The sequence below is a fragment of the Paraburkholderia sp. J63 genome (genome assembly GCF_905220245.1).
In the GTDB taxonomy this organism is placed as follows: Bacteria; Pseudomonadota; Gammaproteobacteria; order Burkholderiales; family Burkholderiaceae; genus Paraburkholderia.
This window is the reverse complement of the sequence record NZ_CAJMZF010000018.1, coordinates 115,344-156,362: the sequence shown is the minus strand read 5'-3', so window position 1 is coordinate 156,362 and position 41,019 is coordinate 115,344. Positions and strand designations below refer to the sequence as shown.

The following is a 41,019-nucleotide window of genomic DNA, read 5'->3' as shown; positions in this document are numbered from 1 at the left end:
CCTATAACGGCCTCGTGGGCCAGCTCAATGCCCCATCCCTGTATCTACCCTATCCAGTCACGCGCGGTGCCATGGGGGTGAAGGGGAATGTCTATTACCCGGTACACAACAAGGATTTCCGGCAGTGGGCCATGAAGTACCAGAGGGGCGGTGATTTCATCATTTTCTCCGACCGTAAGCGTGTTCGGCTACGTCAGCCGATACGGATCAAGCTATGAGAAAGGTCGCCATCGCATTGATCGCCATCGCGGCGACCTGCGTCTACTTTGCGCATCGATCAGACGCCGGGGCGTATGACTGCGTCCGCCGCGCATCCCCTGATGGTCGCTATGTCGCCGAGGAGTGCACGCTGGATTGGGACCATGGTGACAACCCGAAGTATGTTGGCCGTGTCTACGATACCGCTGGAAAGCTGATCCTTCGAAGGACGTTCCACACACCTTCGCCGGAGATCACCTGGGCGGGCAATCACCTGCTGTTTTCGACCGGCGGCGGCGACGATGACTTTGTGGTCTTTCCACTCTCTCTCTACGACCGCCTCAATGCCGGCTACTGGCGCCTGACACAATGGTAAAAAAAGCCCGCTCGAAAGCGGGCATATAAGGCCTTGATTCAGGCCCCCTCTGCGACAATCATCGCGGCGCCGCCTCGCTCCTGAAGCGGCCCCTGTGTCTCAAGCCGCCATCTGCTGCGCGAACCGGCGTTCGAACGCAATGCCCTCGGCATCGAACAGATGGCAATGATCGGGCGTCGCGCCAAGCTTCATCGTCGCGCCGCGCTCGTGCTTTTCGAGCGGCGGAATACGCGCGATCAGGCCATCGGGCGCAACGGGCGACTCCGCGTAGAGATAGGCCGCGTCGCCGAGCGATTCCACCGTATTGGCCTTCACGCTCACGCCGTACTCGCCCGAATCGACCTGCATGTGCTCGGGGCGGATGCCCACCGTGACCTTGCTGCCTTCGCGCGCGCCCGATGCGCTATTGGGCTCCACGGCCACCTTCTGCGTCTCGCCCGTTTCGTAGCGCACGACGACGCCGTCGCTCGCCACCTGCTGCACCACGCCGTCGAGGAAATTCATCTTCGGCGAGCCAATGAAGCCCGCTACGAAGCGGTTCGCGGGCGCGTGATAGAGACGGTTCGGACTCCCAACCTGCTCGACGTTGCCCGCCGAGAGCACGACGATCTTGTCCGCGAGCGTCATCGCCTCGACCTGGTCGTGCGTCACGTAGATCATCGTCGTCTTCAGTTCGTCGTGCAGGCGCGCGAACTCGAGGCGCATCTTCACGCGCAGCGCCGCGTCGAGGTTCGAGAGCGGCTCGTCGAACAGGAACACCTTGGGCTTGCGCGTGATCGCGCGCCCGATCGCCACGCGCTGGCGCTGGCCGCCGGAAAGCTGCTTGGGCTTGCGATCGAGCAGATGGTCGATGTGCAGGATCTTCGCGGCGTTCTTCACCGCCGCGTCGATCTCGGCCTTCTTCGTGCCCGCGAGCTTGAGGCCGAACGCCATGTTGTCGTAGAGCGTCATGTGCGGATAGAGCGCGTACGACTGGAACACCATCGCAATGCCGCGCTTGGCCGGCGGCACGTCGTTCATGCGCGCGCCGTCGATCATCAGGTCGCCGCCGCTGATGTCCTCGAGTCCCGCGATCATCCGCATGAGCGTGGTCTTGCCGCAACCGCTCGGGCCCACGAACACGACGAACTCGCCGTCCGCGATGTCGAGGTTCACGTCGCGCAGCACTTCGGTTTCGTCGTAGCGCTTGAGTACGTCTCTCAGGATCACGCTTGCCATGATGTCTGTCTCCATTCGTTGCGGCGTTCAGGGCGCTTGCCCGCGCGCCGCGCTTCATTACCAGTCGATCGCGATTCGTCTTGCCGGAAGCCGCGCTCAGTGCGCGCGCGCCTCCGCCTTCTGCATCCAGTCCGCCACGAGCGCGGGTAGCGCGCGCATGTCGTCGAAAATCTCCTGCGCGCCTACTTCGCGCAATTCGAGCGCGTGCGCGTCGCCGCCCACGTGCGCGCCGCCCACGAAGCCGAGCACCGTCATGCCCGCCGCGCGCGCCGCGCTCACGCCCGCCACGCTGTCCTCCACCACGAGGCAGCCCTCGGGCGTCACGCCGAGTCCCTGCGCCGCCGCGAGATAGACGTCCGGCGCGGGCTTCGGCGCGGCCACCATATCGGCGCAATAGATGCGCTCGCCAAAGAAGTGCGTGAGGCCGTTGCGCTCGAGCACGCGGCGCACCACCGCCGCGTAGCTGTTGCTCGCGCAGGCCTTCGTGAGCGCGACGGCTGCAAGGGCCGCGCTCACGCCCGGAAAGAGCGGCGCTTGCGCCGCCTCGGTTTCGGCCACGGCGCGGATCGCGTCGACGTCCGCGGGCGTCAGCTGCCGGCCGAGCGCCTCGCTCGTGCCGCCGAGCACGCGCTCGATGCGCTGGCCGAGCAGCGGCGTGAGCACCGGCGCGACGGCGGCGCCCGGCCAGCGCGCTTCGAGCTCGCGCACCAGCACGCGCGCGGCCACGGCCTCGCTGTCGATCAGCACGCCGTCGCAGTCGCAGATCAGGGCCTGAATGGTCATGAGTGAGGTCCTTGTATTGCTTACTTGACGGCGCCGAACGTGAGGCCGCGCACGAGCTGCTTCTGCGAGAGCCAGCCGACGATCAGCACGGGCGCCACCGCCAGCAGCGAAGCCGCCGAGAGCTTCGCCCAGAACAGCCCCTCGGGGCTCGAGTACGAGGCGATGAACACCGTGAGCGGCGCCGCATTCGAGCTGGAGAGGTTGATGCTCCAGAATGCTTCGTTCCACGAAAGAATGATGAGCAGGAGTGCGGTGGACGCGAGCCCCGGCACCGACATCGGCATCAGCAGATAGACGATCTCCTGCCAGGTGGCCGCGCCGTCCATGCGCCCCGCTTCGAGAATGTCCTTGGGAATCTCGTTGAAGTACGTGTAGGCCATCCACACCGCGATCGGCAAATTGATGAGCGTGTAGACGATCACGAGCCCGCTCACGGTATCGAGCAGCCCGGTGTTCTTCCACAAGAGGTAGATCGGCACGAGCACGCCCACCGAAGGCATCATCTTGGTCGAGAGCATCCACAGCAGAATCCCCTGCGTGCGGCGGTTCGGGAAGAACGCCATCGCGTAGGCGGCCGGCACGGCGAGAATCAGGCAGACGACCGTCACGCCCGCCGAGATCAGCACCGAATTCCATGCGAACGCGAAGTAGTTGCTGCGCGCGAAGACCTCGCGGAAGCTGTCGAGCGTCGGGATGAAGAACAGCGAAGGCGTATAGGCCTGTTGCTCGGTCTTGAACGCCGTGATCGTCATCCAGAAGATCGGGAAGAACAGCGCGAGCGCGATGACCCATGCCAGCAGTCCCGGCACGACGCGCCCGACGAACTGGAACGGTGACGAACGGTTGACGGCATGCGGCGACTCGGGCGCGCGAACGGGCGATGCGGTGACTTGGCTCATTTTTCGTACTCCCCTTTGAGGTTGCGCGCGAGCATGCGCACGAGGAAGAACGACACGATGTTCGCGAGCACGACGGCGAGAATGCCGCCCGCGGACGCGATGCCCACGTCGAATTGCTGCAGGCCCATCGAGTAGATCAGGTAAGTGAGGTTGGTGGTCGCGTTGCCGGGGCCGCCGCTCGTGGTCGTGTAGATCTCGGCGAAGATCGAGAGCAGGAAGATGCTCTCCATCATCACCACCACGGCAATTGCGCGGCGCAGGTGCGGCAGCGTGATGTAGAAGAACATGGCGATCGCGCCGGCGCCGTCAATCTTCGCCGCCTCCTTCTGCTCCTGGTCGAGCGACTGGATCGCCGTGAAGAGAATCAGGAATGCGAACGGCAGCCACTGCCACGCCACGATCATGATGACCGCGGTGAGCGGATAGTCGGCGAACCAGTCGATGGGCGTCATGCCCATCGCGCGCATCGCGAGGGCCACGAGGCCGTAGACCGGATGCAGGATCATGTTCTTCCAGATCAGCGCGGAGACCGTCGGCATCACGAAGAACGGCGCGATGGCGAACAGGCGCGCGACGCCTTGCCCGATGAACTTGCGGTCGAACAGCACCGCCATCAGCACGCCGCCCACCACGGTAATCACGAGCACCGAGACGATGAGCTCGACCGTGTGGAAGATCGACGGCCAGAACGACGGGTCCGTCACGAGGAACGTGTAGTTGTCGAGGCCCGCGAAACCCTTGAGATCGGGGTTGAGCAGGTTGTAGCGCGTGAACGAATACCAGATCGTCATCGCGAGTGGAATCGTCATCCACAACAGCAGGACCGCGACGGACGGCGAGACCAGCCAGCGCGACGCCGAACGGCGCGTCTCCACGCGCTGCGGCTGAGGCGCTCGCGCTCGCTTGTTGAACAGGGGCATGGGAAGATGGAGATGACGCATGAGGACCACCCTTCTTTGTTACGCGGCGGCTCAGGGCACGGCGCCGCATCTGCTTCGCGGGGGTGCGCCGTGCCGTGCGGCCCGGCGCGCCCTTCGCTCTACTGCGCTGCTACAGGTGCGCCGGGCTACGGCGCGTTGCTGCGCTTACTTCTGATAGCCGGCCTGCTTCACGGCGCGGTCGGCGGCGGCGTTGCCGGCCGCGAGCGCCTGATCGACGCTCATCTGGCCCGCCACGGCGCCCGCGATGCTCTGGCCCACGACCGTGCCGAACGACTGGAATTCAGGAATCCCGACGAACTGGATACCCGTGTACGGCACCGGCTTGGCCGTCGGATGCGTCGGGTCGGCGGTCTGGATCGCCTTCAGCACGAAGTCAGAGAACGGCGCGGCCTGCTTGTACTCGGGGCGCTGGTAGGTCGAGACGCGCGTGCCCGACGGCACCGAGGCCCAGCCCTCGTCCTTCGCGACCAGCTCGATGTACTGCTTCGAGGTGGACCATTCGATGAACTTCTTCGCGGCGTCCTGCGATTTCGACGACTTCGGAATCGCGAGCGCCCACGACCACAGCCAGTGCGAGCCGTTCGGCGTGACTTCGGTCGGCGCCGCCGCGAAGCCGATCTTGTCGGCAACCTGCGACTGCTGCTTGTTGTAGAGAATGCCGGCCGCGACCGTGGCGTCGATCCACATCGCGCACTTGCCCGACGACATCAGCGTGAGGTTCTCGTTGAAGCCGTTCGAGCTCGCGCCCGGAGGGCCGTCCTTCTTCAGCAGATCGACGTAGAACGTGACGGCCTTCTTCCACTCGGGAGAGGTCAGCTGCGCGTGCCACTTCTCGTCGAACCAGCGGCCGCCGAAGGTGTTCGCGAGCGTGGTCACATAGGCCATGTTCTCGCCCCAGCCGGCCTTGCCGCGCAGGCAGATGCCGTAGGTGCCTTTGGACGGGTCGTTGAGCTTGTCGGCGAAGGTCTTGATCTGGTCGTAGGTCGGCTGCTCGGGCATCGTCAGGCCCTTCGCCGCGAACAGATCCTTGCGGTAGTACGTCATCGAGCTTTCGACGTAGAACGGCAGCGCATAGAGCGTGCCGTTATACGAGAGTCCGTCGCGCGCCGTCTTCACGACGTCGTTGAGGTCGTAGTCGGCGGGCAGGTTCGTCAGCGGCGAGAGCCAGCCGCGCTTGCCCCACTGCGGCGCCTCGTAGGTGCCGATCATCATCACGTCGAACTGGCCGCTATTGGTCGTGATGTCCGTCGTGGCGCGCTGGCGCAGCACGTTTTCTTCGAGGATCACCCAGTTCAGCTTGATGCCCGGATTGGCCTTCTCGAAGGCCGGCGAGAGCTTCTTGAGCTCGAGCATGTCCGGGTTGTTCAACATCGCGATCGTGACGGTCTGCGCGTGCGCCGCGCCCGCCGCGGCAATGAGCGCGAACGCGCTGGTCGCGCGGCACAAGCGCGAGGCGGCGCTCCGCAAGGCTGGTTTCATGGCGTTGTCTCCTTTCCTTGTTTGCTACGTTATGTCGTGCTGCATGGGCCGAAGTCGCCGGAGCAGCTCCGGAGGGCGTTCAGCTCATCCAGTTGCCGCCGTCGACGTTGAGCGTCTGCGCGGTGATGTAATCGGCGTCGGCGGAGGCGAGAAAAAGCGCGGCGCCAGTGAGATCGCCGGGCAAGCCCATGCGGCCGAGCGGCACTTCCTCGCCCACGAGGCGCTTTTTCTCGCCCAGCGGCCGGTGCTCGTAGCGCGCGAAGAGCGCGTCCACCTGATCCCACATCGGCGTGTCGACCACGCCGGGCGCGATGCCGTTCACGTTGATCTTGTGCGGCGCGAGCGCGAGCGCCGCCGATTGCGTATAGCTCAGCACCGCCGCCTTGGTTGCGCAGTAGTGCGAAACGAGTGCCTCGCCGCGACGGCCCGCCTGCGACGACATGTTGATGATCTTGCCGCCCTGCCCCTGCTCGACCATGCGGCGCGCGACCGCCTGCATCAGGAAGAACATGCCCTTCACGTTCACGGCGAAGAGGCGGTCGTAGATCTCCCAGGATTCGTCGAGCAGCGGGCGCATGTCGAAGAGCGCCGCGTTGTTGAAGAGGATATCGATGCAGCCGAAGCGCTCGACCGTGCCCGCGACGATGCGCTCGATGTCCTCGCGGCGCGTGACGTCGGCGCTGAGGGTGAGCACGCGTTCGGCGTAGCCGGAGGCGGCGGCCAGCGCGGGGGCGATGGCGTCGGCGGGTTTCACGTCGACCAGCACGCAGCGCGCGCCTTCGTCCAGATAGCGCTGCGCGACGGCCTCGCCGATGCCGCTCGCCGCGCCCGTGAGTACCGCCACCTTGTCCTGCAAACGTCCTGCCGCCGGATTCGCGGAATGTGCCACAGGGTTGTCTCCATTTGCGTTCGTCGAGCGGCCGGCGCGCTGCCGTGGGCCGCCACCTGAACTATCGCTCGATGCCTGAGCATTTGCTCGATTAGTGATCGAATGATCGGACACGGACGCACGCATGTCAAGGCGGACATACGCGATTCCCGGCAGATTTCGATGGTGCGGCGCGCAAGGGGGATCAACGGCGCAGGAGCATTTGGCGCGCCCGGTGGCCCGGTCTGGGCACGCGTCGGGGCGTGCCTGGACATGCTTGGGTGCGCGTTCAGGCGGCGTTTTGAGCGGGTGGGCCGCCCGACTGGCTGATTGGCTGGCTCGCCAACCGTGGTGATACGTTATATCATCTCGCCTTCACAGAACTTTGCATCTTCCGGGCGTGGCGCAGACGCGCCCGGATACCTTCAAGCCACGTTCTCGCTCCGTCCAAGGATAGAACCATGCCTGCTATCACCCGTGCAGTCCGCATGACCCCGCGCCTGCCCGGCCGGCTTGCCCTCGCTCAAGCCGCCGCCGCGCTCCGGCGCGCCGCCCTGCCCGCCGTGGCGGCCTGCCTCGCGCTCGGCGCCCTGCTCGGCCCGTGCGAGGCCGCCCATGCGGCGGACGCCCCGGGCGCCGCCCTGCCCGTCGTCGCCGGGGAAAACTTCTACGGCGACGTCGTCAAGCAGATCGGCGGCGCATACGTGAACGTGACGAGCATCCTGAGCAACCCCGACCAGGACCCGCACCTGTTCGAGGCCAGCCCGAAAACCGCGCGCGCGCTCCAGCACGCGCGCCTCGTGGTCTACAACGGCGCCGACTACGATCCGTGGATGACCAAGCTGCTCGCCGCAACGGGCAGCGGCAGCGCCCAGCGCACGATCGTCGTGGCCGCGGATCTGGTCGGCAAGAAGGCCGGCGACAACCCGCACCTCTGGTACGACCCGCAGACCATGCCCGCCGTCGCGCGCGCCGTGAGCGCCGCGCTCGGCGCCGCCGACCCGGCGCACAAGAGCGTGTACGATGCCAACCTTGCGACCTTTCTCGGCTCGCTCAAGCCGCTCGACGACAAAGTCGCGGCGCTGCGCGCGCAGTACAAGGGTCAGCCCGTGACGGCGACCGAGCCGGTGTTCGGCTACATGGCGGACGCGATCGGCCTCGACATGCGCAACATGCGCTTCCAGATGGCGACGATGAACGACACCGAGGCAAGCGCATCGGACATCGCGGCGTTCGAGCGCGACCTGCGCGAGCGCCGCGTGCGCGTGCTGATCTACAACAGCCAGGCGACGGAAGCGCTCACGCGGCGCATGCTGGGCATCGCGAAGCAATCGAAGGTGCCGACGATGAGCGTGACCGAGACGCAACCCGCCGGCGTGAATTTCCAGCAATGGATGCTCGGCGAGCTCGACGCACTGGCGAAAGCGCTCGCGCAAAAGTAAAGTCGTCGTCTCGCGCCAGTTGTTAGCCATAGTTAGCCATAGTTAGCCATACGGCCGGCGCCCTCCAACGCAGTCCACATCAGGAAACAGAAGCGATGACCGAGGCCGTGCCCTCTCACCACGCACATGGAGCACATGCAGCGCACGCCTCCCACGGGCACGCCGGGCACCGCGCGGCGCAGCCCGTGCTCACGCTCGCGGGCGTGACGCTCACGCTCGGCGAGCGCACGATCCTGCGCGACGCCAACTTCGCCGTGAACCAGGGCGAATTCATCGGCGTGCTGGGGCCGAACGGCGCGGGCAAGACCACGCTGATGCGCGCGATCCTCGGCCTCGTGCCCGCCGCGCACGGCGCGATCCGCGTACTCGGCGAAAGCGTGGCGCGCGGCAACGCGAAGATCGGCTACATGCCGCAGACGCGCACGGCGCTCGCGAGCCGCCGCGTGCGCGGCCGCGATTTTGTCGCCATGGCCGCCGACGGCCATCGCTGGGGCCTGCCGCGCGCCGACGCCGCCACGCGCGCCGATGTCGCGCGCGTGCTCGATCTCGTGGGCGCCTCGAAGCTCGCCGACCGCCCGCTCTCCGAGCTCTCCGGCGGCGAGCGCCAGCGTCTGCTGCTCGCGCAATGCCTGCTCGGCGACCCGAAGCTGCTGCTGCTCGACGAGCCGCTCATCAGCCTCGACCCGCATCACCAGCGCGGCGTGGTCGAGCTCGTGCGCCGCGTGCAGCGCGAACTCGGCATCGCGGTGCTGTTCTCGGCCCACGAGCTCAATCCGCTCCTGAACTCGCTCGACCGCGTGCTCTATCTCGGCAATGGCGTGGCGGCGCTCGGCAGCGTGGACGAAGTGATCACCGCGCCCGTGCTCTCGCGACTCTACGGCTCGCCCATCGAGGTGATGCGCATGAAAGGCCGCATCTTCGTGATGTCGGGCGACGTCGAGGTCGAGAAGCACGACCACGAGCATGAGCACGATCACGACCACGCGCACGACCATGGCCACAGTCACGGTCACAGCCACGACCACGGCCACGGCCACGGCCACGGCAGCAACGACAACAACGCACACGGCCATACGCACGATGCTTGAATACGATTTCATGGTGAACGCCTTCGCGGCGTCGGGCATCGTCGCGGTGCTCGCGGGCATCGTCGGCTACTTTCTTGTGCTGCGCGGACAAACCTTCGCGGGCCACGCGCTTTCGCACGTGGGCTTCACGGGCGCGACGGGCGCCGTGCTGCTCGGCGTCTCGCCGATGTGGGGCATGGTGGGCTTCACGCTCGCCGCCGGCGTGTCGATGGGCGCGCTCGGCGAAAAGCTCGCGGGCCGCGACGTGGCCATCGGCGTGATCCTCTCGCTCGCGCTCGGCTTCGGCCTCTTGTTCCTGCACTTCTTCACGTCGTTCGCCACCCAGGTCACAGCGCTGCTGTTCGGCAACGTGCTCGGCGTGGGCCGCGACACACTCGGCATTCTCGCGGCGCTGGCCGTGGCGAGCCTCGTCGCGCTCGCGGCCATCATGCGCCCGCTGCTGTTCGCCTCGCTGCAGCCGGAGCTGGCCGAGGCCAAAGGCGTCTCGCTGCGGCTCGTCTCCGTGCTGTTCCTCGCGATCGCCGCGCTCGCCGTGGCCGCGTGCACGCAGATCGTCGGCGTGCTGCTCGTCTTTACGCTGATGGTGGGGCCCGCCGCAGCCGCGCAGAACCTCACCACGCGCCTCTCGGCCGGCCTCGCGCTCGCCGCACTGCTGGCGCTCGCGCAGGCGTGGATCGGCGTCACGCTCGCCTACTACACCGACTGGCCGACGAGCTTCTGGATCACCGCGCTCGCGGCGCTCGTCTATGGCGCAAGCCTGATCGGGCGGCGCTGAGCGTTTCAGCACGCGCACTTGCAGAGACAAAAACGGCGTTGTTCCTCGCGGAGCAACGCCGTTTCGCTTTCCGGCCTGCTGGCGCGACGCGATCGATACGAGCTCAGGTCTCGCCGTCGCCCATGATGAAACGCAGGCGGCGCGTCTCGTCGGGCCGCGCGACGAGCGCCTCGAAGCGCTGGTCGGCGAGCCGCGTGAGCGCCACCGTCGCGTCGGGCGTCGCCACGTCGAGGTCGCGCAGGATCTGCTGATCGCCGCCCGCCTCGCTGTCCAGATGCAGATAGCTCGCCTTGAGCTCGCGCATGCAGGTGGCCTGCGCCATGCGCTCCTGCGCCTGCATGGCCAGATCGAGCGCGGGCTGCGCCCAGTAGAGCCCGCGCAGCGGCAGGCGGCTCGGCACGCTCTTGTGCTGCACGCCCGTGGTGCCCACGCCGAGCATGCGCACCGGCACGCCGCGCCGCTGCGCCTCGCCGAGCGCGTGCGCATCGGGGCAGTTCGCGGCGAGGCCGCCGTCGAGGTGCCAGTCGTCGTCGAGCATCAGCGCGGGGAAATGCGCGGGCGCCGCCGAGGTCGCGCGCGCGGCTTGAAGCAAGGTGCAGGTGTCGGCGTCGTCGCCGGCCAGGCCGCGGCTACGCAGCAGGCGCAGCTCGCCCAGCGACCAGCTCACCGTCGTGAGCATGAGCGGCTTGTCGATCTCGGCTAGCGTCTTGCCGGCCCAGCCGTCGAGACAGGCGACGATCGCCGCTTCGAGCGGTCCGGCGTCGTAGACGGTCTTGCTGACGAGCTTCTTCAGCTTGCGCAGCAAGAGCTTTGGAAAGATCGACGGCCCCCATTGCGCGAGCATCGCGTAGAGCTCGCGTGCGGCCACGCCGGCCGCGAGCCCCGCAGCGAGAATGCCGCCCACCGAGGTCCCGGCGATCATGTCGAAGCGCGCGCCGATCGGGACGGCGGACCCCGCCCCGAACTTGTCGCTTTCTTCGATGCGCGCGAGCAGCCGCGCCGTGTAGAGCCCACGATAGCCGCCGCCCGAGAGGCTCAGCACGCGCGTGCAGGCGGGCGCGAGCGTGAGCCGGCCTTCGGGCACGCGGAACGGGTCGTCCCGCGCGTTGCTCGACGGACTCAATGAACCGTCAGGCGCGCTATCCGGTGGCCTACTCAAGGGCCTCGTCCTCGAGCAGGGAGACGACGCCCACCTGGAGCTTGCGCAGTTCCCGGTGGTACGCCTCGTCGGGCTCGACGAGCGTGCAGCCGTTGGCCACGGCGGTGGCGATCACCATGCGCGTGTCCTGACCGACCGGATACCGCGTGCCGGCCTTGTCGATTTCGAGCGGATGATGGCCGCGCCACTGCTCCCATTCCGCGGCCTCGCTTTCGCCGAACGGCAGCATGACGGAGCCGTCGTCGACGAGCGCGGCGAGGCGCGCTTCGAGCGCCTTCCGGAACGCCGCGCGGCGCGGCTCGCTCATCTTGTGCTGGCCAATCACCTGGCGCGCGGCCGCGACGCTGATAACGCTCAGGTTAATGTCGCGCGCTTTCACACCGCCCTCGATCCATTTGCGCGAGGCGGTGTCTTCGATGCACATGTCGATGAGCGTATTCGTGCCCAGCAGAAATCTCGGCATGGACGGCCTTTATTCGTTTTTCGGGTGGCGCGGCGTGCCGCTTCTGTACAGCAGCAAAATCAGCGCGGCACGCGGTAGTGATCGCCGGCGTCGACGGACACGTCGCGCGGCAGCCTGCCCGTCGCCGGCACCGAAGGCAAGCCGGCGAAGACTTCGGCCACGGTGCGGTCGCTGACCGTGTTCGACATCAGCGCGACGGCCTGGTCGAGGCCGAGAATGATGAACGGCTCCGGGCCCTGGTTGACGATCTCGACCGAGCCCGATTTGACGCGCTTGAGCACGCTCGAATAATTCGTCTTGAACGCCGAAATGGGCGTGCCCACGGCGTTGACGTCGGTGGCGCCCACGCGCGCGGCAATCGCCTTCACGGCCGCCTGGAAATCGACCATGCGTCGCTCGGCGGATTCCTTGCTGGCTTCGGGCTCGATGAGGGATGCTCGCATGGCGGATGACTCCAAAAAAGACCTGATTGACCAGATTTTAGTACCAACCTGACCAGATATCAAAGTTTCGCACGGGGTCGGATACGCGAATGAACGCGCGATAAAAAGGGCCTCGACGCACCGCGTGGAGGCCCTTCGAACACCGAGGCACGAACCCGGCGAGCGTTACTTCAGGAGCACGCGCGCGTGATGCGTGAGATGGTCTTCGATAAAGCTCTGGATGAAGAAGTAGCCGTGATCGTAGCCCTCGTGACGGCGCAGCGTGAGCGGCTGGCCCGCCGCCTTGCACGCGGCTTCGAACACGTCGGGGTTCAACTGGTTCGGCAGGAACGCGTCGGCCAGGCCCTGATCGACGAGGATGCCCGCTTCGAACTTGTGCGCGGCCAGGCCCACCAGCTCGCTCGCGTCGTACTGCTTCCACGCCTCGCGGTCGTCGCCCAGATAGCCGCTGAACGCCTTCTCGCCCCACGGACAGCGCGTGGGCGCCGCGATCGGCGCGAACGCCGAGACCGAGCGGTAGATCTCCGGGTTGCGCAGCGCGAGCATCAGCGCGCCGTGCCCGCCCATCGAGTGGCCGAAGATGCCGAGCCGCGCGCCGTCCACGGGCAGGCTCGCGGTCACGGCCTCGCGCAGCTCGTCGCGCACGTAGGAGTACATGCGCCAGTGCTTCGACCACGGCTCGCGCGTGGCATCCACATAGAAGCCCGCCCCCACGCCGAAATCCCAGGCCTCGGCTTCGCCTGGCACGTTCGCGCCGCGCGGGCTCGTGTCGGGCGCGATCAGCGCGATGCCGTGCTGCGCGGCGAAGCGCTGCGCGCCCGCCTTGATCGGGAACGTCTCCTCGGTGCAGGTCAGCCCCGCCAGATAAAACAGCCCCGGCACTTTGCGCTCGCGCGCCTGCGGCGGCAGATACACCGAAAAGCGCATCGGCAGGCCGATCGTTTCCGAATCGTGCTTATAAATGCGCTGCACGCCGCCGTAGCAGGCGTGCTCTTCAATCTGGTCCAGCATCTCCATGCCCTCGCTGTTCAATGTGTAAAGGACAACCGGGCGAATCGACTCGCCCTTGTTCATCAGGTCGAAGCCTTCGTCGATGTCAATCTTACCTTCGATGTAGCCGCCGACGATCTTCAACCCGATCGCAGCAACGCGCGCCGATACCCCAATGAGCGCCGTGGACTTCTTGCTGCGTCTCGCTACGACACCGGCGCGAACCACGTCCGCACGCGGCCATACAGATCGATGAAGCGCGCGTAGCGCTGCATCAATGCAGCGTCGGCGCGCGGTGCCGCCACGCGGGTCGCGGCGGGCGCGAGCGCCGCGAGCTCGTCCATGCGCCAGTGCCCGCAGGCGACGCCGCCGAGCAGCGCCGCCCCGCGCGCAGCCGCATTCGGACAGTCGATGGCGTCGAGCGGCGCGCCCAGCACATCGGCGAGCAATTGCCGCCAGCGCGCATCGACGGAGCCCCCGCCCGCGAGCTTGAGCACCGTAATCGGCGCAGGCGGCCTGCCTTCTTTATCGACAGCGCCACCAACAGCGCCATCGCCAGCGGCAGCACCGGCCGCGGCCACCGCATCCGGCACGCCGCGCAGCGCGTCGAGCCCCGCGCGCAACGCGAACGCTACGCCCTCGAACGCGGCGCGCATCAGCACACCGCGCGTGTCGCCGAGCCCCGCGCCGAGCCAGCCGCCGCGCGCCGCGGGATCGAGCCACGGCGAGCGCTCGCCGCTCAGGTACGGCAGGAACGCGAGCGTCTGCGAAGGCGGCGCGGCGAAGGCTTCCTCGTAGGCTTCGCGCCAGTCGCAGGACAGCCAGCCGCGCGCCGCTTCGAGCGCCACGCCCACGTTCTGCATCGCGGCCATCGCGTACCAGCCGCCGCTCGCCGACCGGTAGCGATGCAGGCCGCGCCGCGCAGGCGGCTCGCCGATCGACGTCACGACGATCTGGCCGCCCGTGCCCGTGGTCAGCAGCGCGTCGCCGTCTTCGCGCAGGCCGCTGCCCAGCGCCGCGCACGGCGTGTCGCCGGCGCCGGTCGCGAGCACGATGCCGGCGGGCAGGCCGAGCGCGCGCGCGGCCTCGGGACTCAGCGTGCCGCTCGCCGCCGACGAGGGCGCAAGCGGCGCGAACCAGCGCGCCGGCAAGCCAAGCCGCTCGATCAGCGCGACGTCCCACGTGCCGTCGGGCGCGGCGAGCGCGGTCGCGCAGGCGTCGGACGGATCGGCCACGAAGGCTTGCCCGCCTGTATCCGTCGACCCGGCGAGACGCACGCGCAGCCAGTCCTTCGGCTGCAGCGCCCAGCGCGCGGCATCGGCCGTCGCGCGCTCGTTCAGCGTCAGCCAGTACAGCAACGGCCCGGCCATGCCAGGCGCAACGGGATTCGGCTGGGGATTCGCTTCACTATCAGACGAGGAACCGGGCCACGCATCGAGCAACGCGCGCGCACGCGTGTCGGGCCATAGCATCGCGGGACGCAGCGCCTGGCCCGTCGCGTCGGTCAGCACCACGCCGTGCATCTGCCCGGAGAAGCCGATCGCGCGCACCCGCTCGCGCTCGCCCGCGGGCAGGCGCTCGCACGAGCGCACGAGCGCGTCCCACCAGCGCTCGACGTCGATCTCGGCCCAGCCCGGCTGCGGCGTCTCTAGCGTATAGGCGATGCTCGCGGCGGCGCGCTCGACGCCCGCCTCATCGACGATGGCGACTTTGAGCGAACCGGTGCCGAGGTCGATACCGAGAAAGCACGTCTGCGTTGCGTTCATGCGAAGTGACTGGGGGAAATGGATGGGAGGCGTGCGGTTCGCTCATCGCGCGCATCGATCAAGACGATCGGCACGATCAGCACGAAGCGAAGCGGCCATGAAAGAGATAAAAGGGCCATGATAACGGCACCCGATTCATGCCGCGAGACCCGGTCGCGCGAGACCTTGGAGAGGCGAAATCGAGCGTGCCGCGCGAGCCTCGAAATGATGCAAATCGCATGCGTTCGCGGGTTAACCCAGGGGTCTATTTCGACATGCAAAATGGCTCACATGCGGAAAGCGAAATATAGATCATAATGAGCGAGCCATGTGCTCTGGGGTCCGACCGGCGCCTGGCGGCACGCGAAATGGCCCATTCGTGTGCGTCCAGGTCATTGCCGCGCCCATCACGCGCAAAGCGGCGCAATGCCGTCCGAGGCCTGAAACCACCTGAAAAGCGGGCTTAACGCTGCGTCTGGACGTCGCACGAGCATTCCCACGATGCGCCGCAGCATCGCCGCGCCACCAAATCCCGGGCTCCGCGCGGCCTGATCCTACCCCGATATAAGAGGCGGCGCCCCTCGCGCGCATATCGCCCCCGGAAAGCACGGAATAGTCTCCAGTGGTCTTGTTGCTTCTTTTCGGCGCGAATACCTTGGAGGCCATATTCTGAAACGAAAGACGGAGAGAGACGACATGCATCCCCAGGGTATCGAAAGGGAGGCCGCCGCCCAGGCGCGCAGCCAGGTTCACCCGGTAGACGAGCGCCTGCCGTTCGGCCAGCTTCTCACACTCGGCATCCAGCACGTGCTCGTGATGTACGCGGGCGCGGTCGCCGTGCCGCTCATCGTCGGCGGCGCGATTGGCCTGCCCAAAGATCAGGTCGCGTTCCTCATCAGCGCCGACCTGTTCGCCTGCGGTATCGCCACGCTGATCCAGACGCTCGGCCTCTGGATCTTCGGCATCCGTCTGCCCGTCATCATGGGCTGCACGTTCGCTTCGGTCGGCCCGATGATCGCCATCGGCACCAACCCCTCGCTCGGCATTCTCGACATCTTCGGCTCCACGATCGCCGCGGGGGCGATCGGCATCGTCATAGCGCCGATGATCGGCAAGCTCCTGCGCTTCTTCCCGCCCGTCGTGGTGGGCACCGTGATCGCGGTGATCGGCCTCTCGCTCATGGAAGTGGGCATCAACTGGGCCGCGGGCGGCGTGGGCAATCCCGACTACGGCAACCCGGTCTATCTGGGCCTCTCGCTCGTCGTGCTGATGCTGATTCTTCTCATCAACAAGTTCGGCCGCGGCTTCATCGCCAATATCTCGGTGCTGCTCGGCATCGTGGCGGGCTTCGCGATCGCTCTCGTGCTCGGCCGCGTGAACCTCGACGGCGTGACGCACGCCCACTGGGTGGGCATCGTGATGCCGTTCCACTTCGGCATGCCGAAGTTCCACATCCTGCCGATCGCGACGATGGTGATCGTGATGTTCGTGACCTTCATCGAGTCGACGGGCATGTTCCTCGCCGTGGGCGACATGGTCGATCGCCCTGTCGATCAGGCAACGCTGGTGCGCGGCCTGCGTGTGGACGGTCTGGGCACGCTGATCGGCGGCATCTTCAACTCGTTCCCGCATACCTCGTTCTCGCAGAACGTCGGCCTGATCGGCGTGACGGGCGTGAAGAGCCGTTTCGTCTGCGCCACCGGCGGCGTGATTCTCGTGACGCTGGGCCTGTTCCCGAAGATGGCGCAGGTCGTGGCCTCGGTGCCCCCGTTCGTGCTCGGCGGCGCGGGTCTCGTGATGTTCGGCATGGTGGCCGCCAACGGCATCAAGGTGCTCTCGAAGGTCGACTTCGTAAAGAACCACCACAACCTGTTCATCGTGGCCGTGAGCGTGGGCTTTGGCCTCGTGCCGGTGGTGTCCCCGAAGTTCTTCTCGCAGCTTCCGCCGGCCCTCTCGCCGCTCCTGCATAGCGGCATCCTGCTCGCTTCGGTGTCGGCTGTGATCCTCAATCTGATTTTCAACGGCGCCAAGAGCGAGCGCGCCGCGGAACAGGACATCCACCGCGTGAGCCACGACTTCGAAGGCACGCAGTCGCGCGACGGCGAACAAGAACCGGAAGCTGGACAGGGCATGCCGCGCACGGCGGCACACTGAGTCGACGCGAGAGGCGCCCCGGCCGGGCGATAAAAACGCGGCCGGGGCCTTTTGCTGGTTTGGCGTCACGGGAAACCGTGACGCCTTTTTTGTTTTCGGATGAGCCAATAAAAACGCCACGGTCTCCCGTGGCGTTCGCACATCTGGACGCGTGGCGATGTTCGGCGAAGCGTCCCAGCCTGGTATCGCAACCCGAGCCGCAACCCAAACCGCAACCCGGCGTCTCAACCCGCCGAAGGCTGCCCATTGGCATTGGCGGCCGGCGCCGAAGCCGCCGCCGGCGCGCTGGCCACGCCGTAGTCGACCGGCGCATCGGCCGGACGCGGCGTCTCGCCCGCGTGCTCGATCCAGCCGCCGCCCAGCGCACGATACAGATCGACGAGGTTGGTGAGCCGCGCGAGCCGCGCCGTGACGAGCGCCTGCTGCGACTGGTACAGACTGGTCTGCGCGGTCAGCACCGGCAGATAGCTGTCCACGCCGTTCTTGTAGCGCAGCACCGAAAGGTCGAGCCCGCGCTGGCTCGCGAACGTGCTGCGCTCGAGCGCCCCGATCTGCTGATCGTAAGTGCCGCGCGCCGCGAGGCCATCGGCCACTTCGCGGAACGCCGACTGGATCGCCTTCTCGTAGTTGGCGATCTCGATGCGCTTCTCGACGTTCGCGAGCTGCAGATTCGCGATGTTCGAGCCGCCTTCGAAGATCGGCAAGGTCACCTGCGGCACGAAGCTCCACGCCGCCGTGCCCGCCTTGAACAGCCCGCCGAGCGAGAGGCTTTCGGTGCCCAATGCCGCCGTGAGCGAGATCTTCGGGAAGAACGCCGCACGCGCCGCGCCAATATTGGCGTTGGCCGCGAGCAGGTTCTCCTCGGCCTCCATGATGTCCGGACGCCGCGTGAGCAGGTCGGACGGCAGGCCCGCCGGGATGTCGGTGAGCAGGTTCTGGCCGTCGAGCGGCAGGCCTTGCGGCAGGTCCGCCGGCAGCGGCTCGCCAAGCAGCAGCACGAGCGCGTTCTCGGCCTGCGCGCGGGCGCGCAATTGCGCCTGCAGGTTGGCCTGCGCGTTCTCGACCACGGTCTGCGCCTGGCGCAGATCGAGCTCGGTGCCGGTGCCGGTGTCGAACTGCGCCTTCGTGATGTTGTACGAGTCCTGCGCGGTCTTGAGCGTGTCCTGCGTGACCTTCAGCAGGTCGTCGTCGGAGAGCATCGTCAGGTACTGGTCGGCGACCTGCGAGACGAGCGAGATCTCCGCCGCCTTGCGCGCCTGCGCCGTCGACAGATACTGCGCGAGCGCCTGGTCCTTCAGGCTGCGGATACGCCCCCAGAAGTCGATTTCCCACGACGCCTGCAAGCCCACGTTGTAGACGCTGTACGGGTTCTCGGGCGCGGTCTGCAGGGCTCTCGGCACGCGCGTGCGCGTGTCCGAGCCCACGCCGTCGATCGCCGGGAACAGATCGGCGCGCGTGATCTGATACTGCGCGCGCGCCGCCTCGACGTTGAGCACCGAAACGCGCAGGTCGCGGTTGTTCTTCAGCGCGATCCCGACCAGCTGCTGCAGGCGCGGATCGACGAAGAAGTCGCGCCAGCCGATATCGGTGGCCACGGCGCCGTTGGCGCTGCGGCCCGCCTGGCCGTTCTCGCCGGGCTGCGTCGCGTAGACGCCGCCCTGGGGATACGCCTGCGAGACCGGCGCCTCGGGCCGGTGATACCACGGCGCCATCGTGCAACCCGCGAGTAGCGCAGCGGCCGCCGCAATTACGGATAGTTTATGCATCTCAATGTCCTTCCTTGCCCTGGCCGTTGCCACCATTCGCACCGCCGTCGCCAGCCGGGCCGCCTGAGCCACCCGCGCCACCCGCGCCACCATCGGGGCCGGCGTTATCGTCGTCGTGGTCGTGTGCGTGGTGCTCTTCGTAATGCTGGAGCGCGACGTCGGCGTCTTCCTTTTCGCCGGCGAACTTCGCGCGGATCACGACGAAGAACATCGGGATCATGAAGATCGCGAGGAACGTGGCCGTGATCATCCCGCCGATCACGCCCGTGCCGATCGCGTGCTGCGAAGCCGAGCCCGCGCCGTTACTGATCGCGAGCGGCAGCACGCCGAGAATGAACGCCATCGACGTCATCAGAATCGGCCGCAAACGCAGTCGCGAAGCTTCGAGCGCCGCCTCGATCGGTCCCATCTTGCCGTCCGCCTGCAGGTCGCGCGCGAATTCCACGATCAGAATCGCGTTCTTCGCCGAGAGACCCACGGTGGTCAGCAGACCCACCTGGAAGAACACGTCGTTTTCCAGCCCGCGCAGCGTCACCGCCAGCAGCGCGCCGAGCACGCCGAGCGGCACCACCATGATGACCGCGAACGGAATCGACCAGCTCTCATAGAGCGCCGCGAGACACAGGAACACCACGAGGATCGAGATGCCGTACAGGATGGGCGCCTGCGAGCCCGACTGGATTTCCTGGAACGAGAGGCCCGTCCATTCGTAGCCGATCCCTGCCGGCAGCTTCGCCGCGATCTGCTCCATGGCCGTCATGGCCTGGCCGGTCGACTTGCCCGCCCCCGCCTGGCCCTGGATTTCCACCGCCGAAATGCCGTTGTAGCGCTCGAGCTTGGGCGACCCGTAGGTCCAGTGGCCGGTCGCGAACGCGTTGAACGGCACCATCCCGCCCGAGCTGTTGCGCACGTACCAGATGTTCATGTCGTCCGGCGTCATGCGGAACGGCGCGTCGGACTGCACGTACACCTTCTTGATACGGCCGTCGGTATCGAGGAAGTTGTTCACGTACTGCGACGCCCACGCGATCGAGAACGTCTGGTCGACCGCAGCCGCCGTCACGCCCAGCGCATTCGCCTTCTCGCGGTCGATATCGACCTGGTACTGCGGCGTATCGTTCAGGCCGTTCGGACGCACGAGCGAGAGCGACGGGTCCTTCGCGGCCATGCCGAGCAGCATGTTGCGCGCTTCCATCAGCTTCTCGTGACCCACACCGCCGCGATCCTGGAGCTCGAAGTCGAAGCCCGAGGCCGTGCCCAGTTCAGGAATCGACGGCGGATTCACCGGAATCACCATCGCGTCCTTGTAGTTCGCGAAGTGCCCGAACACCCGGCCGACCAGCGCCTGAACCTTCTGGTTCGCGTGCTGACGCTCCTTGTAGTCCTTCATGCGCACGAACACGAGACCCGAGTTCTGGCCGCGGCCGGCAAAGCTGAAGCCGTTCACCGTGAACGTCGACTCGACGATGTCCTTCTCGTCGTTGAGCAGATAGTTCTGGATGTTGGCCAGCGTGCGCGCCGTGGTTTCCTGGGTCGAGCCCGAAGGCGTCTGCACGATCACGAACATCGTGCCCTGATCTTCATCGGGCAGGAACGACTTGGGCAGGCGCACGAACAGGAGACCCACCGCGACGATCAGCGCGAGATAGATGATGAGCCAGCGGCCCGAGCGCTTGATCACGTGGTGCACGCCGCTGTGATACTTGTCGCGGCTCGTCTCGAAGGTGCGGTTGAACCAGCCGAAGAAGCCCTTCTTCTCTTCGTGGTGGCCCTTCGGGATCGGCTTGAGGATGGTCGCGCAGAGCGCCGGCGTCAAAATCAGCGCGACGAGCACGGACAGCACCATCGCCGCCACGATCGTGAGCGAGAACTGCCGGTAGATGGCGCCCACCGAGCCGCCCGAGAACGCCACCGGCACGAACACCGCGGAGAGCACGAGCGCCACGCCCACGAGTGCGCCGGTGATCTGGCCCATCGCCTTGCGCGTGGCTTCCTTCGGTCCTAACCCCTCTTCCACCATCACGCGCTCGACGTTCTCCACGACCACGATGGCGTCGTCGACCAGCAGGCCGATGGCGAGCACGAGGCCGAACATCGAGAGCGTATTGATGGAGAAGCCCACCATCGCCATGATCGCGAACGTACCCAGCAGCACCACCGGCACCGCGATCGTCGGAATCAGGGTCGCGCGCAGGTTCTGCAGGAACAGGTACATCACGAGGAACACCAGCACGATGCCTTCGAGCAGCGTCTTGATCACTTCCTCGATCGACAGGCGCACGAACGGCGTCGTGTCGTACGGGTACTTCACGACGAGGCCGTGCGGGAAGTACTTCGAGAGGTCGTCGATCTTCTCGCGCACGAGCTTCGCGGTCTGCAGCGCGTTGGCGCCCGTCGCGAGCTGGATGCCGAGGCCGGCCGTCGGCGCACCGTTGTACTTCGTGTCGAAGTTGTAGTTCTCGCCGCCGAGGCTGATGCGCGCCACGTCTTTCAGACGCACCTGCGAGCCATCCTGGTTCACCTTCAGCAGGATGTTGCCGAACTCCGTGGGCGTGTGCAGCAGCGTCGATTCGGTGATGGTCGCCTGGAACGACTGCCCCGCCACCGCCGGCGTGCCGCCGAGCTGGCCGCCCGCGATCTGCACGTTCTGCGCCGTGATCGCGGCTGCAACGTCCGAGGGCGTGAGACTGTAGTTCGTGAGCTTGTTCGGATCGAGCCAGACGCGCATCGCATACTGCGAGCCGAACAGCGTGACCGTACCCACGCCGTCGATACGGCTGATCGGGTCTTCCACGTTCGACGCCACGTAGTTCGCGAGGTCGTACTTGGTCATGCTGCCGTCTTCGGAGACGAACGCGAGCACGAGCAGGAAGCTGCTGCTCGACTTCGTGACCTTGATGCCGAGCTGCTGCACCACCTGCGGCAGGACCGGCGTGGCGAGCTGCAGCTTGTTCTGCACCTGCACCTGCGCGATGTCCGGGTTGGTGCCCGCGGCGAAGGTCAGCGTGATGGTGGCCGTGCCCGAGTCATCGGACGTCGACGAGAGATACAGGAGGTGATCGAGACCGCTCATCTGCTGCTCGATCACCTGGGTGACCGTATCTTCCACCGTCTTCGCCGATGCGCCCGGGTAGGTCGCGCTGATCTGGATGGACGGCGGCGCGATGGTCGGATACTGCGCGACCGGCAGCGTGAAAACCGACGCCACACCGGCCAGCATCAGGATGATGGCGATCACCCATGCAAAGATCGGGCGATCGATAAAGAACTTTGCCATGAAGCAGGCTCCCTGTTAATGCGCAGCGGAGGCGGCGGGCGCGGACGCAGCGGGCGCCGCCGAGGCAGCGGACGCACCCGATGCACCCGACGCACCACCGGCACCTGCGTTCGCATAGCCCGAAGCCGTCGCCTCGTCCGCCGAAGGCGCGCCCGGCGGGGGCGGCGGCGGCAGGTTGGCAGCCACCGCCTTCACGGTCGCGCCCGGACGCACCTTCTCGGTGCCCTGCACGATCACGCGGTCGCCCGGTTGCAGGCCGCTTTCGACGACCCAGTCCTGGCCCTGCGTGCCCGAGGTGACGATCGGATGCGACACGACCTTGTTGCTGTTGTCGACGAGCAGCACCGTGGCCTGCCCCTTCTGGTCGTGCTGCACGCCCACCTGCGGCACGAGGAACGCGTTCTCGTTGGTGCCTTCGTCGATGCGCGCGCGCACGAACATGCCCGGCAGCAGCACGCGGTCGGGATTCGGGAACAGCGCGCGGATCGTGACCGAGCCCGTGGTCTGGTCGACCGTGACGTCGGTGAACTGGAGCTTGCCCTGCTGCGCGTAGTTGCGGCCGTCTTCGAGCACGAGCGTGACCTTGGCCGCATCCGGGCCATTGGTCTTCAGGCGCCCCGACTCGACGTCGCGGCGCAGCTTCAGGCCGTCGAGGCTCGACTGCGTGAGGTCCACGTACATCGGGTCCATCTGCTGCACGGTGGACATGAGCGTCGCCTGGCTCGCCTGCACGTAGGCGCCCGGCGTGACCTGCGAGATGCCGACCTTGCCCGTGATGGGCGAGACGACGTCCGTGTAGCCCAGATTGATCTGCGCGGTGTCGACCGCGGCCTTGCCGGCGTCGACGTCGGCCTGCGCCTGGCCTTGCGCGGCCACGGCGTTGTCGTAGTCCTGCTTGCTGACCGCGTTGGCCTTGACGAGCACCTTGTAGCGCTCGACCAGCGCGTTCTGCGTGACGAGATTGGCCTTCGCCTTCGCGAGCGTGGCCTTGGCGTTATTGAGCGTGGCGATGTACGGCGCCGGGTCGATCTTGTACAGGCGCTGGCCCGCCTTCACGACCGAACCCTCGGTGAACTCGCGGCGCAGCACGATGCCGTCGACCCGCGCGCGCACTTGCGCGACGAGGAAGGCATTGGTGCGGCCCGGCAGCTCGGTCACGACCGGCACGGAGGTGGGCTGGACAGCGACAACACCGACTTCGGGGGTTTGCGGCGGCGGAGCGGACTGCTTTTGCCCGCACGCTGCGAGCACTACGGCAGCCGTCGCGAAGGTAATAAGGCGGAATGGAACCCGTTCGACGCGCATGGAGCGACCTCTGTCTATAACTGACAATAAAAGCGTGCGGCGTCCTTCACGAAGAAGGACGACGACGCACGCCAGCATGTGGCGATACCTGACGGATAACCGGGTACTTCGGGAATGGCGCGATACCGGTCAGCAACGTCCGTCCGGGCGATTTCTCGGCGCGCAACATTAATCGACCGCGCGCATTGGGGTTTCTACGACCAATTGGCCAGTGACGGATATTAACCGGACATCAACTCTTGAGGTACCCAGGTGGTGGGGTGGTATTATAGATACATTCGCGAATGGATGTAAAAGAACAAACATTCTGAGAGAAGGACAAATTCAAGGGCGTTCGGCGCGTGACTGTCATATTACAAATCAATACATTGCCGATCTGACGCTTTTGTGATTTTTAGCCTTATTAACCCATATATTGAGCAATAAATCCCCCATGGCCCGACGTACGAAAGAGGAAGCGCTGGAGACGCGCAACCGCATTCTCGACGCCGCCGAGCACGTCTTTTTCGAAAAAGGCGTGTCGCGCAGTTCGCTTGCCGATATCGCCCAGGCCGCCGGCGTGACGCGCGGGGCGATCTATTGGCATTTCGAGAATAAGGGCGACCTCTTTACGGCCATGTTCGATCGCGTGGTCCTGCCGCTCGACGAGATGAAGGCGGCCACGGTCGACCCCGACGAGCCCGACCCGCTCGGGCGCATCAAGGACCTCTGCACGCTGTGCCTGCGCGACACCGCCACCGACGCGCGGCGCCGGCGCGTGTTCGAGATCCTGTTCCTGAAGTGCGAGTTCGTGGAGGAGATGGGGCCCGTCATGGCGCGCCATCAGGGCAATATGCGCGAGGGGCTCATGCGCATCGAGGAAGGCTTGCGCAACGCGATGTCCAAGGGGCAGCTGCCGGCCAGCCTCGACGCCCCGCGCGCGGCGCGCGTGCTGCACTCGTTCATCACCGGCGCATTGCGCGACATGGCGATCCTGCCGGACATGTTCGACGTGGCACACAACGCGGAGCAGCACGTCGAGGCCATGCTCGACGCGCTGCGCCACAGCCCGGCGCTGCGCGTCGATCCGGCGGCAAAGGAATAAGCCGGCCGGCGTCAAGCCGTCACGTGACTCGCGCGCGCACGCTGATTCGACGCGTAGATGTTGTCGTGCTCCAGCGGCACGCCCGCTTCGAGCGCGGCGATCCACGCATCGGTGCTGACCACGGCGGCGAAGCGCGAGTGCATCACCACGCCGAATACGCGATGGATCTCGGCGGCGCTCGCCGCGCCCGCCGCGTTCTCGTACGGCACCGAGCCGGTCGCATCGTCGAGGAACTCGACCGCGAGGCCCGCGTGCGTCGCATCGAACACCGTCGACGCGTCGCAGTTGTGCGTCATATAGCCGGCGACGGCCAGGGTGTCGATGCCTTGCGCGGCGAGCCACGCGGCGAGACCGGTGCCCGCGAAGGCGCTCGGCAGCGCCTTTTCCACGTAATGATCGTGCTCGCGCGAGGCCACCACGGCGTGCAGCTCGGCGCCGACGCTGCCGCGCGCGAACAGCGGCGACTCGGCGGGCGCGAAATTCTGCACCACCACGACCGGCACGCCGGCGGCGCGCGCGGCGTCCATCGCGCGGCCGATGTTGGCGAGCGACGTCTGAACGTCCGGGTATTCGATCGGCAGATCGCCGGTGACGTATTCGTTCTGCACGTCGATGACGATCAGCGCACGGCGGGGGGTTGCGGACATGGCGATACCTCTTTTTTCGATAGGAGCCTGGCGGAATTCCGGCTGGAAATCGCGGCTGACCAGGCGGCTCGGCTGCGATGGACGCATTGTCGACGGGCGCGCCAGGCGCGCACAGTGGCCCGGATGACAACTTTCGATAGAATTGGGCCAAATACGGTTGGGCCGCATGCGGAAATAGCCTGTGCGCCCGCAGCCCCGTCCCCTGCCCGTACGCCTTGTCACTCGCGAGTCTGACCATGCCTGCCCATCCCCGCACCGCGTCTTCCGTTTGCGCGCCGCGTGCCGGCGCCGCCGCATCGACGACATCGACGACATCGGCCGCATCGGCCACACCCGCCGCGCGCCGCATCGCCGTGGTCGCCTTCGACCGCATCATCCCGTTCCATCTCTCGGTGCCCTGCGTCGTGTTCGGCGAGGATCATTCGGCGGGCGGCGTGCCGCCGTTCGAGCTGCTCGTCTGCGCGGCCGAGCCGGGGCCACTCGCCACGACGGCGGGCTTCACGCTCGGGACGCCCTACGGACTCGACGCGCTCAGCGAGGCCGACGTCGTGATCGTGCCGAGCTGGCGCGACAAGGACGAAGCGCCGCCGGAGGCGTTGTGCGCGGCGCTGCACGAGGCCCATGCGCGCGGCGCGGTGCTCGTGGGGCTCTGCCTCGGCGCGTTCGTGCTCGCGCACGCGGGGCTGCTCGACGGGCGGCCGGCCACCACGCACTGGGCCGCCGCCGACGCCTTTGCGCAGCGCTTCCCGAGCGTGCGCTTCGACCCGGACGTGCTCTATATCGACGACGGCGACATCCTCACGTCGGCGGGCACGGCGGCGGGCCTCGATTGCTGTCTGCATCTGCTGCGACGCCTCGCCGGCACGCAGGCCGCGAACTACGTGGCGCGGCGGCTCGTGGTGCCGCCGCATCGCCAGGGCAGCCAGGCGCAGTACGTGCAGCAGCCCGTGGCGGTGCGCGGGCGCGGCGACCGGCTCTCGAGCCTGCTCGACTGGATTCGCGCCCATCTCGACACGCCGCATACGCTCGACTCGCTGGCGCAGCGCGCGCTCATGAGCCGGCGCACCTTCACGCGCCAGTTCCGCCTGACGACGGGCGCGACCGTGAGCGCGTGGCTGCTCGGCGAGCGGCTCGCCCGCGCGCAGCAGTTGCTCGAAACAACGGACCAGCCGATCGACGCCATTGCGCAGCGCGCGGGATTCGGCTCGGCCACGTCGCTGCGTCAGCATTTCGTGGAGGCGTTCAGGACTTCGCCTTCGGCATGGCGGCGCGAATTTCGCGGGACGTGACGGCGCGCGGTCGTCGACTGAGGCGGCCCGGACGGTGATTCAACACCGCGGGCCGGACTTGTAGGTCCCGACTGAATCCGGCGAAACGCCCGGATTCAACCGTCCGCGAAATGCCGCGCCACGTAGAACAGCAGCGCGACGAAGAAGATCATCGCGGCCCAGGCCCAGCTCGGCATCGCGTGCGGCGTGGGCTCGTGATGCAGCGTGCTCGCGGCGCGGCCCGACAGCGTGCCGCCCGAGTGCGGAAGCAGATGCGCGCGGCGCGCCACCGCCGCGAGATTGATCGGCCGCAGAAATACGTGCTGACGCCGGGGCGTCTCGCCGCGCACGCGGTTCGGCGCCTGACCGTGCTTGGCCGCGACCACGGCGCAAAATTCGGTGAAGAACTCGTCGGCGAGCTCGTGCAGTGCGTTTTCGATCTGGCGCGGCGGCAACTCGCCCAGCGGCCCGGTGAGCGTCGCCCAAACCGAATAGTCGATGCGCGTGCTCGCGCCCTCGCCCGCCCCGCGCTCCTCCTCGCGCAGCGCCACGTCGATCTGCCCGCGCAGCGAGCCGATGCCGTCGGCGCGCGCGCGAAAGCTCAGCACCCGGCGCGGCGTGAGCGGCACCGTCGCGACATCGCTGGCGATGTGAGCGCGCACTTCGTAGCGCGCGCGCAGCGGCCCGAGCGGCACGGTGAGCGTGAGCGCGTACTCGCCGGCGCCGAGACGTCGGAACGACTCGCAATGCTCCAGACTCGCCCGCACCAGCGCGGCGTCCTGCAGCGCCTGCCAGACGGCAGACGGCTCAAGCGGAATCCTTAACGCGTCGTTCAGTTCCATGGCGGCTCCCCGGTGGCAGTTCGAGAAGTTCTTTTAGGTCTTTTAGGTCGTGCAGTTTGCCCAGATTGCTCAACTTGCTCGGGTCGTTCGGTTCGTCAGTGCTCAATCCATTGCGGTTGTTGCGGCTGTTGCGGCTGGCCGCGCTTGCGCGCGGGCGCGCGAGCCGCAATGCTCAGGAAGTCTGATCGATGCGGTCCACGAGCTCCGTATGAAACGCCAGATAGCCCTTGATGCCGCGCACGGCATCGAGCGGCGCCTCGTAGCTCCAGGCGGCGTCCTCGACGCGGCCGTCCTCGGTGCGCAGGTGGTAATACGACGCCTCGCCCTTGTGCGGACACGGTTCGATGCGCGCGGAGCGCTCGAGCCGCGCCATGTTCACGTCGGCGCGCGGGAAATAGAAGACCTCGGGATTGCCGGGCTCGATGAGCGTGAGCGCCGCGAGCGTGTCGGCGATGGTGATGCCGCCGTGGATCACGCGCACGCGGTGCCGGTTCACGACGATGTCGATGCGATAGCCGGCACCCGGTTCGACCGTCATGGTCTGCTCCCTGATCGATGGACGCCGCGCTCTCGCGCAGCGCCTCCCCCGGCACGGCGTGCCGGTCCTTTTTGCGACCTGCGGCGCGCGGCTCACAGGCAGTGCACGCGCCGTTCACGTGCCGCTTACAGTCTCTCGCCAGCAAGGCCACGCCGGCCCGTGAAGGTCTTGTCTCACGGCGGCCGGGCAAAAAAGCCACGGCAGGCCGTGGCTTCATTATCGACGAAACTCAGGCGGCTTGCGCGAATTCGAAACGCCGCGCGCGCCGCGCGAATTTACCAGATGAACGACGCGCGGGCGCTGCCGTTCGAGCCCACGGTCACCGCACTCGTCTTGTTGATGCCGTTATGGCTCACGTGCACGGTATAGCGCCCCGGGCGCACGCGCACCAGCATGTACGGCCCGCGCGAGGTCGTGTCGAGCACGCTCGCGCCATGGGCGTCGACGATCTGCACGTGCACGTCGGCGAGAAACTCGGCGTTGCGGCCCGTGAAGCGCAGCGAGAGCGGCCAGCGCGAGCGCGCGGCCTGCAGCGCCTTCGACTCGTCGAGGCCGACGCCGCCCGAGACGAATTCGACGCCGCCCTGTTGCTGCACTTGCGGCATGCCGCCGCCGTTGGTGTTGCCGGCGCTCGACATATCGTTGGACGATCCGCCCACCGTGCCATTCGCGGGATTCATGCCATTCGCCGCTCCGTTGGCGCCGCCTTGCTGCATCGGCGCCTGCTGCATCGGCGCGCCTTGCTGCATCGGCATTTGCTGCATCGGCGTGTCATTCTGCGGAGGCACCTGTTGCCCCGGCGCGCCCGGCTGCATCGGCGCGCCCTCTTGCGGCGCGGGGACTTGCTGCACTTGCTGCGCTGCCGCGCCGCCCGCGAAGCCGAGCGCCAGGGTAGCCGCGAGCGCGACGGTCGAAAGAACGGGACGCGTGTGATGGAAACTCTTCATCGTGTCTGCTCCTTTACAAGTAGCTTCGGTACAAACGCGGCGCAAAATGCGTGCCCGCGCCCGCCCACATCGAAGAAACATCGAAAAAACGCGCAGAAAAGAAAACTGCCGCCGGGGCGCGAAGCCCACGGCGGCAGTGAAAAAGCGGCCCGGAAATCCCGGTATGCGCCTGAGCGCACCAGGCCGCTGGAGCGATACGGAAGACGTCAGCCCAGATCGACGGGCACGAAGATCTGCGCGTCGTCGCGCTGGATCAGCAGTGCGATGCTGTTGCCCGCGTGCGCGATCATCTGCTTGAGCTGATCGGCGCTCGTCACCGGACGGCCGTTCACGGCAAGAATCACGTCGCCGGGCTGGATACCGGCGTTTTCCGCCGCGCCGGCCGCCTGCTCGACGAGCAGGCCGTGATCGAGCGAGCTGCTGCTCTTCTCGTCCGGCGTGAGCGGGCGCACCGCGACGCCGAGGCGTCCCTGCATCTGCGACTGCGGCGTGTCGTTCGAGGCGACCTTGCTGTCGGTGAGCGCGCCGATCGTCGCCGAGAAGTCCTTGGTCGACTTGTCGCGCCACACCTGAATGTCGGCCTTCGTGCCCGGCTTCATGCCCGCGATCAGCGAAGGCAGATCGGACGAGTCGCCCACCTGCTCGCCGTTCACGGCGAGGATCACGTCGCCGGGCTTCAGGCCCGCCTTGGCGGCCGGACCGTTCGCGTCCACCGAGCTCACGAGCGCGCCATGCGGCTTGTCCATGCCGAACGAGTCGGCGAGCGTCTGGTTCATCGACTGCACCGCGACGCCGAGGCGCCCGCGGCTCACATGGCCGGTCTTGACGAGATCGTCCTTGACCTTCATCGCCTCATTGATCGGGATAGCGAACGAAAGGCCCTGGAAGCCGCCCGTCTGCGAGTAGATCATCGAGTTGATGCCGATGACTTCGCCCTGCAGATTGAACAGCGGGCCGCCCGAGTTGCCGGGGTTCACCGGCACGTCGGTCTGGATGAACGGCGTGTAGTTCTCGTCGGGCAGCGAGCGCGACTTCGCGCTGATGATGCCCGAGGTCACCGTGTTGTCGAAGCCGTAGGGCGAGCCGATCGCGACCACCCACTGGCCGACCTTGCTCTGGCGCGGGTCGCCGATCTTCACGGTCGGCAAATCCTTCGCGTCGATCTTGAGCACGGCGACGTCGGACTGCTTGTCGGCGCCCACGACCTTGGCCTTGAATTCGCGCTTGTCGGTGAGCTTCACGGTCACGACGTTCGCGCCGTCCACGACGTGCGCGTTGGTGAGGATGTAGCCGTCCGGGCTGATGATGAAGCCGGAACCGAGGCTCGTGCTCGGCGCGTCGGGCTGCATGCCGCCGCCGTCGCCCCCGCCCATGCCGGGCATGCCGCCGTAGAAGTGCTTGAAGAACTGGTAGAACGGATCGCTCGGATCGATCGGCAGTTGCTGGGCGCCGCCGCCACCGCCGCTGCGCATGGCGGTCTGCTTCACCACGTGCTTCGCACTGATGTTGACGACCGCCGGGCCGTAGGTTTCCACGAGCCCCGAGAAGTCAGGAATGCCGGTCTTGGCCGCGGCTTCGGCGGGCATCAGCGCGGCGGCCTGCGCCGGGGTGATGACCTGCGGCGGCGGCACGTCGCGGCGCCCGGCCACGTAGCCCGCCGACAACGCGACGGCAACGGCGATGGCCACGGCACTGCGGGTAATGACTTTGGTATTCATAGCGGACTCCTTGCGCGGGATACTGTCACGACGTAACGAAGGTTAAGCGGTATCGCTTAAAGGAGTCTTAAGCTGGGAACCTATTCGCAAACGCCCATGTACAGGGCGTTTGCGGGCCGTCCGGGATGCGCTCCCAAAGCGCCCGGCAATCCCGCGGGCGCAAATTGAAAGCAAAAAGAAAAGTTTAAAGCGCGCTTTAAAAGCGCTGATTAAATCGATGTTGCAAAACCCGCGCGCCGCTCAAAACCGCACTTCCACCTGCAACCCACCCGCCGGCGAATCGCCGAGCACGATCGCGGCGTCGTGCTGGTCGGCAATGCGGCGCACGATCGCAAGCCCGAGTCCCGTGCCCGATACGTCGGTGCGCGCGCGGTTCGCACTCGCGCCCACGCGGTAGAAGCGGTCGAACACGCGCGCGCGCTCGTCGACGGGAATGCCCGGCCCGCTATCTTCGATCCGCACGAGCGGATGCCCGTCGCTCACGATGAGCCGCACGTCCACGCGTCCGCCCGCGGGGGTGTATTTCGTCGCGTTGTCGAGCAGATTGTTGAACATCACGCGCAGCGCGTCGGCGTCTCCGTGCACGTGCGCGTCGGCGCTCTCCTCGATGCCGAGGTCCACGCCGCGCTGCTGCGCGAGCGGCGCATAGTTGAGCACGCAATCGTCGAGCAGCGCATGCAGGTCGACGCTTTGCGCGCGCGCGTGGCCGTCGGGCTCCGAGCGCGCGAGCGCGAGCAGTTGCTCGGCCAGGCGTGTGGCGCGCGTCACGCCGGCCTGCAGGTCGCCGAGCGCTTCGCGGCGCGTTTCGTCATCCCTTGCGCGCGCAACGAGTTGCGCCTGGATCTGCACGGCCGCGAGCGGCGTGCGCAATTCGTGCGCGGCGTCGGCCACGAAGGCCTTTTGCGTATCGATCGCCTGCGCGAGGCGGTCGAGCAGCGCGTTGAGCGCGTGCACGAGCGGCATCACCTCGCGCGGCAGGCGTTGCTCGGGCAGCGGCTCGAGCGCCTCGGGATGGCGCGTGTCGAGTGCGCGCGCCACGCGCGAGAGCGGCTTCAGGCCGCGCCCCACCACCATCCACACGGCCAGCCCGAGGAACGGCAGCAGCACGATCAGCGGCCAGAGCGTGCGCAGCGCGACGTTCGCGGCGAGCCGGTTGCGCACCGTCATCGGCTGGGCGAGCTGCACGACGTTGTCGCCGACGATCGCACCATAGACGCGCCAGTCGCCGCGGTCGGTGCGCTCGGTCGAAAAGCCGAGCTCCGCGCGCGGCGCGAGCGGCGCGCGCGGATGCGAGTAGTACATCAGCACGCCGTTGCGGTTCCAGATCTGCAGGACGATGCCTTCGGTGCCGGTGTCGCGCGAGCTCAGGATCTCGTTGAACGGCTCGGAAGGCAGCGCGGCCGCAATCTCCTGCAACTGGTAATCGAACAGCTCGTTGGCTTCGGCAAGCGCCTGGCGATAGATCAGCCAGCCCGCGAGGCCCACGCCCGCGACCACGATCGCGAGCAGCCAGAACAATAGTTGTCTGCGAATCGAACTCATCGGGCGATGCTCGTCCTCACGCGTCTTTCGCGATCATGTAGCCGAGGCCGCGCACGTTGCGGATGAGATCGGCGCCGAGCTTCTTGCGCAGCGCGTGGATATAGACCTCGACCGTGTTGCTGCCGATCTCCTCGCCCCAGCCGTACATCTTTTCTTCGAGCTGGGTCTTGGAGAGCACCGCGCCCGGGCGCGCGAGCAGCGCTTCGAGCAGGGCGAACTCGCGCGCGGAGAGCGCGACGGGCGAGCCGTCCTGGGTCACCTGGTGCGAGGCGGGGTCGAGCGTGATCGCGCCGTGGCGGATCATGGACTCGCTGCGGCCCGACTGGCGGCGGATCAGCGCGCGCATGCGCGCGCCCAGTTCGTCGAGGTCGAAGGGCTTGATGAGGTAGTCGTCGGCGCCGGCGTCGAGGCCTTTCACGCGGTCGGCGATGGCGTCGCGCGCCGTGAGGATCAGCACGGGCAGCGCCACGCTGCGCGCGCGCAGCGTGCGCAGCACGTCGAGGCCGTCGCGCTTGGGCAGCCCGAGATCGAGCAGCATCAGATCGTAGGATTCGCCGCTCGCGGCCGAGAGCGCGGCCTCGCCGTCCTCGACCCAGTCGACCGCGAAGCCCTCGCCGCGCAGCGCCTTGCGTACGCCCTCGGCGATCATGCGGTCATCTTCGACTAGCAGTATGCGCATCGTAATGAATTGGCCAGGCGGCGCGCGCGGCGCCGCGCCTGAAGTGATGACGATGCGTGCATTCTAGCGCCTCGCCACGCACCCGATGCCTTCTGGCCGGAAGCCGGGCGCCGCGCGTGGGCCGCAAGCGGCGGCGCGCATGGACGAAAAACGCGTCCTCATGCGCGCGCTACGCCCTGCGCCCGGGCAGGCTTTTGCCACGGCTTTTGCCACATTTCTCGCGGCCGATGCGCGCGCGCCACGCGAGGTCTTTACAATGTGCGCTTTTGCGGCGCGCGGCGCCGTGCGGCGAACGCGCCCTTTCAGTTGCCTTCGATGGGCACGCAAGGCAGCGCACGCATCGCGAAAGCCGCGCGTCAGCCGTTTCCGCGTCCGCGCACGACGTCGCGAAAAGCCCGCCCGGGCGAAAAGCGCCGCGCGCGGCCCCTGCATTGCCTGCCTTCGTTCAACGCTCTTCATGCCGCCCGTTTCGCTGTCCCGACTACGTTCCCTGTTCCGCCTGAACACCCCGCGCCCCCTCGCGCTCGCCCTCGCGTGCGCCGCGCTCGCCGCAACCTTTGCCGGCCCGCCGGCCCAGGCTCAGGGCCAGGGCGAGGCGCCGCCCGCGGGCGCGCGCGTTCCCACGGTCAACGTCAGCACCGTCTTGCCGCCCAGCGTGATGGCCGGGCTCGAGCGCGCGAACGTGCCGCTTTCTTCGGTGAGCGTCGTGATCGAGAAAGTGGGCGACCGCCAGCCGAGCGTCGCCGTCAACGCGGGCCAGCCGATGATGCCCGCCTCGACGATGAAACTCGTCACCACATGGAGCGGCCTCTCGATGCTCGGGCCCGACTACCGCTGGAAGACCAGCGCGTACACCGACGGCGAGGTGGACGCGAGCGGCACGCTGCACGGCAATCTCTACATCAAGGGCACGGGCGATCCGAAGCTCGTCCCCGAAGAGCTGATCGATCTCGTGCAGAAGATCCGCGCGACCGGCATCGTGCGCATTGAAGGCGCGCTCGTGCTCGACAAGAGCGAGTTCGACGCCTCCACGCGCGACCTGCCCTCGTTCGACGGCGACGAAAGCGCGCCCTACAACGTGGGCCCTGATCCGCTGATGTACGCGTTCAAGTCGGTTTCGTTCACGTTCTCGCCTTCGCACGACGGCGTCTCGATCGACGTGGTGCCGCCCGTCGCGCAATGGCAGATCGACAACCAGATCCGCGAGCGCGCCGGCAAGTGCGGCGGCCTGCTGCCGAGCCCGCAGGTCACGCCGGGCGCGAACGGCGTCGTCACGGCGAGCTTCGCGGGCAACTACGCCATGCGCTGCGGCGATCGCACGCTCAACATGGCCGCGCCCGTCGATCACAGCACCTTCTTCGCCGACGGCTTCCTCGCGCTCTGGCAGCAAGCGGGCGGCAGCTTCGCGGGCACGACGCGCGAAGGCGTCGTGCCGCCGCGCGCGCGTCTGCTGGGCGTGCATCAAAGCCCGCCGCTCGCGGACGTCGTGCACGACATCAACAAGTTCAGCAACAACGTGATGGCGCGCAATCTGTTCCTCACGCTCGGCGCCGTCGAGGAGAAGCCGCCCGCGACCACGGCGAAGGCCGCCACCGCCGTCACGACGTTCCTGCGCAAGAGCGGCATCTCCATGCCCGAGCTCGTGCTCGACAACGGCTGCGGCCTTTCGCGCGAGGAGCACATCAGCGCGCTCTCGCTCGCGAACCTGCTGCAAGCCGCCAACGCGAGCCCGGTCGCGCAGCCGTTCATCGACTCGCTGCCGATCGCGGGCGTGGACGGCACCATGCGCAACCGCTTGAACCGGGCCGGCGTGGACGGCAATGCGCACATCAAGACCGGCACGCTGCGCGACGTGCGCGCGATCGCGGGCTACGTGGCCGCGCAGAACGGCGAGACCTGGATCGTCGTGAGCCTCATCAACGATCCGCATGCCGAAGCCGCGCGCGCCGCGCACGACTCGCTGCTCGAATGGGTCTACCAGGGCATGCCCGAGGAGAAGCCCGTGTACGTCGATCCGCATCCGAAGCGCGCGTCGAAGGCGGCGCGAGCCGGCCACGTGACGAAAGCGGAAAAGACGGAAAAGACGAGCAAGGCTGCCGGACGCAAGGCCGTGAAGCGTGATCGCCGCGCGCATTGATTGATTGCGGCATTGATTACAGTAAGCACGAGCGGCGCGCGGCGTATCACTGGCATGCGCCGCTCGTGCCCGACGTATGCGTCGCTTCGCGGCTTGCGCTCCCGGCTTCGCCGCTGGATCCGCATTGCGTCCTTCTTCCTCTCTCCCCACGCTCTCCAGCCGCGCTCGCGTGCTCACTCCAAGGCGTGCCACTCGCGCCGCAACATAGTCCTGCCGCTCGAAGATTTCCTCTAGCAAAGCCCCGAGCGCCGCGCGCGTCGGACGTGTACTCTGACGGGCAAAGTCCGGTAGCGCGCCAGAATATGCCCGCATCGATGACTCTGCGCACCGCGCATCGATCCACGTCAACACACAGGCTGATGCGTTGCGCGTGGGATCGCGCCAGCTGCGATCGACAAAACACAACAATGCCGCGCTGACTCGCCAGCGCCGCTCACGGGACAGGAGGACGAGATTCGTGCAGTTCGACGCTGAATGGCTGCTGCTCGCCCTCGCGCCCGTCTTTCTCGCCTGCATCGGCTGGGAAGCCTGGCACCTCGCCCGCACGCGCCCCGGCGCCGCGCTCTACAGTTGGCCCGACACGCTCTGCAACGCCGCGCTCGCGCTCATGCACCAGGCCACCGACAAGCTCGCCTGGCTCGTCGCCATTCCCGTCTACGCGTACGTCTACCGGCACTGGCGCATCGTCTCGTGGCAGCCCGGCGTGGGCGCCTGGCTCGCGCTCTTTGTCGCCCAGGACCTGCTCTACTACGTGTTCCACCGCGCGAGCCATCGCGTGCGATGGCTCTGGGCCGCGCATGTCGTCCATCATTCGTCGGGGAAGCTCAATCTCTCCACCGCGTTCCGGCAAAGCCTCATGTATCCCGTCGCGGGTATGTGGATCTTCTGGATCCCGCTCGCCGTGCTCGGCTTCCCACCGATGCAGATCGTCGGCATCGTGCTCGTCAATCTCGCGTTCCAGTTTTTCGTGCATACCCAGGCGATCGGCAAACTGGGCTGGCTCGAGTACGTGCTCAACACGCCGTCGATGCATCGCGTCCATCACGCGCGCAATGCGCAATACATCGATCGCAACTACGCGGGCGTGCTCGCGATCTGGGACCGGCTGTTCGGCAGCTACGTCGCCGAAGATGCGCACGAGCCGCCCGTCTACGGCATCGTCAAGCCGCTCGACACCTACAACCCGCTCAAGGCGAGCTTTCACGAATGGTTCGACATGGCACGCGATTTCGCGCGCATGCCCGACTGGCGCACGCGGTTGGCCGCGCTGTTCGCGCCGCCCGACTGGTGCGCGCGCCGGGACGCCGCGCATGCGGTGCCCGATATCCCGAGCCGGCCATCATGCGTGCCGGAAAACAACACTGAGGGTGACATCGGGTCGCGCAAAAACGGAGAGATTGCGTAGTCTGATGGCCACGACCTTCAGGGACGACGCAACAACCCCTCCACAACAAACAGAAAAACCAGACGGCACACGCATCAAAAGTATCAGCAACATCAGAAGCTGGCATCAGGCAATGGCAACACAGGCCACAAACAGAGGAGATGAAGTGAATATGAAGCAACAAGGACCGAAACACCGCACGCTCGTGCGCGCCACCCAGATCGCGCTCGCGAGCGCAGCATTCGCGCTCCTCGCCGCATGCGGCGGCGGTGGCGGCAGCAGCAACAGCAGCGCGAGCACGCCGCCGCCGTCCGGCGTCAACATGCAGGTGGTGACATTCGGTACGAGCCTGTCCGACGCCGGCACGTATTCGGAGCAGCTTCTGCCGGGCTTCGGCGGCGGCCGCTTCACGACCAACCCCGGCGAAGTCTGGGCGCAGAAGGTATCCGAGTATTTCGGCAATTCGCTGTCGCCGGCCTTCGAAGGCGGCTTCGGCGTGCCGCTCACGGCAACGGGCGGCCTCGACTACGCGCAGGGCGGCGCGATGGTCTCGACCGGCGGCGTGGCCGATACCAGCGCCGTGATCCCGGCCGCGAGCGAGCAGCCGCTGACCTGGCAGGTCAGCCAGTATCTGGCGCAGCACGGCAGCTTCAATGCGAATCAGCTCGTGCTCGTCGAGGGCGGCGCGAACGAAATCCTGGCACTGCTCGACAACAGCGGTGCAGGTCTGACGGCGTTCGCCACCGCGCTCGCCAAGGCCAACTTCACGGCGGCCGCGAGCGATCCCGCGACCCAGCAAAAGGCGCTTGCGCAACTTGAGGCGGAAGGCTTTACGGCGGCGCAGGCCCAGGCGCTCGTGCCCGCCGCCATCGCGCTGACCCTCGTCACGTCGGACCCGAACGCGAGCACGGACTTCGCATCGGTCATGCCGATCGTCACCGCCGCCGGCACGCTGGCCAACCTCGTCAACACGCAGATCGCCGGCACGGCCAAGGTCGCGGTCGTGACGGTGCCCGACATCGGCAAGACGCCGGCCGCGATGGCCGCCGATTCGAGCGTCGGCGCCACGCCCGGTTCCGCGAACGCGCCCGATCAGGCGCTCTCGCTCGTCTCGGCGATGTACAACCTCGCGCTGCTCCAGGGTCTGCAGCCGTCGCTCGCGGCCAAGAAGGTCGTCCCGGTCGATACGTTCACGTGGTTCGACCAGTCGATCCAGAACGCGGCCAGCCTCGGCTTCACGGTGACGAACACGGATACCGCCTGCAACCTCACGCAGATGGAAACCGACGCCACCAACTATGCGCTGGCCAATCCGCAGACGACGCTGGGCCTGAACCCGGCCTCGACGCCGCAAGCCATCATCACCGCGGCGGCCCAGCAGTACGGCCAGAGCTTCGGCAGCTCGCTGTTCTGCTCGCCGCAGACGCTGAAGGCGGCCAATGCGCCCACGACCTACATGTTCGCGGATCTCGTGCACCCGACCACGGAGCTGCACGCCCAGTTCGCGACCTACGTCGAGCAGCAACTGGCTGCCGCAGGCATCGGCAAGGCGCCGCAGTAAGGCTGCACACCGCGGCTTGCGCATCGGGTCTCCCCGGTGCGCAAGCCCTCCCTGCGTAAAAACGAAAACACCCCACGCTCCGCAAGGACCGTGGGGTGTTTCATTGAGCGGGGAAAACCGTACTCAGTCCTGCTGCGCCTCGAAGGCCGCGGCCGCGCGGCCGAGCCGGTCGTTCACGGCGATCCACTCGAGGGTCTCGGGCAGCTTTTCGATCAGGATGCGCGTGACGTTCGCGCGATCGAGCACACGCAGCAGGCCGTAGAGCTCGCGCGCGTAAATCTGCGGCTCTTCCGGCGCGGCCACGAAATGCACGTTGGCCGCGCTCGCCCAGGCGCCCGCGCGCGAGCCGCGCGCGACCAGCGCCACCGTTTCGCCCGCGTCGCGCGCGGCGGCCAGCAGCGGCTCCAGCGCCTCGAACGGCAGCAGCGCGAGCGGCGTGCGCGGCGCGTAGTGGGCCTTGAGCGTGCCCGAGGCGCGCGGCGCCGTGGCGTCCGAGCCGTCGGGCAGGCGCGGCGCCTCGCCCAGCACGCGCGCGATGTCGAGCGGGCTCACATGGCCCGGACGCAGCAGCGCCGGGAAGCCGCGCGAGAGATCGAGAATCGTCGACTCGATGCCGACGTCGCACGCCCCGCCATCGAGCACGTGCACCGCCGCGCCGAACTCGTCGCGCACGTGCTGCGCCGTGGTCGGGCTCACGTGGCCGAAGCGGTTCGCCGAAGGCGCCGCGACGCCGCCGTGTCCGCCGCGCCGCTTCGAGAACGCGGCCAGCAGCTTCTGCGCCACCGGATGCGAGGGGCAGCGCAAGCCCACCGAGTCCTGGCCGCCGCTCACCGCGTCGGGAATGCGCGCATGGCGCTTGACGATCAGGGTCAGCGGGCCGGGCCAGAAGGCATCGACGAGCTTCTGCGCGGCCTCGGGCCACTCGGCGGCCCAGTACTGCGGGTCGCCGCCCGGCGGCAGGTGGACGATCACCGGATGATTCGCGGGCCGGCCCTTCGCGGCGTAGATGCGCGCGACGGCCTCTGGGCTCGCCGCGTCGCCGCCGAGTCCGTAGACCGTCTCGGTGGGAAACGCCACGAGCTCGCCCGCGTCGAGCAATGCGGCGGCCTGCTCGATCTCGGCGGCGGTCAACTCAGGTGTGCCGAGGTTCCGGCCTTGCTGCTGATCGGACATGATGCGACCCAACTCAGCTCGTGACGATGTGCAGCAGACGCGCGCAATCGCGTGCGGCCGTGCGCGCTTCGTCGAGCGTCGGTGCGGTGAAGTTCACGTGGCCCATCTTGCGGCCCGGACGCGCCTCCTCCTTGCCATACAGATGCAGGCGCGCGGAAGGCATCGCCGCGACCTGGTCCCACGGCGGCGTGACCGGCGCCGCGCCTTTGCGGGGCTTCGCCTCGCCCACGGCGCAGGGGAACCAGACGTCGCCAAGAATGTTGAGCATCACGGCCGGCGAGTGCTGGCGCGTGTCGCCGAGCGGCATGCCCGTCATCGCGCGCACCTGCTGCTCGAACTGGCTCGTCGCGCAGGCATCGGTCGTGTAGTGACCGGAGTTGTGCGGACGCGGCGCCATTTCGTTGGCGACGAGCGAGCCGTCTTCGAGGATGAAGAATTCCACGCACAGCACGCCCACGTAGCCGAGCTTCGCGGCGATCTGAATCGCGGCCTGCTGCGCCTGCTGCACGAGCGCCGCGCTCGCGTCGGGCGCGGGCACGATGGTGTGCGAGAGCACGCCGTTGCGGTGCGTGTTCTGCGCGAGCGGATAGACCACGCTCGCGCCGCTCACGCCGCGCGCGATCAGCGCGCTCACCTCGAACTTCAGCGGCAGACGCTTTTCGACCACGCAAGGCACGCCGCCGAGCGACGCATGCGCCTCGCGCACTTCTTCGGCATTGGTCACGCGGATCTGGCCTTTGCCGTCGTAGCCCATGCGCGCGGTCTTGACGATGCCCGGCAGCACGGCGGCGAGCGCCTCGTCGCCGAGGGCGGCCAGCGCCTGCGACGACTCGATCACCACGTGCGGCGCGACCGGCACGCCGGCCGCCGCAATGAAGCGCTTCTCGGCGATGCGGTCCTGCGCCACGGCCACGCAGCGGCCGGCGGGGCTCACGAAGGTCGACTTCGCGAGCGCGTCGAGACTCGCCGCGGGCACGTTCTCGAATTCGGTCGAGACGGCCGCGCACAGCCGCGCGAGCTCGGTCAGCGCGGCTTCGTCGTCGTAGGGCGCGCGGATATGGCGGTCGGCGACGGTCCCTGCCGGGCTCGTCGCATCGGGATCGAGCACCGCGACGCGATAGCCCATTGCCTGGGCGGCAAAGCAGAACATGCGGCCGAGCTGGCCGCCACCCACCATGCCCAGCCAGGCGCCGGGCAGGATCGGTGAAACCGGAGAGTTGTCAGAAGTCATCTTCGTGGTCGGTCGCGGCTGGCCGCGGCGCGCAGGTGAACTCGCGCGGGCCAGGCCGGGGTTTAACGTCACAACGGAAACAGGCGGGACGCGCTGCCCCGCCTGTTTGCGCCTCGACGGCGTTACTTCAAGCCACTGCGGGCGCTTGCGCGCGCCGCCATCACAGCGCCGGCAGCACCATCGCGTGCGCCGCTTCGTTCTGGCGCACGCGGAAGGCCGCGAGCTTGTTCGCGTATTCGGGATCGGTCACGCTCAGCATCGACACGGCGAACAGCGCCGCATTGGCCGCGCCCGCCTCGCCGATGGCGAAGGTCGCGACCGGCACGCCCTTGGGCATCTGCACGATCGAGTGAAGCGAGTCCACGCCCTTGAGGTACTTGCTGACCGCGGGCACGCCGAGCACCGGCACCGTGGTCTTGGCCGCCAGCATGCCCGGCAGGTGCGCCGCGCCGCCCGCGCCCGCGATGATCGCGCGCAGGCCGCGCTCGCGCGCTTTTTCCGCGTACTCGAACATCTCGTCGGGCATGCGGTGCGCCGAAACCACCTTCGCCTCGTACGCGACGCCGAACTCCTGGAGGATCGCGACCGCGTGCTTCATCGTGTCCCAGTCGGAGCTGGAGCCCATCAACACGCCGACGAGCGGCGCCGCATGCTGGTGAGCCGTCTGAACTTCACTCATTGTGCTTCCTTCTTCCCTCTTTTCGCTCGCTCAAGCGAGCTTCTGGCCGGTGAGACGCTCGAGCGCCTCCTGATATTTCGCCGACGTCTTCGCCAGCACGTCGTCGGGCAGCTTCGGCGCCGGCGGCTCTTTCTTCCACGGCTGGGCTTCGAGCCAGTCGCGCACGAACTGCTTGTCGAACGACGGCGGGTTCGCGCCCACCTGGTATTGATCCGCGGGC

36 protein-coding genes (1 of these 36 cut by a window edge) are annotated in these 41,019 nt (G+C 67.4%); 11 read left to right on the top strand and 25 right to left on the bottom strand.

Annotation, left to right across the window (positions count from 1 at the left end):
* A partial coding sequence (locus U5775_RS20595; RefSeq protein ID WP_322059930.1) for a DUF6402 family protein occupies positions 1–218 on the top strand: 218 nt, incomplete at its 5' end.
* The gene (locus U5775_RS20590) at positions 215–574 is read left to right on the top strand and encodes a hypothetical protein (protein ID WP_322059929.1); all 360 of its coding nucleotides are present in this window, start codon (positions 215–217) and stop codon (positions 572–574) included. The genes U5775_RS20595 and U5775_RS20590, both read left to right, overlap by 4 nt.
* Positions 575–673: 99 nt before the next feature.
* Here the strand turns inward: U5775_RS20590 and U5775_RS20585 are convergent, their stop codons facing one another.
* The 6 genes from U5775_RS20585 to U5775_RS20560 form a co-directional block, all read right to left on the bottom strand.
* The gene (locus U5775_RS20585; RefSeq protein ID WP_322059928.1) at positions 674–1,792 is read right to left on the bottom strand and encodes a sn-glycerol-3-phosphate ABC transporter ATP-binding protein UgpC; all 1,119 of its coding nucleotides are present in this window, start codon (positions 1,790–1,792) and stop codon (positions 674–676) included.
* A 96-nt stretch (positions 1,793–1,888) separates the two neighbouring features.
* Positions 1,889–2,575, bottom strand: coding sequence for an HAD family phosphatase (locus U5775_RS20580; RefSeq protein ID WP_322059927.1), 687 nt, complete (start codon positions 2,573–2,575; stop codon positions 1,889–1,891).
* A 20-nt stretch (positions 2,576–2,595) separates the two neighbouring features.
* Complete coding sequence (locus tag U5775_RS20575) at positions 2,596–3,474, bottom strand: carbohydrate ABC transporter permease (protein ID WP_415913614.1); 879 nt, start codon at positions 3,472–3,474, stop codon at positions 2,596–2,598.
* On the bottom strand, positions 3,471–4,415 hold the full coding sequence (locus U5775_RS20570; RefSeq protein ID WP_415913613.1) for a carbohydrate ABC transporter permease: 945 nt from the start codon (positions 4,413–4,415) through the stop codon (positions 3,471–3,473). Before U5775_RS20570 ends, U5775_RS20575 begins: the two co-directional genes overlap by 4 nt.
* Positions 4,416–4,559: 144 nt before the next feature.
* Complete coding sequence (locus tag U5775_RS20565; RefSeq protein ID WP_322059926.1) at positions 4,560–5,894, bottom strand: sugar ABC transporter substrate-binding protein; 1,335 nt, start codon at positions 5,892–5,894, stop codon at positions 4,560–4,562.
* Between the two features lie 79 nt (positions 5,895–5,973).
* The gene (locus tag U5775_RS20560) at positions 5,974–6,783 is read right to left on the bottom strand and encodes an L-iditol 2-dehydrogenase (protein WP_322059925.1); all 810 of its coding nucleotides are present in this window, start codon (positions 6,781–6,783) and stop codon (positions 5,974–5,976) included.
* Positions 6,784–7,223: 440 nt separating this feature from the next.
* Here U5775_RS20560 and U5775_RS20555 point away from each other — a divergent pair, with 440 nt between their 5' ends.
* The 3 genes from U5775_RS20555 to U5775_RS20545 all read left to right on the top strand — a co-directional run bounded on the left by U5775_RS20555 (position 7,224) and on the right by U5775_RS20545 (position 10,067).
* Positions 7,224–8,204 (top strand): metal ABC transporter solute-binding protein, encoded by a 981-nt coding sequence (locus tag U5775_RS20555; protein ID WP_322059924.1) that lies wholly within the window; start codon positions 7,224–7,226, stop codon positions 8,202–8,204.
* A 95-nt stretch (positions 8,205–8,299) separates the two neighbouring features.
* Entirely contained in the window at positions 8,300–9,292 is a 993-nt protein-coding gene (locus U5775_RS20550; RefSeq protein WP_322059923.1) for an ABC transporter ATP-binding protein, read from the top strand.
* Positions 9,285–10,067 carry a metal ABC transporter permease gene (locus tag U5775_RS20545; RefSeq protein ID WP_322059922.1) on the top strand — a complete coding sequence of 261 codons (783 nt, stop codon included), beginning with the start codon at positions 9,285–9,287 and terminating at the stop codon, positions 10,065–10,067. The genes U5775_RS20550 and U5775_RS20545 overlap by 8 nt, the downstream gene beginning before the upstream one ends.
* Before the next feature lie 103 nt (positions 10,068–10,170).
* Here the strand turns inward: U5775_RS20545 and U5775_RS20540 are convergent, their stop codons facing one another.
* The 5 genes from U5775_RS20540 to U5775_RS20520 form a co-directional block, all read right to left on the bottom strand.
* A complete protein-coding gene (locus tag U5775_RS20540; protein WP_322059921.1) occupies positions 10,171–11,190 on the bottom strand; it encodes a patatin-like phospholipase family protein in 1,020 nt (339 codons plus the stop codon).
* Between the two features lie 28 nt (positions 11,191–11,218).
* Complete coding sequence (locus tag U5775_RS20535; protein WP_322059920.1) at positions 11,219–11,689, bottom strand: hypothetical protein; 471 nt, start codon at positions 11,687–11,689, stop codon at positions 11,219–11,221.
* Positions 11,690–11,748: 59 nt separating this feature from the next.
* Positions 11,749–12,132: a hypothetical protein gene (locus U5775_RS20530; protein WP_322059919.1), complete on the bottom strand. Its 384-nt coding sequence runs from the start codon at positions 12,130–12,132 to the stop codon at positions 11,749–11,751.
* Between the two features lie 165 nt (positions 12,133–12,297).
* The gene (gene fghA / locus U5775_RS20525) at positions 12,298–13,143 is read right to left on the bottom strand and encodes an S-formylglutathione hydrolase (protein WP_322059941.1); all 846 of its coding nucleotides are present in this window, start codon (positions 13,141–13,143) and stop codon (positions 12,298–12,300) included.
* A 185-nt stretch (positions 13,144–13,328) separates the two neighbouring features.
* A complete protein-coding gene (locus tag U5775_RS20520; RefSeq protein ID WP_322059918.1) occupies positions 13,329–14,888 on the bottom strand; it encodes a xylulokinase in 1,560 nt (519 codons plus the stop codon).
* Positions 14,889–15,563: 675 nt separating this feature from the next.
* Between U5775_RS20520 and U5775_RS20515 the strand changes: the two genes are divergently transcribed.
* Positions 15,564–17,021: a nucleobase:cation symporter-2 family protein gene (locus U5775_RS20515; protein WP_322059917.1), complete on the top strand. Its 1,458-nt coding sequence runs from the start codon at positions 15,564–15,566 to the stop codon at positions 17,019–17,021.
* A gap of 224 nt (positions 17,022–17,245) precedes the next feature.
* Here U5775_RS20515 and U5775_RS20510 read toward each other — a convergent pair whose 3' ends face one another.
* The 3 genes from U5775_RS20510 to U5775_RS20500 are packed head-to-tail and all read right to left on the bottom strand — an operon-like array spanning position 17,246 to position 23,369.
* Positions 17,246–18,787 carry an efflux transporter outer membrane subunit gene (locus tag U5775_RS20510; RefSeq protein WP_322059916.1) on the bottom strand — a complete coding sequence of 514 codons (1,542 nt, stop codon included), beginning with the start codon at positions 18,785–18,787 and terminating at the stop codon, positions 17,246–17,248.
* Between the two features lies 1 nt (position 18,788).
* Entirely contained in the window at positions 18,789–22,064 is a 3,276-nt protein-coding gene (locus U5775_RS20505; RefSeq protein WP_322059915.1) for an efflux RND transporter permease subunit, read from the bottom strand.
* A 15-nt stretch (positions 22,065–22,079) separates the two neighbouring features.
* Complete coding sequence (locus U5775_RS20500) at positions 22,080–23,369, bottom strand: efflux RND transporter periplasmic adaptor subunit (protein ID WP_322059914.1); 1,290 nt, start codon at positions 23,367–23,369, stop codon at positions 22,080–22,082.
* A 433-nt stretch (positions 23,370–23,802) separates the two neighbouring features.
* Here U5775_RS20500 and U5775_RS20495 point away from each other — a divergent pair, with 433 nt between their 5' ends.
* On the top strand, positions 23,803–24,453 hold the full coding sequence (locus U5775_RS20495; RefSeq protein ID WP_322059913.1) for a TetR family transcriptional regulator: 651 nt from the start codon (positions 23,803–23,805) through the stop codon (positions 24,451–24,453).
* Between the two features lie 11 nt (positions 24,454–24,464).
* On the opposite strand, the gene U5775_RS20490 is transcribed toward U5775_RS20495, so the two are convergent.
* On the bottom strand, positions 24,465–25,100 hold the full coding sequence (locus U5775_RS20490) for a cysteine hydrolase family protein (RefSeq protein WP_322059912.1): 636 nt from the start codon (positions 25,098–25,100) through the stop codon (positions 24,465–24,467).
* A 236-nt stretch (positions 25,101–25,336) separates the two neighbouring features.
* Between U5775_RS20490 and U5775_RS20485 the strand changes: the two genes are divergently transcribed.
* Positions 25,337–26,389 (top strand): helix-turn-helix domain-containing protein, encoded by a 1,053-nt coding sequence (locus U5775_RS20485; RefSeq protein ID WP_322059911.1) that lies wholly within the window; start codon positions 25,337–25,339, stop codon positions 26,387–26,389.
* Positions 26,390–26,484: 95 nt separating this feature from the next.
* Here the strand turns inward: U5775_RS20485 and U5775_RS20480 are convergent, their stop codons facing one another.
* The 6 genes from U5775_RS20480 to U5775_RS20455 all read right to left on the bottom strand — a co-directional run bounded on the left by U5775_RS20480 (position 26,485) and on the right by U5775_RS20455 (position 32,634).
* A complete protein-coding gene (locus U5775_RS20480) occupies positions 26,485–27,210 on the bottom strand; it encodes a CoxG family protein (RefSeq protein ID WP_322059910.1) in 726 nt (241 codons plus the stop codon).
* Between the two features lie 172 nt (positions 27,211–27,382).
* Positions 27,383–27,748: a DUF427 domain-containing protein gene (locus tag U5775_RS20475; protein ID WP_322059909.1), complete on the bottom strand. Its 366-nt coding sequence runs from the start codon at positions 27,746–27,748 to the stop codon at positions 27,383–27,385.
* 275 nt (positions 27,749–28,023) lie between these two features.
* A complete protein-coding gene (locus tag U5775_RS20470; RefSeq protein WP_322059940.1) occupies positions 28,024–28,464 on the bottom strand; it encodes a carboxypeptidase regulatory-like domain-containing protein in 441 nt (146 codons plus the stop codon).
* 437 nt (positions 28,465–28,901) lie between these two features.
* A complete protein-coding gene (locus tag U5775_RS20465; RefSeq protein ID WP_322059908.1) occupies positions 28,902–30,413 on the bottom strand; it encodes a DegQ family serine endoprotease in 1,512 nt (503 codons plus the stop codon).
* A gap of 240 nt (positions 30,414–30,653) precedes the next feature.
* On the bottom strand, positions 30,654–31,955 hold the full coding sequence (locus tag U5775_RS20460) for an ATP-binding protein (protein ID WP_322059907.1): 1,302 nt from the start codon (positions 31,953–31,955) through the stop codon (positions 30,654–30,656).
* 16 nt (positions 31,956–31,971) lie between these two features.
* The gene (locus U5775_RS20455; protein WP_322059906.1) at positions 31,972–32,634 is read right to left on the bottom strand and encodes a response regulator; all 663 of its coding nucleotides are present in this window, start codon (positions 32,632–32,634) and stop codon (positions 31,972–31,974) included.
* Positions 32,635–33,091: 457 nt separating this feature from the next.
* Here U5775_RS20455 and dacB point away from each other — a divergent pair, with 457 nt between their 5' ends.
* The 3 genes from dacB (at position 33,092) to U5775_RS20440 (ending at position 37,716) form a co-directional block, all read left to right on the top strand.
* Complete coding sequence (gene dacB / locus U5775_RS20450) at positions 33,092–34,771, top strand: D-alanyl-D-alanine carboxypeptidase/D-alanyl-D-alanine-endopeptidase (RefSeq protein WP_322059905.1); 1,680 nt, start codon at positions 33,092–33,094, stop codon at positions 34,769–34,771.
* 457 nt (positions 34,772–35,228) lie between these two features.
* On the top strand, positions 35,229–36,176 hold the full coding sequence (locus U5775_RS20445) for a sterol desaturase family protein (protein WP_322059904.1): 948 nt from the start codon (positions 35,229–35,231) through the stop codon (positions 36,174–36,176).
* A gap of 151 nt (positions 36,177–36,327) precedes the next feature.
* Positions 36,328–37,716, top strand: coding sequence for an acylhydrolase (locus tag U5775_RS20440; RefSeq protein WP_322059903.1), 1,389 nt, complete (start codon positions 36,328–36,330; stop codon positions 37,714–37,716).
* Between the two features lie 123 nt (positions 37,717–37,839).
* Here the strand turns inward: U5775_RS20440 and U5775_RS20435 are convergent, their stop codons facing one another.
* The 4 genes from U5775_RS20435 to U5775_RS20420 form a co-directional block, all read right to left on the bottom strand.
* The gene (locus U5775_RS20435; protein ID WP_322059902.1) at positions 37,840–38,889 is read right to left on the bottom strand and encodes an L-threonylcarbamoyladenylate synthase; all 1,050 of its coding nucleotides are present in this window, start codon (positions 38,887–38,889) and stop codon (positions 37,840–37,842) included.
* A gap of 13 nt (positions 38,890–38,902) precedes the next feature.
* Positions 38,903–40,120: a 5-(carboxyamino)imidazole ribonucleotide synthase gene (locus U5775_RS20430; protein ID WP_322059901.1), complete on the bottom strand. Its 1,218-nt coding sequence runs from the start codon at positions 40,118–40,120 to the stop codon at positions 38,903–38,905.
* A 160-nt stretch (positions 40,121–40,280) separates the two neighbouring features.
* Positions 40,281–40,799 (bottom strand): 5-(carboxyamino)imidazole ribonucleotide mutase, encoded by a 519-nt coding sequence (purE, locus tag U5775_RS20425; RefSeq protein WP_028217826.1) that lies wholly within the window; start codon positions 40,797–40,799, stop codon positions 40,281–40,283.
* Between the two features lie 30 nt (positions 40,800–40,829).
* Positions 40,830–41,019, bottom strand: partial view of a phosphoribosylaminoimidazolesuccinocarboxamide synthase gene (locus U5775_RS20420; protein WP_322059900.1) — the 3' portion only. The gene runs 701 nt beyond the window's last position; only the last 190 of its 891 coding nucleotides appear in the window; its start codon lies beyond the right edge, outside the window; its stop codon occupies positions 40,830–40,832.

What these genes read in the sequence shown, in the direction of transcription:
- U5775_RS20550 (WP_322059923.1), top strand. Translation starts at nt 8,300, where the DNA reads ATGACCGAGGCCGTGCCCTCTCACCACGCACATGGAGCACATGCAGCG.
- U5775_RS20505 (WP_322059915.1), bottom strand. Translation starts at nt 22,064, where the DNA reads ATGGCAAAGTTCTTTATCGATCGCCCGATCTTTGCATGGGTGATCGCC.
- U5775_RS20455 (WP_322059906.1), bottom strand. Translation starts at nt 32,634, where the DNA reads ATGCGCATACTGCTAGTCGAAGATGACCGCATGATCGCCGAGGGCGTA.
- U5775_RS20575 (WP_415913614.1), bottom strand. Translation starts at nt 3,474, where the DNA reads ATGAGCCAAGTCACCGCATCGCCCGTTCGCGCGCCCGAGTCGCCGCAT.
- U5775_RS20565 (WP_322059926.1), bottom strand. Translation starts at nt 5,894, where the DNA reads ATGAAACCAGCCTTGCGGAGCGCCGCCTCGCGCTTGTGCCGCGCGACC.
- U5775_RS20475 (WP_322059909.1), bottom strand. Translation starts at nt 27,748, where the DNA reads ATGACGGTCGAACCGGGTGCCGGCTATCGCATCGACATCGTCGTGAAC.
- U5775_RS20570 (WP_415913613.1), bottom strand. Translation starts at nt 4,415, where the DNA reads ATGCGTCATCTCCATCTTCCCATGCCCCTGTTCAACAAGCGAGCGCGA.
- dacB (WP_322059905.1), top strand. Translation starts at nt 33,092, where the DNA reads ATGCCGCCCGTTTCGCTGTCCCGACTACGTTCCCTGTTCCGCCTGAAC.
- U5775_RS20490 (WP_322059912.1), bottom strand. Translation starts at nt 25,100, where the DNA reads ATGTCCGCAACCCCCCGCCGTGCGCTGATCGTCATCGACGTGCAGAAC.
- U5775_RS20435 (WP_322059902.1), bottom strand. Translation starts at nt 38,889, where the DNA reads ATGTCCGATCAGCAGCAAGGCCGGAACCTCGGCACACCTGAGTTGACC.
- U5775_RS20585 (WP_322059928.1), bottom strand. Translation starts at nt 1,792, where the DNA reads ATGGCAAGCGTGATCCTGAGAGACGTACTCAAGCGCTACGACGAAACC.
- U5775_RS20440 (WP_322059903.1), top strand. Translation starts at nt 36,328, where the DNA reads ATGAAGCAACAAGGACCGAAACACCGCACGCTCGTGCGCGCCACCCAG.
- U5775_RS20520 (WP_322059918.1), bottom strand. Translation starts at nt 14,888, where the DNA reads ATGAACGCAACGCAGACGTGCTTTCTCGGTATCGACCTCGGCACCGGT.
- U5775_RS20495 (WP_322059913.1), top strand. Translation starts at nt 23,803, where the DNA reads ATGGCCCGACGTACGAAAGAGGAAGCGCTGGAGACGCGCAACCGCATT.
- U5775_RS20530 (WP_322059919.1), bottom strand. Translation starts at nt 12,132, where the DNA reads ATGCGAGCATCCCTCATCGAGCCCGAAGCCAGCAAGGAATCCGCCGAG.
- U5775_RS20555 (WP_322059924.1), top strand. Translation starts at nt 7,224, where the DNA reads ATGCCTGCTATCACCCGTGCAGTCCGCATGACCCCGCGCCTGCCCGGC.
- U5775_RS20590 (WP_322059929.1), top strand. Translation starts at nt 215, where the DNA reads ATGAGAAAGGTCGCCATCGCATTGATCGCCATCGCGGCGACCTGCGTC.
- U5775_RS20480 (WP_322059910.1), bottom strand. Translation starts at nt 27,210, where the DNA reads ATGGAACTGAACGACGCGTTAAGGATTCCGCTTGAGCCGTCTGCCGTC.
- U5775_RS20465 (WP_322059908.1), bottom strand. Translation starts at nt 30,413, where the DNA reads ATGAATACCAAAGTCATTACCCGCAGTGCCGTGGCCATCGCCGTTGCC.
- U5775_RS20430 (WP_322059901.1), bottom strand. Translation starts at nt 40,120, where the DNA reads ATGACTTCTGACAACTCTCCGGTTTCACCGATCCTGCCCGGCGCCTGG.
- U5775_RS20500 (WP_322059914.1), bottom strand. Translation starts at nt 23,369, where the DNA reads ATGCGCGTCGAACGGGTTCCATTCCGCCTTATTACCTTCGCGACGGCT.
- U5775_RS20535 (WP_322059920.1), bottom strand. Translation starts at nt 11,689, where the DNA reads ATGCCGAGATTTCTGCTGGGCACGAATACGCTCATCGACATGTGCATC.
- U5775_RS20470 (WP_322059940.1), bottom strand. Translation starts at nt 28,464, where the DNA reads ATGCAGCAAGGCGGCGCCAACGGAGCGGCGAATGGCATGAATCCCGCG.
- U5775_RS20545 (WP_322059922.1), top strand. Translation starts at nt 9,285, where the DNA reads ATGCTTGAATACGATTTCATGGTGAACGCCTTCGCGGCGTCGGGCATC.
- U5775_RS20515 (WP_322059917.1), top strand. Translation starts at nt 15,564, where the DNA reads ATGCATCCCCAGGGTATCGAAAGGGAGGCCGCCGCCCAGGCGCGCAGC.
- U5775_RS20460 (WP_322059907.1), bottom strand. Translation starts at nt 31,955, where the DNA reads ATGAGTTCGATTCGCAGACAACTATTGTTCTGGCTGCTCGCGATCGTG.
- U5775_RS20510 (WP_322059916.1), bottom strand. Translation starts at nt 18,787, where the DNA reads ATGCATAAACTATCCGTAATTGCGGCGGCCGCTGCGCTACTCGCGGGT.
- U5775_RS20485 (WP_322059911.1), top strand. Translation starts at nt 25,337, where the DNA reads ATGCCTGCCCATCCCCGCACCGCGTCTTCCGTTTGCGCGCCGCGTGCC.
- purE (WP_028217826.1), bottom strand. Translation starts at nt 40,799, where the DNA reads ATGAGTGAAGTTCAGACGGCTCACCAGCATGCGGCGCCGCTCGTCGGC.
- U5775_RS20580 (WP_322059927.1), bottom strand. Translation starts at nt 2,575, where the DNA reads ATGACCATTCAGGCCCTGATCTGCGACTGCGACGGCGTGCTGATCGAC.
- fghA (WP_322059941.1), bottom strand. Translation starts at nt 13,143, where the DNA reads ATGCTGGACCAGATTGAAGAGCACGCCTGCTACGGCGGCGTGCAGCGC.